Origin of the sequence: Salinisphaera dokdonensis CL-ES53 (assembly GCF_040361215.1) — a bacterium.
In the GTDB taxonomy this organism is placed as follows: domain Bacteria; phylum Pseudomonadota; class Gammaproteobacteria; order Nevskiales; family Salinisphaeraceae; genus Salinisphaera; species Salinisphaera dokdonensis.
In genome coordinates this window covers 1,134,128-1,189,613 of sequence record NZ_APND01000001.1, presented here as the reverse complement: position 1 = coordinate 1,189,613, position 55,486 = coordinate 1,134,128, and the positions used below count along the sequence as shown (strand labels likewise).

Here is a 55,486-nt window from a genome sequence, read left to right as displayed (position 1 = left end):
ATCAGGGCAGGGACAAACAGCGCGCCAAACAAACTGGAGCGACCGGTGTTCTGTGGGCTCATGCTGCGACTCCTTGGGCCAGCAGGAATTATCGGGGAGCAGGCCGGGATCATACCGTGCGCGGCGGCGCGGGTCAGCGTACTCGAACCAATCGTTCACCGGCGGGCCCGTAGCCTGGATAGTCAGGCCGGCGCTGATCGCGAGCCACCCAAAACGAGGGGCCAAAAAAAGGGGCCCTAGGGCCCCTTTGTCTGGTCACCTTGTTGCCGGCGATCAGTTGGCCGCGTCGTCTGCAGCGTCCTCGGTTTCGTCGGCCGCATTCTCGGCCGCGTCGCCGGTGTCATCGGCGGCGTCGTTGGTGGCATCACGCGTGCTGTCGATCAGGTCGTTGGTGCCTTCCTTGATCCGCGTCCACGCGTTGCTGGCCGATTCCTTGGTCTGCTCCCAGGCGTCCGATGCCTGGGTCTGGCCGGTGTTCCACCACGTGTCGTTGTAGACCGGATAGCCGCTGAGTTCCTGGCCTTCGGCCTTCAGCGTGATGCGGTATTCCGGCTCGGTGGCCTTGTCGCCTTGCAGGGTTTCGACACTGAGCTGGTCGGGCTGCACGACATAGGATTTTCCGTCGAGGCCAAAGTCGTTCTCGGTCTCGATCACGAACGACTTGATGCTCATGTTGTTGTCGAGCACGACATCGTCGATCTCGCCGACGCTCTTGTCGGAGCCCTGCATGTAGACCTCTGCATCGAGCAGTTGGTCAGCGGAGTAGAGACCGTCCGGCTGCTGCTGGGCCAGCGCGAAGCTGCTGGTCGCCGCGAGCGTGATGCCGGTCAATGCGATAGCGCTTTTCTTTCGAATCGCCATGGTCGGATCCTTTCTTTCTCAGAAACTTGGCGCTGATGGTAGACGCCGAGGCTGAACGAAAGCTGAAAAGCGGGCGTGTCGAACAGACGGGTCAGGCCAGGGCCTGATCGAGCGCGGTACAGAATCGGTCCACGATTGGGGTGTTCACGAGCGTGTCGCGCCGAACACGCCACAAGGGCCGTGCCAGCGACAGCGCGGGCAGATCGACGAACTGCACCGGGTTGGCGGCGCTGGCCTGGCGGGCGGCCAGTTGGCTGACGCAGGCCAGTCCGGCGCCGTTGGCGACCGCACGCACGATCGCGCCGCTGTCGTCGATGACCAGTGCCGCGCGCGGCGTGGCCAGCCCGGCCAGCGCCAGGCTCTGCTCGAAGACCGCACGGGTTCCGGAGCCACTTTCGCGGGCGACCCAGGCATGGGCGCCCAGATCGTCGGCCGTGATGGTGTGGACCGGATAATCCGGCGGCGCGATGATCTGGAGGTTATCGGTGCGCCATGCATGAACCGCCAGATCCGCGCGTTGTGCAGGGCCTTCGATGAAGCCGACGTCGGCCTGCAGGTCCGCGACACCGGCTTCGATCCGCGCGCTGTTGCCGGAGAGCACGGTGATATCCAGCTCGGGATGATCTCGGCGTAGCGTGGCCAGCCCGGTCGGCAGGACGTAGCGCGCGATCGTACTCGAGGCCGCGAGCACGATCGCGCCGGTCAACGTCTGCGAGGAACCGTCGTGTTGGCCGAGCCGATCCGGCAGCTGTTTGAGAGCGGCCATCGGTCCGGCGGCGTGAGTGAGCAGTTGGCGGGCACTGGCGGTAGGCACGATATCGCGCCCGCGGCGCTCGAAAAGCGTGAGGCCCAGTGCGTCCGCCAGCTCGGTCAACGCCTGGCTGACCGCGGCCTGGCTCAGGTGCAGCGCCTGTGCCGCGCGCTTGACCTGGCCGGTGCGCACGACCGCCGAGAAGATCTCGAGTTGTCGCAAGGTGAAGCGGGCAGAGGTCATGTACGTCTGTTCGATAAAACCGAATCGTTATATTGATATAAATCGATTTTAAATAACATCGGTGTTGCGCAGGCTCTCGTCATCGGCTTACAGCGAGATCGCCATGACCCGCGCCATCACCGTTTCGTCCTCGACCGAACAGCATGCCCCGAATCCCCTCGTGCACGCCGCGAGCGTGCTGCCGGGGTTGGCGTTGTGCGTCGCGTTGGCCGGCCTGTCGTATGCGGCCGCGGCCTGGCCGGCACTCAATGCTGTCGTTCCGATGAGTGCGCTCACGGTCGGCATCCTGTTGGGTGTCACGCTGCGGCTGTGTGTGCCGTTGCCCGCGACGGTGGAGCCCGGCATTCGATGGACGCTGCACTATCTGCTGCGCGCCGGGATCGTCCTCCTCGGCCTTCGGCTGGTGCTGCAGGACATGCTGTCGGTCGGTCTGGCCGGCCTGGCGCTGCTGCTGCTCGCGGTGGCGAGCACGATCACTCTGGCCGTGATCGTCGGACGGCGGCTCGGGTTGCCGGATACGCTCAGCGTTCTGGTCGGCTGTGGCACGGGTATCTGCGGCGCGTCTGCAGTGGTCGCGGTCGACGGGGTGATCAAGGCGCGCGAGCAGGACGTGGCCTGTGCGATCGCCATGGTGACGGTGTTCGGCACGATCGCGATGTTCGCCTATCCGGCGATCGCCCACGGACTTGGTCTGTCGGTGTCGACCTATTCGGTCTGGGCGGGTGGTTCGATTCACGAAGTCGCCCAGGCCGTCGCCGCCGGTTTCGCCTTCGACGAGGCGGCCGGCGTGCAGGCCAGTCTGTACAAGCTCTCGCGCGTGGCGATGCTGGTGCCGGTCTGTGCAGTGCTGGCCTTCTGGTGGCGCCGACGTGCGGGAGCGCAGGAAGACCAGGGGCGGCGCGCGCCGTTTCCGCTGTTCGTGCTTTTGTTCGTGCTCGTGGTGGGGGTGAACTCGTTCGTGTCGATGCCGGACGTCCTTCACGATGCGCTCGTGGGCGTGGATTCCGGCCTGCTGGCCGCGGCGATGGTGGCGATGGGCCTGCAGACGCGGCTCGTGTCCGTGCTGCGTCTGGGTTGGCGCCCGCTCGCGCTGGGGCTGGGCGTGGCGGTGTGGATCAGCGCGCTCGCACTGGGCGGGGCGCTTTTCATCGGCTGAGCCAGGTCCGACGCGCATTGACGGCCCGATGGACATGGTAGGCGGCTGCGGTTCTAGCGCGCTGCCTGGCCGCGGTACGCTCAGGCCTCGTCCAAGCCACAATAGGATCCCTGTGCGAACTACGGATAGCGACGGCGATCGCTTTTACCTATCGTGTTCGTGACGACGATTGTTAGATCGCGCTCTGTCGTCAATTCGCGTTAAGGTTTAAGCTTAGCTGCATTGCACAATAGCTCGGCGGTCGGTTTCTTTTCGATCGGCCTTTCCGTGGCTATGTCGCAACGAATCCGCCGCGAACGACGTAGGTAGGCCAAGCGGTTAGCCTTGTCGGGTGCGGTCACCCGTTGGAATGCCATCTGATGTCTATCGAAACGCCTGGAAACACGATGCGCCGCCTTCGCGTGCCGCTGATTGTCGTGCTGCCGCTGCTGTTGTCTGCCTGTAGCGCTCAGTGGTTCATCGACACTTTCTATCTCAACGAGCTGGTGACCTTCTTCACCGCCGGGCCGGTCGCGGCCTATCAGCGCAACGTGATGCTGTTCACCTTCACGGTGATGCTGTTCGTGCTGGTGCCGGTGGTCGGGTTCACGCTGTGGTTCGCCTGGCATTATCGCGCGGCTAATCAAAAGAACACCTACACGCCGAACTGGCACCATTCGACCGTGCTGGAGGTGTTTCTGTGGGGCGGCCCGGTGGCCATCATCCTCATTCTGGCGCTGATGACCGTGGTCTCCACCTACGATCTCGACCCCTACAAGCCGATCGAATCCGAGAACGAGCCGATCCGCGTCCAGGCGATCGCCATGGACTGGAAATGGTTGTTCATCTATCCCGATTACGACGTGGCGGTGGTCAGCGAACTCGCCATGCCGGTGGATACGCCGCTGCAGATCGATCTGACCTCGGCGAGCGTGATGAACGCGTTCATGATTCCGCGCCTGGGAAGCCAGATCATGGCGATGTCGGGCATGCGCACGCGCCTGCATCTGATGGCGTCCGAGCGCGGCGAATTCTTCGGCAAGAATTACCAGTACAGCGGTGATGGCTTCGCGGACATGCGCTTCCAGGCACTGTCGCTGTCCCAGCAGGGTTTCGACGACTGGCTGGCCAAGGTGCGCGCGTCCGGACGCGCGCTGGACCTCGACGCGTATCGCGCGCTGGTTCAGCCGAGCAAGAAGGTCGACCCCATCTATTATTCCTCGGCACCCGACGGCCTGTTCGGTTATGTGATGCACCGTTTCCAGGTCGGTGACGGCAAGGTGCCGCCCGATGCCGTACCCAGCGATCTGACAGCGGACGACGTTGCCCAGCACGGGCATGCCCACTAGCGCGCAGCGCTCCGGGAGCACAGCATGTTTGGAAAACTGACCTTAGACGCCCTCTACCACTACGATCCGATCATCGTTTTCGCGAACGTGATCATGATCGGCGCCGGTGTGCTGGTGGTGGCCCTGCTCACCTATTACCGCAAGTGGGGCTATCTCTATCGCGAGTGGTTCACCACCGTGGACCACAAGAAAATCGGGGTGGTCTATATCGTGATCGCGCTGATCTTTCTGTTGCGCGGCTTCATCGATGCGGCGATGGTGCGCGGCCAGCAGGCCACGGTCGGCGCCGGCGGCGAGGGCTATCTGAGCGCGGCCCACTTCGCCGAGCTGTTCACCGGCCACGGCACCATGATGATCTTCTTCATGGCCATGCCGTTTCTGGTGGGCCTGATGAATATCGCCATCCCGCTGCAGATCGGCGCGCGCGACGTGTCTTTTCCGCTGCTCAACGCGATCAGCGTGTGGCTGACCGCTGCCGCCGGCGCGCTGGTGATGATCTCGCTGCTGGTCGGCAGCTTCTCCGAGGCCGGCTGGTCCGGCTACACCCCGTTTTCCGGGCTCGAGCACAGCCCTGGGCCGGGCGTGGACTACTGGATCTGGGCGTTACAGATATCGGGTATCAGTACCACGCTGACCGGCGTGAATTTCGTGACCACCATCCTCAAGAAACGTGCACCGGGCATGACGCTCATGCGCATGCCGATGTTCACCTGGACAGTGCTGTGCACGAGCATCCTCATCGTGGTGTCGTTTCCGGCCCTGACCGTCGCCCTGGCGCTGCTCGCGCTCGATCGCTCCGTGGGAACGCACTTCTTCACGAGCATCATGGGCGGCGACCAGATGATGTACATCAACATGTTCTGGCTCTGGGGCCATCCCGAGGTCTACATCCTGGTGCTGCCCGCCTTCGGTATCTTTTCCGAAGTGGTGACGACCTACTGCAACAAGCGGCTGTTCGGCTACACCTCGATGGTGTGGGCGACCATGGCTATCGCATTCCTTTCGTTCGGCGTGTGGGTGCATCACTTCTACACGATGGGCCAGGACCCGCTGCGCAATTCGATCTTCGGCATTGCGACCATGGTCATCGCCATTCCCACCGGCGTGAAGATCTACGACTGGATCTGGACCATGTTCCGTGGGCGCATCGAGTACAAGCTGCCCATGCTGTGGACGCTGGGCTTTCTCATCACCTTCGTGATGGGCGGCATGTCCGGCGTGCTGCTGGCGATTCCGGGCGCCGACTACAAGATGCACAACAGCCTTTTCCTGGTTGCGCATTTTCATAACGTGCTGATTCCGGGAACGATGTTCGGCCTGCTGGCCGGCTTCTACTACTGGTGGCCGAAGGTGTTCGGTTTCCGGCTGGACGAGAAGTGGGGCCGGCATTCCTTCTGGGGCTGGCTCGTGGGCTTCTACGTGGCCTTCGTGCCGCTGTACATGCTCGGCATCATGGGCATGCCGCGGCGCATGGTGACCTACGACAACCCCACCTGGCAGTTCTGGCTGGTGATCGCGGCGATTGGCGCGATCATCGTGGCCTACGGCATCTTCTCGATGTTCATGCAGATCTACGTGAGCTGGCGCGACCGCGAGAAGAACGCCGACCTGACCGGTGACCCCTGGGGCGGTCGTACCCTGGAGTGGGCGATCCCGTCGCCGCCGCCGGAGTACAACTTCGCAGTGGTGCCGGAAGTTCGCGATCGCGACGCCTTCATGGAGATGAAGGTCAAAAATCGGGCCTACGAGCGGCCGGCGAAGTACGAGGACATTCACATGCCCAAGTCCACGCCATTGCCGATTGTGGTCGCCGCGCTGTCGTTCTTCTTCGGTTTTGCCTATGTCTGGCACATCTGGTGGCTGGCCGGCCTGTGCGTGCTGGGCACCGTGGCTGCGGTGATCGCGCGCAGCTTCAACGACGAAACCGAGTTCGTGATTCCGGCGTCGCAGGTTCAGGCCGACGAGGACGCGTTCCACGCACGGCTGAAGCAGGCGGATGTGTTCACCTACATCGACGGCATCCAGGAGTTTGGCGACGAGCGGACGCCGGCCGGCCAATATGTGAGCCCGACGAGCCGGGCCACCTCCGGCGCACCGGGCTGATGGCCGCGCGACGCTTACCGACACGTATTCGAGAGGCATAGTTCATGGCGTCAAGCCCTTCGTACGATCTCAACCGCGTTCGCGCTGCGGCCCGGGCGGATACCGAAGTCAACTTCGGTTTCTGGGCCTATCTGATGAGCGACGTGGTCCTGTTCTCAATGCTGTTTCTGGCGTACGTCAATCTGTCGCAGCGATTTGCCGGCGGGCCGACGCCCGCGGACATCTTCTCGCTGCACGGCGTATTCCTGGAAACCATGGCGCTGCTGGCGTCCAGCCTCACATTCGGGCTGGCAATGGTCAGCCTGCATCAGGGCCGCAAGAACCACATTATCGGCTGGCTGCTGGCCACCGCTGTGCTGGGTATCTACTTTCTCTGGCATGAAGTCAGCGAGTTCGTGCATATCATCCACGAGGGGGCGTCGTTCACGCGCAGCGGTTTTCTGTCCGCCTATTTCGGGCTCGTGGGCACCCACGGGGCACACGTGTTCTTCGGCCTGATCTGGATCGCGACCATGATCGCGCAGCTTGCCGTCAAGGGGCTCACGCCGCCGGTCGCATCGCGGCTGGCGCGGCTGAGCCTGTTCTGGCATTTCCTCGATCTCGTGTGGATCTGCGTGTTCTCGACCGTCTATCTGCCCGGAATCCTTGCAGGAGGCAGCTCATGAGCCATTCCGACGACGCCACACCCGGTCATGCGCCGACCGCGCGCGGCTATGTCATGGGGTATCTGGCCGCGCTGGTGCTGACGCTGATTCCGTTTGGCGCGGTTTACTACGACCTCATGTCGCAGGGCGCGATCCTGCTGGTGATCGCGATCACGGCGGTGCTGCAGCTGGGTGTGCATCTGCGATTCTTCCTGCATCTGGACATGTCGCAGGAGCAGCGCTGGAACACGATTTCCGTGCTGTTCTCGGTGTTCACCATGTTCGTCATGGTCGGCGGTACGCTGTGGCTGTTCTACAGCCTGTACGCGCGGCACATGATGATCGGCTACTGACCGCAGGGCCGCGCCCGAACAGGCCCCGCACGCATAAAAAAACCCCGCGCTGATCGGCGCGGGGTTTTTTGTTGGCCGACAGGCCGACGATCTATTCGTCGGCGCCGACCTTGCCGTTGGCGTTGCCCTGGGCATTGGCGTCAACGTCCGCCGCGTTGTCGGACGACATGCTGCTTTCGCTTTCCATGTCCGACTCGGTGTCGCTGTCCATGCCGCCCTGGGCATTGGAGTCGACGTCTGCCGAGGTATCGACGTCCGCATCTGCGCCTGCGCCGACCGAGCTGCCGCTCTCGGCGTGGCCCTCGCCGTGGTCCATGCCGGTTTCGCTGGTGGTCGACGTATCGGCTTGGGTGTCCACGTCCGCGCCGACACCGACGCCGGTGTTCACGCCGGCATCTGCGCCGGTCGCGGTATCGGTGCCGACGGCCGTATCGGCCAGGGCGGCGCCGCTGGTCAGGGCCAGTGCGGTGGCGGTTGCAATCGCAAGCTGCTTGTACATGAGATCTCCTCGATCATTGAAGTACACAGGGCAATCGCTGCCCCTGGCTGCGCACCCTCTGCGCCTGCGGCTGAATCGAGCGTTAACAGGCCGCGGGTGCGCGGTTAATGCACACGGCATGCGGCGTGCTTGTAACCTGTGCGCACGGCCCATGCTTTCTTGAACGGATGTCGATACCCGTTTCCATTCTCGCGATTGCGCTCGGCGCAGCCTGTGGTGCCAATCTGCGCTGGGCTCTGGGGCTGGCGTTGAATGCGCTGTTTCCCGCGTTGCCGCCCGGCACGCTCGCGGCCAATCTGCTCGGGGCCTGGCTCATCGGGATCGCAATCGCGGTGTTCGCGGCGCTGCCGGAGCTCTCGCCGTTCTGGAAGCTGGCGATCATCACCGGCTTTCTCGGCGCGCTGACCACGTTCTCGACCTTCTCGGCCGAGATATTCACCCAGATCCAGAGCGGCCGGTTCGGCTGGGCATTCACCGGCATCGCCGTGCATGTGGCCGGTTCGCTGGCCATGACGGGCCTGGGTATGGGTACGGTGGCGTTGTTACGCCAACTCGTCGGGGCTGCCCGATGAAGGTCAGAGTTTCACATGAAAGGATTTGAAGTGTTGTTCATCGCGCCGCGCTCGCGCCGTTTCGACGGCCAGCCGGTGCTGGATCTGATCGCCGCACTCGCGCGTGACCAGAGCATCGAGCGCAGCACGCGGCGTGTCGACGCAGAGGGCTCGGGTAGCAGCGGCCACACCCATTCCGCGCATTTCTTCGAGCAGGCCGACGAGCCGGAAGAACTGATGTTCGTGGTCGACGGCGGCGCGGCCGACAAGCTCATCCGAGCGGTCGAGGAGCGCGACATTCCGGTCTTCTGCATGAAGCGCGCGATCGAGTACTGGCGTTTCGGCGAAGATGGCTGAGCTTAAATCGAGCTCTGATTGACTCGCTTCGACAGCGCCTCGGCGCTTTCGCGGCGCTCGGAATAGCGTTCGGTGAGGTAGTCGCTTTCGCCGCGGGTCAGGCGGGTGAACTTCACCAGTTCTTCCATCACATCCACCACCCGGTCGTAGTAGGGCGAAGGCTTCATCCGCCCGGCCTCGTCGAACTCGTTGAACGCCTTGGGCACCGACGACTGGTTGGGGATGGTGAACATGCGCATCCAGCGCCCGAGTATGCGTAGTGAATTCACCACGTTGAACGATTGTGAGCCCCCGCAGACCTGCATGACCGCCAGTGTGCGGCCCTGGGTGGGGCGCATGCCGCCGATCGACAGCGGCAGCCAATCGATCTGGCTCTTGAACACGCCGGTGATGTTGCCGTGGCGTTCCGGGCTGCACCAGACCTGGCCTTCCGACCAGAACGCCAGCTCACGCAGCTCGGCGACCTTGGGATGATCAGCCTCGGTTTCGTCGGGCAGCGGCAGCCCGCGCGGATCGAAGATGCGCGTCTCCGCGCCGAAGGCGCGCAGCAGACGCGCGGCTTCTTCGGTTAGCAGACGACTGTACGAGCGTTCGCGCAACGAGCCGTAGAGAAGCAGGATGCGCGGCGGATGGCCGTCGTCACTTGCATCGCGCAGCGTCAGCGCCTCTGGGTCTAGATTGGGCAGGTCGTTCTTCGGGTCGTGCATGGAATGGCTCATCGAGAAATCAGCGCAGCAGCGCCAGCCAGCCGGCCAGCGCGGTGAGCGTAATCAGAAGCACTGGCACCGTGAGCACGATGCCGATACGAAAATACTGGCCCCAGCCGATGGTCAGGCCCTTGCGGGCGAGCACATGCAGCCAGAGCAGGGTGGCCAGACTGCCGATCGGTGTGATCTTGGGGCCGAGATCGGAGCCGACAACGTTGGCGTAGATCATGGCGTCCTGCATCAGCCCGGAGACCTGGCTGGCATCGATCGACAACGCGACCACCAGCACCGTCGGCATATTATTCATGATCGACGACAGGAAAGCGGCCAGGAAACCGGTGCCGACGGTCGCCACCCAGAGCGACTGGGTGGACAGTGCATCCAGCATGCCGGCGAGCTGCGCGGTCAGGCCCACGTTCTGCAGGCCGTAGACCACCAGATACATGCCCAGCGAAAAGACCACGATATCCCAGGGCGCGCCGCGAACGACCTTGGCGTTGTCCACCACGTGGCCGCGATGGGCGATGGCGAGCAGCACCGCGGCGCCGATGCCGGCCACCACGCTCACGGGCACCCCGATCATCTCGGCCGCGAACAGGCCGACCAGCAGTAGCCCGAGCACCCACCAGCCGGCCACGAACACGGCGCGGTCCCGGATAGCGGTCTCGGGTTCACGCAGCGGCGTCGGGTCGAAGGTGGCCGGGATATCGCGACGGAAATACAGATACACCACCCCGATCGAGGCCAGCACGGAAACGATATAGACCGGCCCCATCACCGCCGCATAGCTGCCGAAGCCGAGTTCGAAGAAATCCGCCGAGACGATATTCACCAGATTCGAGATCACCAGCGGCAGGCTGGCGGTATCGGCAATGAAGCCCGCTGCCATCACGAACGCTAGCGTCGCACCGGCAGAAAACCCCAGCGCGAGCAGCATCTCGAACACGATCGGGGTGAGAATGAGCGCCGCGCCGTCGTTGGCGAACACCGCCGCCACCAGCGCGCCGAGCAGCGTCACCAGTACCAGCAGGCGTGGCCCGCGCCCGCCGCCATAGCGGGCCACATGAAGGGCTGCCCATTCGAAGAAGCCGGCCTCGTCTAGCGTCAGGCTGATCAGAATGATCGCGACGAAGGTGAAGGTTGCGTTCCAGACGATGCCCCACACCGTGGCCACGTCGCCGAAGCCCACCACGCCGGTGGCCAGAGCGACGAGTGCGCCGGCGCTCGCGCTCCAGCCGATACCCAGCCCACGCGGCTGCCAGATCACCAGCGTGAGCGTGGCAATGAAGATCAGAATGGCGATGACGGTCATGAACGATCCTGAAAAAATACAGGGCCGCCAGGCGGCCCAGCGAGGGGCTATCTGCTTACTGCGCGGCTGCCCGAGGATGGTCGGCAAGCAGGGTGCTGACGTGATCGCGGACAAGGTCGCGGGTGGCGGCGAATATGGCCGCAACCTCGGCGTCGCTACCGGTTGCACCCGCCGGGTCGTCGATCGGCCAGTGCTGCTTGTTCGTATTGGGCGGCAACAACGGGCAATGCTCGTCGGCATGGCCGCAGACCGTGATCACCAGATCGGCCCAATCGAGATCTGCGTCGGCGAGGATCGCGGAATGCTGGCTGGTGATATCCACGCCGGCTTCCTGCATGGTTGCGACCGCATTCGGGTTGAGGCCGTGGGCCTCCAGACCGGCCGAACGCACGGCGATATCGGCGCCGCCGAGATGACGGGTCCAGCCCTCGGCCATTTGGGAGCGGCAGCTATTGCCCGTGCACAGATACAGAATGTTCATTGCAAGATTCCTTTGAGACTTCGTCGATCAGTTGCTGCAACGCCCATCGGGACGGTCGGGCATGTGCGCCAGGCGGCGTGCGTCGTCGGCGAATGGCGCGTCGTGCGCGTGCGCGGCCACGACTTCGTGAAGTGTGGTGCGCGCCCATGACGGCAGGGTGTCGGCCAGGCGGTAGTGCACCCAGATCCGTTCGCGTCGATCGGAGACCAGTCCGCTTTCGCGCAACAGCTTCAGATGCCGCGAGATCTTGGGCTGCGACAGCTCCAGGGCGTGAACCAGCTCACAGACGCAAAGCTCGCCGTGGGTCTCGATCAGCGCCAGGCAGCGAAGTCTGGTGCTGTCGGCCAGTGCCTGAAATATTTCCTCCGGCGCTGAGGAGGTCCTGGGCTCGATGGTCGCCGTACTCATGCGTGGTTCTCGCCGTCGTTGGTCGTTTCTGTCTGGCCAATGGCATCGACTTCCGACTGTAGGCTGAGCCGGTCCAGCGATGTGATGGGCAGGTTGGCGAACAGCTGGATGCGGCTGCGCATCGCATAGAAGGCCTTGCGAAACGCCTGCTGCCGCGTCGCATCGTCGCCCTGGACCTGTGACGGGTCGTCTATGCCCCAATGAGCGGTCACGGGGTGTCCGGGCCAGGTGGGGCAGGTCTGGTCAAGCGTCTTGTCGCAGACGCTGAACACGAAATCCATCGCCGGTGCGTCTTCGCGCTCGAACACGTCCCAGTCTTTCGGGTGCAGGCCGTCGGTTGGGATCTGCATGGAGTGCAGTAGGTTGGCGGCGAACGGGTGGATACGCTCGCCCGGTTCGCTGCCGGCGCTGAAGCCACGCAGGTTGGTATGCGAAAGGCTGTTGAGCAGCGCTTCGCCGAAGATACTGCGTGCGCTGTTGTGCGTGCACAGGAACAGCACGTTGTAGGTCCGTTCGACGTCACTCATGAATGCGGCCCTCCGTATATGTGGAATATAGAATATACGGAAAATCGGATATATCAAGCATGAGCGCTGCGGCTGGGCTCATGTAGGGCGCCAGATGGGCCTAGCGGTAGCGGTTCAGCAGATCGGGCAAATCCCGGAAATCGGAAAAACGCGTCAGCTTGGCGTCGGGATGCTCACCGATCGCGCCATGCGGGTCGTAGCCGAACACGCGCATGCCCGCGCGCCGCGCGGCTTCCACTCCGGCGTCGCTGTCTTCGATGACAGCGCATTCGGCCGGGGGCACGTCGAGCGCGGCTGCGGCGGTAAAAAACAGCGCCGGCTCCGGCTTCCAGACCCCGATGGTATAGGCGCTGAACACCAGATCGCCGAAATAGCGTGCGAGGTCGGTGGATTCCAGCGCGACGGCGAGTTTCTTTTCCGGGCCGCTGGAGGCGACGCATTTCGGCAGATCAATCGCCTCGATCGCATCGCGCACGCCCGGCATCGGCTCGAGCGCCCTGGAGAACAGGTCGTACATATATTCGCGATAGCGCGTGGTGAAGTCGTCGGCCACGGTCACGCCATGACGCGCGGCAAGCGTATCGATCATCGCCTCGAACTTGCCGCCTCGGAACTCGCGCTCGATAGCCAGGGCATCCAGATCGACACCGTGGTCGATGGCGAACAGGTCGGCGACGCCGCGCGCATTGAGTAGCTCGCTGTCCACCAGTGTGCCGTCGCAGTCGAATATCACCGCAGTGATCGGTGTCGCCGCCATTGTTGCATCGTTCGTCATGAGCGCCCTTGGAAAGAACAGCCAATAGCGGCCGGGTGACCGCGTTGATCAAACCCGGACTATGGGGACGTACGGCGCGCGCTAAACCGCGCGGCGGGCATTCGTGGTGACTATCTACGGCCGGATACGGCTGGACTCGGTCAGTCGGGCCTGTTCGAAAGTCGCCGATACCGCCGGTTCTCCTGCACGAAACGCGTCAGCCCGATCGCGATGACGAGCACGCCGAAGATCGCGAGTGCGACGCCGCCCAAGACTGCGGCCGGGTGGCCGATCCATTTGGCCAGTAAAGCCCCCAGACCGATCATCGCCAGACTGGTGCGGATATAGGCCAGCAGAGTGCGCTCGTTGGCCAGGCGCGAGCGCGACAGGGCCAGCCAGTCGCGGGCGATCAGCTGCTCCGGGTCGATATCGTCGTAGGGCGTGCGGCGTTTCACTCGGGTCGATACGGCGAAGGCATGGCTTGATTGTAGCCAACCTCTATTTTCGGCGGGCGCCATATTACTAGAGCCTTTCGAAAACCGGGATGCAGGTGGGCACCGTGAGCGGCGTGGCGCGTGTGGATGCTCGTAAGGGTGCGACCCTTCGAATGTTTCGTTACGTTCAGTATTGATTGAACGATTGTTTGGGCCTACGCTGCTCGCCCATGAGCGACTCCCACGACGCCGTTACCGCCTTCATCGAACGCATGGGGCTGTCCGCACAGAACGACGGACTGCCCCGTATCGCCGGCCGAATGATCGGTTACTTCATCATTCATGGCGGCCCGACCAGCCTGGCTGATCTGGCGCGGTCACTTCAGGTGTCACGGGCGAGCGTAAGCACCAACGCGCGTTTCCTGCGCGATCTGGGCATTCTCGAAGCCACCGCCGTGCCCGGCGACCGCCAGGATTACTACCAGCTGGTCGATCGTCATTACATGCGCCTGCTCGAAGGCCACGTCGAGCGCATGGGCACCATGAGCGCGTCGCTGGCCCAGGCCGAGCGGGAGCTGCCTGCCGGCATGGACGGCGCCCGCGAACGGCTCGAGGACATGCACGATTTCATTGATATCGCACGCGATCACACCCGCGACCTGATCGAGCGGCTCGCCGCCCGTAGGAACAAGCGCCATGACTAAGCTCTCCCAGATCCGCCCGATCTGGATCGTGCTCATCATCGTGATCGCGCTCGCCGCGTGGTTGGCCTCAGGCATGGTTGGTGGTTCGGCACAGGAGTCCGGGGCCGAGACCGCGCCGGAGGAGAACACCGCGAAGCCGGTAAGCGTGGCCGTGCGCACATCCCGGGCCGAGTCGGTCTGGCGCGAAGTCGAGCTCAACGGCCGCACGGCGCCGGATCGTGCCGTGACCCTGCGTGCCCAGACGGCCGGGCGCATCCGGTCGGTCGAGGCGGATCGCGGCAGCCGCGTGAACGAGGGCGACGTGCTGGCGCGTATCGCGCTCGACGATCGCAGTGCATCGCGCAACGAGGCACGTGCCGTGGTCGAGCAGCGCCGGCTGCAGTACGAGGCGGTGCGCAAGATGTCGGAGAAGGGTTATCAGACCCGCACCGATCTGGCGCAGGCGAAATCCGATCTGGAAGCTGCCCAGGCACAGCTGGCCGAGATCCAGCAGGATATCGACAACACCGTGATGCGGGCGCCGTTCGCCGGCGTGCTTGAAACCCGGCCGGTCGAGGTTGGCGACTATGTCGGCGTGGGCGACGAGATCGCGCGCGTGATCCAGCAGGATCCGTTCGTCGTGCGTGGCGACCTGGCCGAGAAAGACGTCGCCTTCGTCGAACCCGGCCAGCCGGGCCGTGCGCGCCTGATCGACGGGCGTACCGTCGAGGGCACCGTGCGTTATGTCGCCACCGAGGCAAACGAGGCGACCCGGACCTATGCCGTCGAGCTCGAAGTCGACAACCCCGAAGGGCGTCTGGTCTCGGGCGCTTCGGCGAAGCTGATGCTGCCGCTGGAACAGGTCGAGGCGCATGAGGTGGCCGCCGATCTGCTTACCCTCGACGAGGCCGGCGATATGGGCATCAAGACCGTCGGCGAGGACGGCCGCGTGGTGTTCCATCGCGCCGAGATCGCCAAGAGTAGCGACAAGCAGCTCTGGCTCGACGGGCTGCCGGAAACCGTGCGCCTGATCACCACCGGCCAGGGTTTCGTGCGGGCCGGCGACGAGGTGACAATCGTCGCCGACGGCGACGAGGCCGCGGGCGGCGGCACGGACAAACCGGTTCCTGCGACCGACGACGTTAGGCCTGCGCCGCAGGAAGGCGTAGAGAACGACGCCGACGGGCCGGCATGAGCGACTTAACCTCATGAATGGGTTGATCGCTGCCGCGTTCTCGCGGCCGCGCACCGTCGTGCTTGGCCTGATCGTGATCCTGTTCGCCGGCGCGCTGTCTTATCGCGATATTCCCAAGGAGTCTTCGCCGGATATCACGATTCCGACCATCTACGTGTCGATGACGCACCAGGGCATCTCGCCCGAAGACGCGGAGCGGCTGCTGGTCAAACCGATGGAGCAGGAGTTGCGCTCCATCGAAGGCCTGAAGGAGATGAGCGCGACGGCGTCCGAAGGCCATGCCAGTGTGATCCTCGAGTTCGAAGCCGGCTTCGATCCGGATGCGGCGATGGACGATGTGCGTAACCAGGTCGATATTGCCAAGGCCGACCTGCCGGACGAGACCGACGAACCGACCGTCAACGAGGTCAATGTCGCGCTATTCCCGGTGCTGGTGGTCAATCTCTACGGCGACGTGTCCGAACGAGTGCTGGTCGCGCTCGCCGAGGACGTGAAAGACGAGTTGGAGTCCATCCCCGGCGTGCTCGAGGCCGATGTCGCCGGCAACCGCGACGAGCAGATCGAGATCAATATCGACCCGCTCAAGCTGGAGTCCTACGGGCTGTCGCTGGAAGAGGTGTTCAATTCGGTCCAGCAGAACAACCAGTTGGTGCCGGCCGGTGCGCTGGACTCCGGCGCGGGGCGCTTCTCGATCAAGGTGCCCGGCGTGATCGATAATCTCGATGCGTTGCGCAATACCGCGATCAAGCAGGCCGACGACCAGGTCGTGACCGTGGCCGATGTCGCCACCGTGCGGCGCTCCTTTGCCGACCGCGAGAGCTTCGCGCGCCTGAACGGTCAGCCGACGCTAGCGCTGGAAGTCACCAAGCGCATCGGCGCCAACATCATCGACACCAACCAGGCCGTACGCGACGCCGTTGCCGACATGCAGCAGGCCTGGCCGGATGCGATCCGGGTGAATTTCTCGCAGGACGAATCCGAAGACGTCACCCGCCTGCTCGGCGATCTGCAGAACAACGTGGTCAGCGGCATCTTGCTGGTGATGATCGTGATCGTGGGCATTCTCGGCCTGCGTGCCGGCACACTGGTGGGCGTGTCGATTCCCGGCTCGTTCCTGCTCGGCATTCTCGCGCTGGCGGCGATGGGACTGTCGGTGAATATCGTCGTGCTGTTCGCGCTGATCCTGGCGCTGGGACTGCTTGTCGACGGCGCGATCGTGGTGGTCGAACTGGCGGATCGTTTCCTCGCCGAAGGCGAGTCGCGATCGTCGGCCTATATGCACGCGGCTCAGCGCATGGCCTGGCCGATCATCTCCTCGACCGCGACCACGCTGGCTGCGTTTGCACCGCTGTTGTTCTGGCCGGGCGTGGTCGGCGAGTTCATGCGCTATATGCCGATCACGCTGATCGCGGTGCTGAGCGCGTCGCTGTTCATGGCGCTGATCTTCGTGCCCACGCTGGGGGCGACGATCGGCGGTTCGGCGCCGGGCGGGGCGGACGCCGTCTGGCAGCCCGGCCAGCCGCTGAGTGGTTTCACCGGTCGGTATGTGTCGGTGCTGTCGTTCTTTGCCCGTCACGCCGGCAAGACGGCAATCGGCGCGGTCGTGCTGTTCTTTGTCGCGATCTTCGCCTACGGCCAGTTCGGCAAGGGTGTCGAGTTCTTCCCGGATATCTCGCCCGACAATGCGGTGATCCAGATTCATGCGCGCGGCCAGCAGTCTGTGGCCGAGTCCGATCGTCTGGTGCGCCAGGTCGAGGATCGCGTGCTCGCCATGCATGCCTTCGAGTCGGTCTACACGCGTACCGGTTCCGGACAGGAAGCCTTTCGCCAGGGCACGGCGGACGACGTGATCGGCCAGATCCAGCTCGAGTTCAAGCCCTGGGGTGTGCGCCGGCCGGCAGAAGAAATCATGGCCGACGTGCGCGAGCGCATCGCCGACATTCCGGGCATCCGTACCGAGGTCCAGGAGCAGGCCCAGGGCCCCACCCAGGCCAAGCCGGTCGAGCTGCAGATCTCCGGGCCGGATATGGCCGCGCTCGACGACGCAGCGGAGTTCGTGCGGCGGGGCATGACCGCGGTCGGCGGCTTTACCGATATTCAGGACACGCGCTCGAGTCAGGGCCTGGAATGGCGTATCGACGTGGATCGCGCCGAGGCCAGCCGCTACGGTGCCAACGTGGCCTCGATCGGCCAGGCGATTCAGTTGGTCACCCAGGGCATCAAGGTCGGTGAATATCGGCCCGAGGACACCACCGAGGAGATCGATATCCGCGTGCGGTTCCCCGAGGATGCCCGTAATCTCGAAGCGCTGGACAACCTGCGGCTGCAGACGCCCGACGGCCAGGTGCCGGTATCCAACTTCGTCACCCGGGTGGCGGCACCCAAGGTCGAGAACATCGAGCGTACCGGCAGCCAGCGCACGGTCACGGTCGAGTCCGGCGTGGCCGAGGGCCGGCTCGTCGCCGACCAGCTTGTCGAGTTGCGGGACTGGATCGGGGCCAACGTGGCAGAGGCGAATCTCAATCCGCGGGTCGATATCGCCTTCAAGGGCGAGGACGAGGATCTGCGCGATGCCGAAGCGTTCCTGTCCAAGGCCTTCGGCGTCGCGGTCGCGCTCATCGGCGTGATCCTGCTGACCCAGTTCAACAGCTTCTATCAGTCGTTCCTGATTCTTTCTGCGGTGGTCTTTTCGACCGTCGGCGTGCTGCTCGGCCTGCTCATTGCCGGCCAGCCGTTCGGTGTGGTGATGAGCGGCATCGGCGTGATCGCGCTCGCCGGTATCGTCGTCAACAACAACATCGTGCTCATCGACACCTACAACGTGAACCGAGCGGCGGGGCTGGCCGCCTGGGACGCGGTGATCCAGACCGGCGCCGAGCGTCTGCGCCCGGTGATACTCACCACCGTGACGACGATTCTGGGGCTGTTGCCCATGGTGCTGCAGATGAACGTGGACATCATCGGCCGTTCGATCACCTTCGGCGCGCCTTCGACCCAGTGGTGGACCCAGCTGGCCACGGCGATCGTGGGCGGCCTGCTGTTCTCGACCCTGCTCACGCTGGTGCTCACACCCTGTCTGCTGGTGTTGGGCGCGCGCATGGGCGATGCCTGGCAGCGCCGACGGGGAGAGCAGACATGATCAAATCGACACGCGCAGCGGCGGCCGCCGTCATCGCCACGCTGCTGACCGGCATGCCGGCTCTTGCCGCGCAGAACCTGCTCGATACCTACGATCAGGCGTTGCGCAACGACACCGAACTGCTTACGGCGCGCGCCGAGTCCGGCGCGGCCTCGGCTCGCTATCGCCAGGCCCGTGGCCAGCTGCTGCCGCAGCTGTCGGCGAGCGCGAGCTATTCCAGAGTGACGCAGGATCAGAGCTTCGAAAGCTCGGGTGGCGATGGGCTCGGTGGCGGTGCGAGCTTCTTTGGTGGCAGCGGCGGTGAAAGCACCTCCGACCAGCAATCCTACTCGCTGGATCTGACCCAGCCGCTGTTCAACTGGACCGCCTGGCAGAACAAGGATGCCGCCGACGCGCGCCGCGACCAGGCGGCGCTGTCGCTATCGGCGGCCGAGCAGCAGCTGATCGTGCGCGTCGCCGAGGCCTATTTCGATGTGCTTGCCGCTCGCGATGCCCTAACTGCCGCGCGAGAGCAGCAGCGCTCGATCAATAGCCAACTTGATCGTGCCCAGGCGGCCTTCGAGGCCGGGCTCGATCCGATCACCGACCAGCAGGAAGCCCAGTCGAGCCTGGACAGCGCGATCGTCGATGCCATCGATGCCGAGAATCAGCTCGCGGCAGCCCGCGATGCGCTGATCACGCTGACCGGTCGGTCGCCGGATGAGCTGTCCGGTATCGATGTCGAGGAGGATGTGCCGGACAAGGCCGGCGATGCCGACAGCCGCGACCGCGAGGACTGGCTCGCCGTCGCGCTGAACAGCTCGCCGCAGGTTGCGGCCTCGCGTGCCGCCTGGCGGGCCGCACGCGAGGATATCGCCGCCCAGCGTGGCGGCCATCTGCCAAACGTGAATCTGGTCGGCAGCGTCGGGCGCAGCGAACAACTGTCGCCCTTCGGCGGGGGGGGCGGTCAGCTCAACATCATCAACGAGACCCAGTCGATCGGCGTACAGCTGGAGATGCCGTTGTTCGCCGGCGGCTCGACGCGCGCGGCGGTTTCGGAGGCCGGCTACAACGCCGAGCAGGTGCGGCTCGACCTCATCTCGGTCCGGCGACAGCTGCTCGTCGATATCAACGACGCCTATCGCAATGTCGAGACGACGGCGCGTCGTCTCGACGCGCTCGATCGTGCCATCACGTCCGGACAGACGGCGCTGGAGGCCGCCCAGGCCGGCTATCGGCTCGGTAACCGCACCATTCTCGACGTGATCGACGCGCAGATCACGCTGGTACAGCGGCGCGCCGACCGCAAGCAGGCCTGGTATGACCACGCGCTGTCGCGATTGCGGCTGCGGCGTGCGGCGGGCGTGCTCGATTTCAACGAACTCGCCCGTATCAACGCAAGGCTGCGTGGCGCGCCCGTATCGGCCGAACATAGCGGCTGAGCCGCAAAGACGGCACGCCGCTGGTCCGACGGGCTGCTATGATCGACAGCGCTCAATGTCAGAGCCCTGCGTCGCAGCGTTCGACGCAACAGACCAAAACCGATAACGACGACATGGCGAGGAGTGCGGGGCGCGATCATCAGTGCGTCCCCGGTTGATGCATGGACGGCAGCTTTCTCTATCTGAGTATCGAGACGTGGAAATATATCTCCATGCCTGTGATCAGCGCCGTTGTGGGTTACGTGACCAACGTCGTCGCCATCAAGATGATGTTCCACCCGATCGAGTTTGTCGGAGTCTGGAAACCCTGGCTCGGTTGGCAGGGCATCGTGCCGCGCAAGGCCTCGAAGATGACCGGCATCTCGGTCGATACGATCACCGAATCGCTGATCACCGAAGCGGAAATCTTCAACCGGCTCGACCCCGACCGGGTCGCCGACGAGCTCGAGCAGCCGATGATCGAGCTCACCGACGAGATCACCGATACCGTCATGGAGCGCCATCACCCCGGGCTGTGGGAAGCGCTGCCCTCGGTAGTGCGCAGCCAGGTCAAGCGCCGCGTACGCGCCCAGGCGCCGACCATTATCCGCGAGCTGATGAACGAAGTGCGCAGCAATGTGCGCTACATGTTCGATCTCAAGGGCATGATCACTCGGGTACTGGTACGCGAGAAGAATCTGCTCAACCGGATATTCCTCGAGACCGGGCGTAGCGAGTTCATCTTCATCGGCCGCTCGGGCGCTTATTTCGGCTTTGCCTTCGGCATGATCCAGATGCTGATCTGGATGTTTTTCCAGGCGTGGTGGCTGTTGCCGTTGTTCGGCCTGCTGGTCGGCTGGGCGACCAACTGGCTGGCGTTGAAGATGATCTTCAATCCCAAGAAGCCGATCCGGATCGGCAGGTTCTCGATTCAGGGGCTGTTCTTCAAACGCCAGCAGGAAGTCGCTGCCGACTACGGCAGCCTGGTCGCGACCCAGATCCTCACCCCGCAGAACATTCTCGAGGAGATCCTGACGGGCCCCTATGCAGAAAAGCTGTTCGCGCTGGTGCAGGCCGAGGTTCAACGGGCGATCGACAGCAGCGCCAGCGTGGCGCGCCCGTTCGTGACCTGGACGCTGGGCAACGCCGACTACGAACGCATGAAGGCCGAGGCCGTGCGCGAGGTCGTCGCGCGCATGCCGGAGACCCTGTCGCACATGACCGGCTATGCCCACGATGCGATGGCGATCCAGGAAACGCTGATCACGCGGCTGCAGAATCTCACCCCGCTGCAGTTCGAGGGCATGCTGCGCCCCGCCTTCGAAGAGGACGAGTGGATCCTGATCGCGGTTGGCGCGGCGCTGGGTTTCGCCGTGGGTTGGTTCCAGCTGATCGTGTTGTTCTCGAGTGTTTTCGTCGATCGCTTCGGCGGCATCCCCTGGCTTGGTTGAGGCAGGATGGAACGATTGGATGGCGCGCCGCCCCTGGCGGCGCTGCGACTGCTTTTTCGGAGATGAGCCATGGCCACTAAGAAGAATCTCAGGGTGCGCACCCCGCGTGCGTTCCAGTTCCTGCGCCAGGCTGCGCGGGCGGCCGAGGAATGGCCGGTAGCCGGCTCGGCTGTGCGCCGTTTTCAGGATGCCGAAACCTGGGCCATGGCCGAGCTCAAGCAGCGGCTTGATTCGATGTCCGACGACGGCGAGGATCGCGCCCGAACCCGCGAATCGGCGGCCGAAGGCCCGGCGCCGCGCGACATGATGGCGTTGCTGCTCGCGCAGTCGCGCGGGGTGGATCCGGACGCGGCGCGTACCCGACTGTATCGCCAGACGCTGTCCCGGCTGGTACCCGACCAGGTCGCCATGATGGCGTTGCTTGCCGAGCGCGAGATCGCGCCGCTGTGTCATGTCGCGGCCGGGCGCCTGCCGGCCGGGCCGGTGAGCGTGGTGGTGCTGGCCAATGCCAGCTCGCTCGGCCGCGATGCCGGTGTGCTGTTGCGCGAGTACGTGCCGCAATACATGAGCGAACTGCTCGCGCTGGGCGTGTTCGAAGCCGGCCCCGAAGACGATCGGCTGACCGATCAGTACGAGTTGCTCATGGCCGACACGCAACTACGCAAGACGATGGATCGTGTACGTCGCGAGATGAAGCTTTATCCACGTCTTCAGCGTTTTAGCGTGCACATGAGCGACTACGGCAAAGCGTTGTGGCAGGACTGTCGGCCGATGACGGACGTACTCGAACACGCTGATGAAGGCGGCAACGCCGGGCGCTGACTCCCAGCCGGGCGGTCAGCCTGCTAAGCTCGCGAGTTGGAAAATATATCGTTTCGCTATTCGCGGCGAACGCCTATAGGAGATCGGTCGATGAGTGAATATGAGCGCGACACGCTCAGTGTCTGGGATGTCCTCAAGCCCACCCCCGAAAAGCTGGCCGGTGTCGACCGGCTGCTCATGGGCGCCGGCATCCTGCTCAAGTCCCGTCTTAAAGACAATCTCACCATCGCCACGCTGATCGAGAATCATGCCGGGCGCCGGCCGCAGCACGATGCGTTGACGTTCGAGAACCAGCGCTACACCTATGCCCAGCTCAATGCGCATGCGAACCGCTATGCGCGCACGCTCAAGGCCGGCGGCATCGGCAAGGGCGATGTGGTCGGCGTGCTGCTCGACAATCGTCCGGAGACGCTGATCATCGTGGCGGCGATGGCCAAGCTTGGCGCGGCCGCGGCGATGTGCAACACGAAGCAGCGCGGCGAAGTGCTCGCGCACAGCCTCGCCACGGTCAAGCCGAAGGCGATGCTGGTGGGCGAGGAGCTGTTCGACGCCTACGCCGAGATCCGCGAGGAGCCGGCGATCGCCGAGCTCGCGCCGGTCTGGTTTGTGGGTCATAGCGCGGTGGGTGCCGCCCCCGATGGCTGCGCGCATTTTCTCGAGCAGGTCGCTGACCAGCCCAGCGGCAATCTGGACGATGCGCATCGCGTCTCGAGCACCGATACCTGTTTCTATATCTTCACGTCGGGCACCACGGGCATGCCCAAGGCCTCACGCATGAGCCATCTGCGCTGGCTGCGTGGCGGCGCAGGGCTGGGCATGGCTGGCCTGCGACTGACCCCGAACGATCGCTTCTACTGTCCGCTGCCGCTGTATCACAACAACGCGCTGACGGTGTCCTGGTCGTCGGTGCTGTGCGCGGGCGCGACCTTCGCGCTGGCGCCGAAATTCAGCGTGAGCAACTTCTGGCCCGACGTCCGCCACCACAAGGCGACCGTGTTCTGCTACATCGGCGAACTGTGTCGCTATCTGCTGCAGGCCGAGCCGAACGAGCACGATCGCAACCACGCCATCCGTGCCGTGATCGGCAATGGCTTGCGCCCGGATATCTGGGACGAGTTCAAGGATCGTTTCGGTATCCAACGGATCTGCGAGTTCTACGGGGCCAGCGAAGGCAATCTCGTGTTCGTCAACGGCTTCAACATGGATCGTACGGCCGGTTTCTGCCCGCTGCCGTTCGCGGTGGTCGAATACGACCCCGAGACGGAAGAGCCCGTAACGGGCGGCGACGGTCGTATGAAAGAGGTCGCCAAGGGCGAAACCGGGCTCTTGCTCAACAAGGTCACCGACTTTGCGCCCTTCGAGGGTTATACCGACGCCGAAGCCAGCGAGAAGAAGCTGTGCCACGGCGTTTTCAAGAAGGACGACTGCTATTTCAATACCGGCGACCTGGTGCGTCGCCAGGGCATGCGTCATATCGCTTTCGTTGACCGGCTCGGCGACACCTTCCGCTGGAAGGGCGAGAACGTCGCGACCACTCAGGTCGAGAACGCGCTCAATGCTCACCCGGAAATCGAGGAATCGGTGGTCTACGGCGTGGAAGTGCCGCATTCGGACGGCCGTGCCGGCATGGCTGCCATCACGCCCGTCAACAAGCTTGCGGATATCGACTGGGCCGGGCTGGTGGCGCATCTTCGCAACGAGCTTCCCGCCTACGCGGTGCCGGTCTTCATTCGCCTGCGTCCGGAGCAGGAAATCACCGGCACGATGAAGTACCGCAAGGTGGACCTGAAAAAGCAGGGCTACTCGCCCGAAGGCAACGAGCCGGTGTTCATGCTCGCCAGTCGCGGCGAGCGCTACGAGCCGATTGACGACGATACCCGTGCGGCGCTGACCGACGGCGATATCTCGCTCTAGCGAAGGATTCCGCGATGTGCCGCTCGCCGACTGGCGAGCGGCCTAGGCGCTCTTGCCGGGCTGGTTGTCGAGCGGGTCGCTGTCGCTGGCGGAGTCGGTCGGCTGATAATGCTGGGCCCCGAAGATCATGGCGCGGAACATGATCTTGGCCTCGCGGGCCATCTCCATGGCGCTCAGGCCGGTGTCCTCGGTCAGCCATTCCGCGATCAGCTCGTTGAACATGCCCACGAGCGCCACCGAAGGCAGGTGGTAGTCGCGGCTGGGCAGTACGCCGTTCTCGGCCATCATGGTCGCATAGCGACGGATGATCTCGGCCAGGTCGTGGGTGGTCTCGCGGCGCTTCTTCTCCATGACTTCCGAGACACCGACCGCTTCGATACAGAGAATGCGCCCGCGGCGCGGCTCCTCGAGCAGGAAGAAGACGGCAGCCTCGATGGTATCGGCCACACGCTGGGTCAGTGGGGTGCGAGCCTCGGTCAGCGATGTGCGCACGATATCGTCCATGCGCGTCACCAATTCGGCGTGCACGGCATGGAGAATGGACTCGCGTCCCTCGAATTGCTCGTAGAAATGGCGCGTCGACACCTTGGCATGGGTGCACACCGCCTCGATCGGCGTAGCCGCATAACCCCGCTCGCCGAACAGCTCGGTACCGGCCGAGATGAGGCGCTGATATCGCTGTTTTCTCAGCTCTTCTGCGCTGAGTCCCCGGTATCCGCGGCGCCGTCCACCGGTGCCGGAGGATTTGGATGCTGTGTCTTTCACTGCTTCATCCTGCTTGACGACCAAGCGCGTCTTGCTATGATCTGAAAACTATTCTTTTTCGAAACGCATACGCATTGCAACCGTCTCGACATGAGGGCGGGTGCTGCGATCACAACCATACTCAGGCGGAAACACGGTCATGACGGGAATAATTGTCGCATTGGTCATCATCGGGCTGTATTGGACATTGCTCTACCGCGGCGTATCGCTGGCGATATTCACGGGCGTGACCGCCGCGGTGGCGCTCGCGTTGTGGGCGATCGGCATTCTCGGGCCGGTCGGGTTCGTGGTGACGGCTATCGTGCTCGGCGTGCCGTTGGCGATTTTCAATATCGTGCCGCTGCGCCGCGCGCTGCTCACCAAGCGTCTCTACGGCGTGTTCCGCAAGATTCTTCCCGAAATGGGCGCAACCGAGAAGGAAGCCCTCGAAGCGGGCGATGTGTGGTGGGAAGCCGAGATGTTTCGCGGCCGTCCGGACTGGAACCAGCTACTGGATTTCAAGCTGACCCAGCTCACCGATCAGGAGCAGGCGTTTCTGGATAACGAGACCGAACAGCTCTGTGCGATGATCGACGACTGGCAGGTCAATTTCGAGCTCAAGGACCTGCCCGAAGACGTCTGGGATTACATCCGCAACAACGGCTTCTTCGCCATGCTCATCCCGAAAGAGCACGGCGGTCTGGGTTTCTCGGCTTATGGTCAGTCCTGTGTCGTCGCCAAGATCGCGACCCGGTCCTTGACTGCTGCGGTGACCGTGATGGTCCCCAACTCGCTCGGACCGGGCGAACTGCTCACCCACTACGGCACGAAAGAACAGCAGGAAAAATGGTTGCCGGGGCTGGCTTCCGGCAAGGAACTGCCGTGCTTTGCCCTGACCGGCGTGGAAGTCGGCTCTGACGCGACGAAGATGCCGGATACGGGTGTCGTCTGTAAGCGCACCGTCGACGGCAAGGAAGTGCTCGGCCTGAGCCTGTCCTTCAACAAGCGCTACATCACCCTGGCGCCGGTCGCTACCATGATGGGTCTGGCCTTCAAGCTGAAGGATCCGGACGGCCTGCTCGGCGATCCCGACAAGATTGACTACGGCATCACCTGTGCGCTGCTGGCCACCGACACGCCCGGCGTGAAGATCGGCCGTCGACATTTCCCGGGTGCGACGTTCCAGAACGGCCCGATCCAGGGCGACGATGTCTTCGTGCCGATCGATTCGATCATCGGCGGCCCGGAACAGGCCGGCAAGGGCTGGCGCATGCTGGTCGAATGCCTGTCGGCCGGCCGCGGCATCTCGCTGCCGGCGCTGTCCACGGCCACCGGCAAGGGCATGTACGGCATCACCTCGGCCTATTCACGCATCCGTCGCCAGTTCGGCACCGAGATCGGCAACTTCGAGGGCGTGCAGGAAGGCCTGGGCGTGATCGGCGGCTATGCCTATATTCTCGAGAACGTGCGTAATCTCACCGCCTCCGGCGTGGATCACTGCACGCCGAGTGTGGTCACTGCGATGGTCAAGTATCACGCCACGGAGATGATGCGAACGGTGATCAACCACTCGATGGATATCCATTCGGGTCGCGGCATCATCATGGGTCCGCGCAACTATCTGGCCGCGGCCTACCAGGCGCTGCCGGTGGCGATCACCGTGGAAGGCGCGAACATCATGACGCGCAGCCTCATGGTCTTCGGCCAGGGCGCGATCCGCTGCCATCCTTTTGTCTACAGCGAGATGGAAGCGGCCCATAATCCCGATTTCGATGCCGGTCTGGCCGAGTTCGATCGCCTGCTGTACGCGCATATCGGCTACTCGGTGAATCGCATGGTGCGCGGCTTCACGCTGGGGCTGACCGGTGCGCGTCTGGCGTCGGCCCCGGTCGACAACGAGATGGCGGTCTACTACAAGCACATGGAGCGCTTCTCCGCAGCGCTGGCCTTCAGTGCCGATCTGGCGATGGGCACGCTCGGCGGCGCGCTCAAGCTCAAGGAATCCACATCGGCGCGTCTCGGCGACGTGCTCTCGCATCTGTATATGGCGTCAGCAACGCTCAAGGGCTTCGAGGTCAACGGCGGCACCGCAGAAGACAAGGTCCACGCGACCTGGGCGATGGAGTACCACCTGCACGAGATCGAGAACGCGCTGCACGAGTTCGTGCGCAATTATCCGGTGAAGGCGGTGCGCCCGCTGCTCAAGCTCGTGGCGTTGCCGCGTGGCCGCAGCTTCAACGGCCCGACTGACGACATGAACACCGCATTGTGCGACATGATGCTGGGCATGAAACTCGATTCGGCCTTCGGCAAGCGGATGACTTATGACATCTATATCGGTGAGGGCGAGAACGATCCCACCGGTCGCCTGATGGGGGCCTACAACAAGCTCCAGGAAGTCGACAGCTTCTACAGTGAGTTCCTGCGCGCGGCCAAGCACGGCGAGATCGAAGGCGAGTCCGTCGAGGAACAGCTCGCCAGCGCGCTCGATCGGCAGGTGCTCAGCGCCGAACAGGCGGAAGCGATCCGTGAATACGATCGCCTGCGTTACGAAGTGCTGCTCACCGATGACTTCAGCAAGGAATACCTGCTCAACCCGTTGTCCGATGAAGCTCGCGAGGCAGAAGGTCGACCTGTCGACATGCGCAAGGCCTCATGACTCGTAATCTGCTCGGATCAAGACTCGTGAGGGTCGGTGACGGCGGCCTTGCCGGCGTCACCGGTATCGATACCGCCGCGGAGCGTCCGCCTTCCGAGGCCGGGCTGTCCGCCGCGGCGGTCGACTCCATCTGGGGTGGTGTCGAGGCGATGTATCGTAGCGGCGCCTTCCCGGCGGTTACGTTCTGCCTGCGCCGCCGCGGCCAGATCGTGCTCAACCGTTCGATCGGCTATGCGCGAGGCGGCGGCCCGGGCGAGTCGCGTGGGTCGAACGCCAGGCTGGCCGAGCCGGATACGCCGGTCTGCATGTTCTCGGCAAGCAAGGCCGTGACCGCCATCCTCGTGCACAAGCTGGCAGAGGAGGGCGGCATTGACCTGGACGCACGGGTCTCGCACTACCTGCCGGAGTTCACCGGCGGCGGGAAGGACCGTACGACCCTCGCGCAGGTGCTGTCGCATCGCGGTGGCTTTCCCATGTTCAACGTCGAGGGCACCGATTCAGGGCCCGAGACACTGCTCGACTGGGACCGCTGCATTCGCCTGATCTGCGAGGCCCCGGCGGACAAGGGCGGCAACCGACTGGCGTATCACGCCATCACCGGCGGCTTCATTCTGGCGGAGATCATCCAGCGTGTGACCGGCATGTCGGTCCGGGAATATCTGGATACACGGCTGCGCAAGCCCATGGGCATGCGCTATTTCACCTACGGGCTCGACAAGCGCTCGCGCGGTCGGGTCGCCGTTAACTACGTGGCCGGCCAGCCGGTACGGTTCCCTATCTCGGTGCTGGCGAAAAAAGCGCTTTCGGCAGACTTCGCCGAAGTGGTCAACGTCTCCAACACCGATTACTTCATGGATGCGGTGGTGCCGGCCGGCAATCTGTACGCCACGGCAGAAGAGCTTTCGCGTTTCTACCAGATGCTGCTCGACGGCGGGGTGTATGAGGGCCGCCAGGTGCTCGCGCCGGAGACGATCCGGCGCGCCATCAAGCCGGCGGTACGCCTGCGCTTCGATCACACCCTCAAGATTCCCATGCGCTACAGCGAAGGGCTCATGCTCGGTGTGAACCCATTTGGTCTGTACGGGCCGATGACCGGCGCGGCGTACGGGCATCTGGGTTTCATGAATATTCTCGGCTGGGCAGACCCGTCGCGTGATCTTTCGGCCTCGCTGATGGTGACCGGCAAGGCCATCCTCGGCGGGCATCTGCTCGCGCTCGGGCAGTTGCTCAGTACCATTTCCTGGCAATGCCGGGGGTGAACCATGTCTACGGGCGACTCGTCGAACCGTAATCGAACGGCGCAACAGAACGGCAGCCTGGCCGCGGCCGATCGCAAGATCTGGCTGCGCGGCGGCATGTCGATGGCGTCCGATGCGTTCGTGGGCACCGTCAATATCGTCAACGGCGTGCATCAGGCCGTTACCCAGACGGTCTCGCGCCTGGCGCCGCCGGCGCGTCCGATCGGGCGCGGCAGTGATTTTGTCTACGGCCGCGTGCGCGATATCGGGCGGCTGAGTTTCTTCGGGGCAAGCCAGATTGCCGGTCTCGCCGAGACGCTTGTTCCGGCGCGCAAACGCGATATTCCGCAGCGTCTGTCGTTGGGTCTGCATAGCGCGCTCAACGGCGCGTTCGGTGATTATCTCGAACGCAACGATAACGAGCTGGCGCTGCCGATGACGCTGGTCGGCGACCGCGGTCGCCCGGTGTCCGTGACCCGCCATGGGTTGGGCGTTGCCATCGAGGCGCCGACGGCCCGCGTGGTCGTGCTCGTGCACGGGCTGGGCATGAACGACCAGCAATGGCGTCAGGGCGACAGGCCCGATTTCGGTGAGCAGCTTGCCGACGAATTCGGCTATACGGCGCTGCGGCTGCGCTATAACAGCGGTCGCCATATTTCGGATAACGGCCGCGATTTCGCCGCGTTATTGCAGGCGTTTGTCGAGGCCTATCCGGTCGGGATCGAACGCCTGACCCTCGTCGGCCACAGCATGGGTGGCCTGGTGGCGCGTAGCGCCTGCCACTATGCCGAACAGGCGGGCCACAGCTGGCATAAAGACTTGGCCGATCTTGTTCTGCTCGGGTCGCCGCATCTGGGCGCGCCGCTCGAGCGCCTGGGCCACCAGGTCACCCACTCGCTCACGCGACTGTCGTACACACGCCCGCTGTCGGTGCTTGGCGAAATACGCAGTGCCGGTGTAAAGGATCTGAGCCACGGCTATCTGCGCGACGAGGACTGGCAGAAAGATGAAGGTGCCCGTCGGCCGACGGCTGCGGCAGCGCTGCCCGCGCTCGAGCATGTCGGGCATTTCCTGGTCGCTGCGACCCTGGGGCGCCGCGGCGAAGACCCGATTGGCCGTTGGCTCGGCGATATGCTCGTGCCAGTCACCAGTGCCGTCGGTCACTCGACTGTGCCGAGTCGTCGGTTCCAGGCCTCAGACCAGGACGGTCGTGTCTTTTATGGCATGAATCATTTCGCGCTCATGCATCACCGTGATGTATACGGCGCGATTCGCGAATGGCTCGCGCCACGCCTCGCCGCGGCGAAGCCGGCGCGTTGAACCTGTTCTTTAACGCAAGGAATTGTTGTCCATGCCCGATTTGGAAAGTCGCTTCAACGACGCTGTAGAAAAAGTACGCAACGCGCCGGAGGACGGCGACTTCAAGCCGTCGAACGATTACAAACTCAAGATGTACGCCCTGTATCGACAGGCCGTCGATGGCGATGTGCAGGGCAAGAAGCCGGGCATGCTCAATCCCATCGCCCGTTATAAATGGCAGGCCTGGAGCGACGTGAAGGGCATGAGCGCGGATGCGGCCATGCAGGCCTACATCGGCGAAGTCGAGAACGTCGAAGCCCAGTACGGCTGATTTGCGAACCCGGGTCCGCGCCGCGGCCCCGGGTGTCGGCTATATCTCAGGACACGCCGGCCAGCGTTGAAGCGAGATGGCCGTTGTCACAAGCCTTGCTCGCCTGCTTGCGGGTCTCGGTATCGAGCTCGCGCACGGCAGCCTGAATCGCTGCGAGGTCGGGATCGTCGGCCGTCAGCCGCTTGTCCAGTTCCCAAAGGAACGGCGCCCGCTCGGCGGCCGCGACCTCGATCAGACGGGCTACGCGATCCGGGCCCATGGCGCTGAGCTGGCCGCGAAAGCGTGACCAGAGATCGTTGGCAACGATGGAATCGATCACGCTACGAACCACGTTCGCCTCACCGAACGCCGGCTGTTCGGCCAGCGTGCCGATAGCGCTGTTGGGCATGTCGTGAGCCATGGCGAGCAAGGCCGGCCAGAGATCCTCGGCGGCTGCAGCGCGAATCAGCGAATCGAGGATTGCGGCGTCCTGCGCCATGGCCAACTCTGCCATGGCCATGCGCGGTACGTCGCCGATGCGCAGCAGGGTAGCGATCACTTCCGGCCACAGGTCGTCGCGGGCCGCAGCCTGGATGATGGCTTCGCGTCGCTCGACATCGAGATAGTCGATCACCAGATCCAGCTGGTCGCTGTTTTCCACGAAGAAGCTGATTGCGAGCAGGTCTGCTTCACGGGTAATGGCGTCGGCGGCCGCGAACAACGTGTCGCGTGGCAGCACGTCGACAAAGCGGCCCATGGTGATCATCTCGCGGCGTTCGAGCAGAAGTTTGGTGATGGCCACGGCACGATCGACCGGAAAACCGGCAATGATCGGACGGGCCCGAACCGGGTCGATATGCAGGCAGGTATCGGCCAGAAACGTATCGGAAAGCCGCTCGGAGAGATCAATCGCCTTTTGGGGCGGCATTTCTCCGGCAATACGCCCCGACAGGGTCGGGCCAAGAACGCGCTCGGAAATGCGCGAGCTGATGCCCAATGGCAGCATCGCGGACAGTTTTGCAAAGCCGCTGAAGGTGGTGCGGAATTTCTCGAAAAGTGCCTCGGTGATACCTTCGCGCAGGGTGCGCAGGCGATCGGCTTCGAGATAGCTCAGATGTTCGAGCGACTCGACGTCGGTCTCGAGAATGCGTGCGAGCTTGACGAGCTCAGCGCGGATAGCCGGATTTCTCATCCCAGGAACAACTTCTGTACACGTTTGCGGAACGGGCCGGGGACCATGCTGATCGCCTCGTCGAGAGCGGTCTCCAGCATGCTCCGCTGGCTGCGAGCGGCTTGTTTCATCAGTACTTGCAGCTGTTCGCGCTCATCCGGCGGCAGCCCGTCGATGACGGCCTGGGTGCGCGAGTCGAGCGGCAGACGATCTTCGTCAAGACTCATTCGTGTTGTCTCTCGCGTCGTGCGCCGACGCCGTGCGCGGGCGCCGCGGCGCCCGGATATCCGTGCCAAACAGATGCTACATCAAGCGCCGGGCTGGCGCAGATCGGGCCTTCTTGTGCAGCGTTCAGCCCGCCGTGACGGGCATTTTGCCGGCCCCGGGACATCCTGTTTAAGAAAATCAGAGGGCTTGCGCTTTGCTTTGGTACGCGACGCCCTTAAACTCAATCATGTTGCACTGCACGATGATCCGCAACAGCCGGGTCGTCACAACGCATATATCGAGGAGTAACAATGAGTGATTATTTAGTCCGTGCTTCGTCGAACCCGACGATCCGTAATGTGATCAAGACCATCGGCCTGCCGACGCCGCAGCAGCTGGCGCGCGCCGAAGGCCCGTACCAGGCGCGTTTTCTCGAAGGCGAGACGATTCTGACCGGTGCGGTCGCCAATGCCACCGCCATCGGCGGCATCGTGACCACGCTGGAAAGCGCTGGCGCCACGGTTGAAAGCGCAAACACGCCGACACCCGCCGAGGATGCCAAGTACGATGCGCTCGTTTTCGACGCCACGCAGATGGCAAGCGTTGCCGAGCTGAAATCGCTCTACGATTTCTTCCATCCGGTCGCCCGCAAGCTCAATCGGAACGCGCGTATCGTCGTGCTCGCGAGCCAGCCGGAGGCGATGGATACGGTCAGCGCCGCGACGGCAGCACGCGCTGTTGAAGGTTTCGTGCGCTCGCTGGCCAAGGAAATCGGCCAGCTGGGTTCGACTGCGAACATGCTCTATGTCGAGCCGGGCGCCGAAGATCGCGTGGAAGCACCCCTGCGGTTCTTCCTGTCCGACTACAGCACCTTTGTCGACGGTCAGCCGCTGACTATCACCAAGACCGGCGCCATGCCGGAAGCCGTGGCCGGCACGCAGCCGCTCAAGAACAAGGTCGCACTGGTGACCGGTGGCGCCCGCGGCATTGGCGCGGCCACCGCACAGCGTCTCGCCCGCGAGGGCGCGACGGTCGTGTGCCTGGATATTCCGCAGGATCAGGAAACCCTGGAAGAAACGGTCGCCGAGTTCGGCGGTACGGCGTTGCCGCTGGATATCACCGCAGACGACGCGCCGCGCCAGATCGCCGATTTCTTCAAGGACAAGTTCGGCGGCGTGGATATCGTCGTCCACAACGCCGGCGTCACCCGCGACAAGACGCTCGCCAACATGCCCGAGCATTACTGGGACATGGTGCAGAGCATCAACCTGCAGGCGATTCTCAACGTGGATGAGTTGCTCTCCGGCGAAGGCATCATCAACGAGCATGGCCGCGTGATCTGTCTGTGCTCCATCGGCGGCATTGCCGGCAACCGTGGCCAGACCAACTACGGTGCGACCAAGGCCGGCCTCATCGGCTTCGTCGAGCGTCGCGGTGCGACCGACCGTGATCGCGGCGTGACCGTCAACGCCATTGCTCCCGGTTTCATCGAGACGCGTATGACCGCCGAGATGCCGTTTGGCGTACGCGAGGGCGGTCGTCGTCTGTCGTCGCTGTCGCAGGGCGGCGAACCGCGCGACGTCGCCGAGGCGATCACCTTTCTGGCCACCCCCGGTGCGGGTGGCATCAGTGGCAACGTGCTGCGTGTCTGTGGCCAGAGCCTGATCGGCGCCTGATGCGCCGTTAACAGCACTTGAAAAGGCCGGTCGGGAGTCCCGACCGGCCTTTTTTATGCGTGACGTGCCGCTGCGTTCAGTCTGCGCCGGCGCGTTTGTCCAACCATTCGGCAACCCGTGGCCAGATCTCGGCCTGAGCGAATTTACTGATCACAATGCCGGGGTGGTCGAAATCGACCGAGTAACCACTGGCGCGCCCCGCGGTTACAAACGTTTTATCGGCGCTTGAAAAATGGCTCACGAAACGCTCGCAGCCACGACTCGGGTCCACGCGATCCCCAGCGCCGGAAATCGCCAGCACGGGCGCCGTGATTGCAGCGAGTGATTCGCGCAGTGCCGGGTCTCGACGACCGCGTGCGACCCATTCTGTCGCGTCATGCATGGCGGCAATCGGCTCGTTTTCGGGCCCAAGGCCGGCAGCGCGTGCCGGAAAGGATCCGATCGCGCGGGCGAGGCCACGCGTCAGTAATTGGCCGGGCCAGTCGAGCATCCGCTTGCCCACTTCGTACTGACTGGCGAACAGCACCAGTCCGGCTATACGGCTGGCGTCGAGTTGCGTGGCCGCTGCGCGTGCAGCCATCACGCCGCCAAAGGAATGACCGATCCAGAACGCGGACGCGCCGAATCGCTGCGTGACAACGGCCTGTACCGCAGGTAGATCGTAGGCCAGATGCTCCTCAAGACCGGCCCGTGCGTCGCAGTCGGGCGAATCCGACAGACCGCGCCGTTGCACGACAATGGCGGGGTAGCCGCGACGGGCGAGAAACGCTGCCAGCCCGATACCGCGCTCGGACAGCCAGAAGCGCCGCCCGGTGAACATGCCGGGCAGCATGACGACCGGGGCATGTGTCGCGACGCCGGCGGCCTCGGCCACAGTGATACGGCAACAGCCGCCGTCTGTGGCTTCGACGACCTCGTTTTGAACGGACAGCTCGGAATCAGCCACGCATGACCCGCCATGCAATCGTGGCCACGCAGGCGGTGACGACCAGCGTGAGCAGGCGACGCAGCTGCAGAAAGCCGCGCGTCTGCCAGCCTTGGCGGGCGCCGTGTTCGTCGATCAGCCAGGCGGCCACGAGGGCAGCCACGAGCAGTAGACCCCGCCACGGCGCGGCGGTAAGCAGAGCGCCCCAGGCCACGATGGCGGGCAGTACCGCCAGCGTCATGTCGCGACCTGCGGCCTGGCCACGTGAGAGCATCCGGCCCCATTGCACACCGCCGATGAAGGCCACGATGGTGGCGAGATAGGGCAGCAGCCAGCGCAGCGCGGTCCGTGCGTCCAGCGAGCTGCCGGCATGAGCGTAATAGACACCGAAAGCGAACGGCAGCAGGGCGAGCAGGCCCAGCGCGACAGCGGCAGACAGGGCAGAGCGTTTCTTGGCCATGGGTTTGAAGCGACGAGGGCGAAAGAGCGCGATGTTACACCGCTGCTGCGCGATAAAGGGTCAGGCCGCGGCGGTATTGAAGTGGCTGACCAGTGCGCGCACCAGTGGCTTCATGAAATAACTGCTTTCCGGCATGATTCTTACCGGAATGTCTTTCTCTTCAAGGCGTTCCGCCACCAGTGGCCCCACTGCGGCGACGCATAGCGATTGCATTGCTTCGGTCAGCGCCTCTGTGCGCCCCGCGTTGCGTGCGACCTTGAAGAGTCGCTTGACCTGCGGCGAGCTGGTGAACGCCACGGCGTCCAGTTCGCCGCCGACGATACGGTCGATGAAATCCATGACCTGCGGTTCCTCGGCCTCGTCGGCATAGATATAGGGCGCGACCGGCAGCGCTATCGCCTGTTTTCCGGCCAGGAACGCCATGAGCTTGTCGTTGGGATCGGTGCCATAGAGCTGTACGCCGACACGATTACCGGCCAGGTCGATATCCGTCAGGGCTTCGATGACGCCGTCGGTCGTGGGCTGGCTGGCCGGCACGTCGTTGCGTAGCTGCAGTGCGCGCAGTTCGCGCACCGGCTTCGGCCCGCGGCTGATATTGCGGGCTTGGGCGAGCCGTTCGGTGAAGCGCGCCATGCGGTCGTCGCCGACGCGCTCGCAGAAGCCGCGCAGGCGACGCAGGCCCTCGCCGGTCAGCCAGATCATGTCGTCGAGCCCGTTGTCGATCACGTCCTCCAGCCATTGTTCGACAAGACCCGTCTCCGGCGTGTCGCGGATATCGACCAGCGGGCAACGCAGCACCTCGGCGCCGCGGCGCTCGAGCATGTCGGCAAACAGGTCGAGTTGGCGGGATTCGGGTACGCCGATGCGGCGGCCGGTCAGGGGCATGCCATCCGTGGTTTCGTTCATGACTATTAGTCCGTGGCGCGGTATAAGTTTGCTGTTCGCAGTGTAGCGACGTGCCGGCCTGATCGGCAGTTGCGTCGCTTTGCTGCATCGCGGCACACTGCCATTGGACATTGGCACGGTCAGGAAGCAGATCATGGGCCTCGCAGTCGGCATCAGCATCGCATTCACGCTCGCCTTGGCGGTCGCCGTCTATCTGCTCTGGCGTGCTTATCGTCGGCTCGACGAACTCGACGCCCAGATGGGTCAGCTGGCCCACGATCTGGAAAACGCCAACGAGGAACTGGCTTCGGTGCTCACCGAGGTCAGCGGCAGCCGCATCATTGTTGAGGTGATCAATCCGATGACGCTTGCCCGGGCGCGTTCGCGCTGGGGCGCGGCGCTGGTGGGCGTCGCACCCCGGCTCATTCGTCGTCGCGTCTACGAAATCGTGGCGCGTGAGATGAAAGAGGAATTGGCCAAGCAGGGCGTGGAAGCTCATCTCGATATCTTTCACCCGACCGGCTCATGATCGTTATCGCTGCCGTTGTCGTCGGCTTCGTTGCGGTGATCGTGGCCGCAATCCGGCTGAATGTGGCGATCGCGGATTCGACAGAGCGGCTGCGTGTGCTGGCCGGCGGCTACGGCGATGCCGGCGTGCTGCTCGAAGCACGGCAACGTTTCCGGCGCCGCCAGCAGAGCGTCGAACAGGCTGTGGATACCGGTACGGTCGGGATTCAGGCTGCGCATCGAACGCTGTCGGGCCTGTTCGGTCAGGACAGCGTCAAGGGCGAAGGCGTGTACGACACCCTGCGTACCTTCAATCGCAGCATGGGACGCACGCTATCCGGCCTGTTCGCGCCAAGCCCGAAAAAGCACAGCGAAAGCCTCGAGGAATGGCGTGAGAACAATACGTCGGCCGATCGCGATGAGCGCCGGGACTGACCGTCATCCGATGGCACGCCGCGGCCTCGGTTCAATATCAGAGCGGCGACGGCCGTTAGCAGTGTAATGAACATCGCCATCCTTTCTCGTGGGGCCGCGCTCGCACTGCGCCTGTCGCTTCTGGCGGGCGCATGCGCCGCCATCGCGGCCGACCGCCACGACCACGACCACGGCCCCCGGCACGATCGGTACCGTGATCATCCGCCGGCGATCGACGTCTATCCGGGCGGATCCTCTTACGGCCTGCCCGAGATCCAGGTATTCGCCGACCCCGCGACCGAGCACTGGCCGGCGAACTATCTGCCCGACAGCCACCGTCTTGACGGCTACGACGGAAAACCGGACCGGATCACCGATTGTCGCGGGATTTCGGGTCGTACGCTGTCTACCCGAGAGCAGCCCTGTCCCTCGGGACAAAAGCCGTCGGACAACGCCCGCAGCTGGTCCACCTCACCCTGATTTGCGACGCGACGCCAACTTTCTGGCGTCGGGTGTCAAAAAAATGGCGACGCGGCCGTTAACTGATTAAAGTAATCGCGACCAAGCGCCGATAGGCAACGCAATCGCGCTCGGAACGCCGAGCGAACGCTTGCAGGGTGAGTCATGGCAGTCACATCTTCATTGGGAATCGGTTCCGGGCTGGACCTCAGCTCGTTGCTCGACGGCCTCAAGTCGGCCGAGCAGCAGCGGCTGGTGCCGTTGCAGACCCGAGCCAGCAGCTACAACACCAAGCTGTCGGCCTACGGCACCCTGCAGAGCACGCTGTCGAGCTTTCAGTCGGCCGCCGAAACACTCGGCGATCCGGCCCTGTTCCAGGGCGTGAAGACCAGCAGCGACAGCGAGTCGTTCACGGCCAGCGCCGGCAGCGATGCGGCTCCGGGTAGTTACAGCCTGGAAGTCGGTCAGCTGGCACGGCGCCAGTCGCTGGTCAGCGATGGCCAGGTGAGCACCGACGACACGATCGGCAGCGGCGGTAAGATCACCCTGTCGCTGGGCGACGGCGCCGGTAACAGCTCGGCCAGCGTCGATATCGAACTGGCGGCCGGCGACAGCAGCCTGTCCGGCATCCGCGATGCGATCAACGCTGCGGATATCGGCATCAGCGCCTCGATCGTCAACGACGGCAGCGACACCCCTTATCGTCTGGTGCTGTCGTCCGATGCTACCGGCACGGATTCACAGATTTCGGTCAGTGTGGCCGAGAGCAACGACGACGGCTCGACCCCGCTCGGCGACCTGCTGGCCTACGACAGCGACGCCGCCAGCGGCGCGATGCAGCAGAGCGTGGCCGCGCGCAACGCGAAGCTTTCGGTTAACGGCATCGCGATCTCCAGCCAGAGCAATACGGTCGAAGAAGCGATTCAGGGCGTGACCCTGACCCTGACCGGTGAAACCACCGAGCCGCAGACGCTGACCGCCAGCCGCGATACCGGCACGGTGAAGTCCGCGCTGCAGAAATTCGTGAGCGCCTATAACCGGGTGAACACGCTCTCCGACAATCTCACCGCGTTCGACAGCGAGAGCAATAGCCAGGGCGTGCTGCTGGGTGATTCGACCGCGCGCACGGCCGAAGCTCGGGTGCGCAGCGCGCTGAACACGCCGATCGCCGGCGGCGCCTTCTCCGGGCTGGCCGAGATCGGCATCAGCCTGCAGCGTGACGGCACGATGGAGATCGACGAGGAAGCCCTCGACGATGCCTTGGCCAACAACCTGGCCGGTGTGAGTCAGCTGCTCGCCGGCAGTGGCGAAACCGACGGCCTGTCGCAGGTGCTCGTTTCCACCCTGGAAACCGTGGCCGGCGACGAAGGGCTGCTGCAATCCGCCAGCGATGGCGTGCGCACCCGGATTGACGGCCTCAGCGACCGCATGGAGCGCGAGCAGGAATCCATCGACGCCACGATAGCTCGTTATCAGAAGCAGTTCGTGCAGCTCGACTCGATCATGGCGCAGCTGAATTCGACCAGCAACTATCTGACCCAGCAGTTCGAATCGCTCAGCAAGCAGAACGACTAGGCAATCTTTTCAAGCAAGGAACGGTCATGGCCTCTTACGCAAACAGAGCGGCAAGCGCTTACAAGAAACTCGGCGTCGAAACGACGGCCATGAGCGCGAGCCCGCATCAGCTTATCGTCCTGTTGTTCGACGGTGCGCGCAGCGCTCTGGCCCGGGCGACCTGGTCCATGTCGCAGGGCGATACCGCCCGAAAGGGACAGGAATTGTCGAAAGCGATCGATATTATCGAGCTCGGCCTGCGCGCGGCGCTGGACGTCGAGCGCGGCGGCGAAATCGCCGAACGCCTCGACGGCCTTTACGACTACATGGTCCGAACGTTGATGCGGGCCAATATTTGCAACGACGTCGCGCTGGTGGCCCAGGTAGACGCGCTGCTCGACGACATCGGTTCTGCCTGGAAGCAGATCGCCCCCACCGCAGCGGCCCCGACTGCCGCACTGTCGCAGGCCTGACCCATGAAAAAGCAGCATCACGACATTCTCGCGCGCTACTCGGCCATTCTCGAACTCCATGAGCATATGCTGGAGATCGCGATGGCTGGCGACTGGGAACAGCTCATCGAGATGAAAAGCGCCCACCTCTGCCAGGTTGAGGCGCTTATCAATTTCGAGCACAACATCGTCGTAGACGATAGCTTCCGCGAAGCCAAGCGTGCGGTGCTCATGCGTATTGCCTACGCCGAAGAACAGCTGCGGGATCAATTGCAGGCGCGTATGGCGCAGCTGTCCGGTGCCATCGCAAAGGCCCGCAATACGCAACGTGTGAAACACGCCTACGAAGGCGGCGTCGCCTCGTAGCATCCTCGCGATGCCACGTGCGCGATAACGCATCTCCACCGGTCTTCACTGCGTGAGCACCATCACGCCCATGCTCGACACGCTGTTGCCGCAGGTCCTCGGTCGGCGGGCGGATATGGAGCGCTTTACCGGGATGCGTACGCAGCTGCTGCCGATCGGAGCAGTGGCGCCGGCGGCCGCGCCGCGGCCCGATGTGTTCGACCGGCCGCTGCCGGGTGGCCGTCCGCAGGGGCTGGTCAGCGATGATACTTCGCCGTCGGACGCCGCGCCGCGCCGCGGTGCAGAAGCCCAAAGCACGCGCGGCGCAACCATGCAGGCGCGCTATGCCGCGGCGATGCCGCGCGCGGAAACCTCGGCGCGCCCGCAACTCAGCCGCGAGGGGGCCCTCATCGCGGCGCTGCTTTCACGCGCGGGCGGGGCGAGGTCGGCTACGGTGCCGATGTCGGCACCCGTGTTGTTGTGCCCGAACGGCGTGCCGGCGCCCGCTGCGTTGGCGGCGCTGCTCGGCCAACAGGTCATGTTCAGCGGCGTGTTCTACGAATCGCATCTTTGGAAATGGTTCGAGGGCAGTCGTGCGCAATCACAGCTCGCCCACGAGCCGCAGAATCAGCCACCGCCACGACAGCAGGGCGGCGCAACGACTGCGACGCCGGCCGCTGCTGCGACCGCCCATCACGGCCCGACCGCACTGCCGCTGTTGTCCATTGCGTCGAAGAGCGGCGTCATGCGCCACGACGCGCTGCCAGGGGGGGCCGAACATGCGCTCGAGGCCGATGGCGAAGCAGAACTGGTAGACGATCATCTGTTGCCGATTGTGCGTCAGCAGCTCGAAGCCTTGAGTTCGTCGGTGTTTCGCTGGCACGGCGCGGCATGGCCGGGTGCGGGTATGCAGTGGGAAATCCATGAACAGGAGCAGGAGGCGTCCACCGGCACGCCCGATGACGAGCCGGACGCGCCGCCGTTTTCCACGCGTATCCGTATCGATCTCCCGCGTCTGGGTATGCTCGAACTGGTGCTTAACCTTGATGGTGAACATGCCGATGTCTATGCGTTCGCAGCCACCAAGCGCGGTGCGCAGGCCGTGCAATCGTCGACGTCAGTGCTGGAACAGCGTTTTCAGAAAGCCGGTTTCCTGAATGCCCATGTGGAGCTGATCGAGGCCGAGCGGCAGTGAGCGATACCCGCATGCATGCCGATCACGAGGACGATCGCGCCCATGCGGTCGCACTGCGTTATTCCGAAACCGACGACGCCCCTCGCGTCGTTGCCAAGGGCTATGGCGATATTGCCCAGGCGATCATCGACCGGGCCGACAAGCACGGCCTGCATGTGCACCGGTCCCCCGACCTGGTGCGGCTTCTGATGCGTGTCGATCTCGACGACCGAATCCCGTCCGAGCTGTACCTCGCGGTGGCGGAACTGCTCGCCTGGGTCTACCAGCTCGAGGCCGAAGCGGACGGCGATACGGGCCCCCGAACGCGCGATTGACGCCTCTCGCGCCGCCGCGCGCAAACTTTCTCGATTCGTGAAATCCCGTGTCACATAAAGGGTGTCGCCGTTCGGCGACAGTTTTTCGCGGCCTCGGCATTTTGCTTTTTGAAAAACTGTGCTGCATGTTGTTGGGAAGTTGAGCGCAAACTGATGAGGGTTTCGTAACTCGTTCATTTGCAACTTCTAGTCAAGATGGGCTGTGAACCGCTCGAAGGCGGCCGATACAGCTCCGCGAAGAAACAAAAAAGTTCTGATTCTGCTTTCACGGGTAGGCCTTGCTGGAAGCGCGCGTCATCGGCCCGGCTCGGTCAATGACACGCCCTGCTATGGGGCCGGATATTCTTGGGGATGTCGATGAGTGCGGAACATCTACTCGATGATGTTCGAGATTTGAATCTCTCGTACCTGATTCTGATGCAGCGGCTGATCAACACCGATCGCGAACTGGCCATGTTCCGTCTCAAGATCGACGAGGAAATGGCGGATCTGCTCAGCCAGATCCCGGTCGCCGATCTGGCCAAGCTCGCGCGCTGCAACCAGTTGCTGTGCCATTTCTCACTGGACAATGCCGAGCAGCTTTTCTCGTTGATCAATGCGCCGCGCGACGACGACATGCGCCGGCTGCATGCGGCAATTTTGTTGTCGTCACAGAACAAGCGAAAAGCCGATCGTCGCGGGAATGATCGCCGGGATACCGGCGACCGCCGCGATCCGGCATCCCCCAATCCCGGCCGCGGCACGAGTCGAAGACAGCAGCCGCGCCGTGAAGCCGACCGCGTGCCCAGCGCCAAACGCCGCAGCAGCGGCGACAGCGACGCCTGACCCGTGATCGTAATGACCCATGTAACGCGATGACGACCCAGAAGAGCGTCATAGACGAGGCCAAACAGATCGGCCTGGCGATCGAGCTCATCGAGCTGGGCGCCCGCCTGCAGGTGCTGCAGACCGAGACCGATATCAGCCGGCGGCGGTTGATCAATCTCTACAAGGAGATACACGGCGTGTCGCCGCCCAAGGGCATGCTGCCGTTCTCGGTCGACTGGTATGTGACCTGGCTGCCGAATATTCATTCGTCGCTGTTCTACAACACCTATGTGTATCTGCGCCGGCGCAAGGAGCGCAGTCGCATGGAGGCGGTGGTCAACGCCTATCGCCTTTACCAGGAGCAGACGCCGCTGCAGGACGATGGCAAGCCGGTGCTCAGCCTCACGCGTTCATGGATGCTGGTGCGCTTTTTCGAAAGCGACATGATGCAGCTGTCGGCGTGTACCCGCTGTCATGGCAAGTTCGTCAATCGCGCCTACAGCCTGGATCAGGACTATGTCTGTGGTATCTGCCAGCCGCCCTCGCGTGCAGGCAAGACGCTCAAGGCCGCCGGCGCCCGCAAGTAGGCTCGGGCCGGCATAGCCGCCCGCGGCCCTGACCGACGCACGTTCATAAGCGCCCGCCAGCGCGCCTTCTCCGACCCGCACTCCCGAGGCGACGCCGTCGATGTACTCAAGCTTGAGCCATCGCGGCCGCTATGTTCCCTAGAGCTTGCCCGCCCCCTCGTCGGGGCGAGTCCATCAGGGAAGGCACCAGTGCTTATATTCTTGGGTTACATCATCGTCATCGGCTCCGTGCTGGGCGGCTACGCCATGGTCGGCGGGCATATGGGCGCGCTGTATCAGCCCGCCGAGCTGGTGATCATCTTTGGTGCCGGTATCGGTGCCTTTATCGCGGCGAACAACGGCAAGGGCATTGGCGCCACCTTGCGGGTGCTGCCCACGCTGTTGCGCGGCTCTCAGTATTCCAAGGAAGTCTGCGTCGATCTGATGACGCTGCTCTATCTGCTGCTCGCCAAGGCGCGCCAGTCGGGAATGATGTCGCTGGAACAGGATATCGAGAACCCGGCCGAGAGCACGCTGTTCTCGGCCTATCCGCGGCTGCTGGAAGACGAGCTGATCATGCCGTTTCTTACCGATTATCTGCGGTTGATGATCAGCGGCAACATGGATGCCTTCGAGATCGAGTCCCTGATGGATCACGAGATCGAGACGTTCCAGCACGAAGCGGAGATCCCGGCGCACGGCCTGGCGGCAATGGGCGATTCGCTGCCGGCATTCGGCATTGTCGCGGCCGTGATGGGCGTGGTGCATGCCCTTGGCTCGGCGGCACTCGATCCCAGCGAGATCGGGCCGCTGATCGCGCACGCCATGGTCGGCACCTTCCTCGGGATTCTGCTGGCCTACGGCTTCGTCAGCCCGCTGGCCGCGCGCGTGCGCTCGCAGGTCGAGGAAGTCGTCAAGATCATGCAGAGCGTTAAGGTCACGCTGCTGGCCAATCTCAACGGTTATGCGCCGCCGCTGGCGATCGAGTTCGGGCGCAAGGCGTTGTTCTCCGCCGAGCGGCCCTCGTTTGTCGAGCTCGAGGAGCATGTGCGTGCGGTGAAGAGCAGTGGCAGCGCTGCCGCCCAGGCGAGCGCGACATGAGCAATCCCGATCGCCGGCCTATCGTAATCCGGCGCAAGAAGGCGGCCTCCCATGTCACCCATGGCGCCTGGAAGATCGCTTATGCCGATTTCATGACGGCGATGATGGCCTTCTTTCTGGTCATGTGGCTGCTGTCCGGGCTCAACGCCGCTGAAATGGCCCAGATGAGCGAGTATTTCCGTACCCCGCTCAAGGTCGCGATCATGGGCGGCGATCGCAACTCGGCGAGCAACAGCGCCATTCCCGGCGGCGGTGACGATCCGATGCATTCCGAAGGCGAGGTCTCGCTGACCAGTCCGAATGCGACCAATTACCGCCCCAGTCAGCGGCCGCTGCGTCATCTCAAGCAGAGCCTGGAAGCGATGATCCACGCCGACCCGGCGCTGGAGGACATCAGCTCCCAGTTGACGTTGAATGTGGTCGAGGACGGCCTGCAGATTCAGATTTCCGATAGCGACAAGCGACCGATGTTCCAGCTTGGCAGTTCGCGCCTGGCGCCTTATATCGCCGAAGTGCTGCGCAAGATCGGGCCCAAGATCAACGAGTTGCCCAATCGAATCACGCTGACCGGCCATACCGACGATCTGCGCTTCGCCGCGGGCGATGACCGTTACAGCAACTGGGAGCTTTCCACCGATCGAGCGAACGCGGCGCGCCGCGAGCTGATCGAAGGGGGCATGGAGCCCGGCAAGCTGCTGCGCGTGATCGGTGCGGCGGCGACGTCCAGTCGGCCCGGGGCATTGTCCGGCGCACCGGTCAATCGTCGTATCAGCATCCTTGTGCTCAACGCCGATGCCCAGGCGCGGATCGAGAACAATGGCGCGATGCCATCGCATCGCAACAGCGTGAGCCTGCCGGGCGTGGGTCGGCAGCTGGTCACCGGGCCGCACCCGACCACCCTGCAGCTGCATCCTGCGCCCAACGCCGGCTAAGGCAGGACGTTGGTGCGCGGTCGCGCTTAAAGCTGGCGTTCGCGCGGACGATATCAGCGGAGTACGGCGGCGGTTGACGCCGCCGCGCCAGCGCCCTCGAGGCGTGTTCGCATACCGGCCATCGCGCCGATTGCGCCAGCCGGATCGCACATGAGCATCGACATCGCCGAGTTCTACCAGACCTTCTTCGACGAAGCCGACGAGCTGCTCGACGAAATGGAGCGCCTGCTGATCGCGCTCGACCTGGCCGCCCCGGACGCCGAGCAGCTCAATGCCATCTTCCGGGCCGCGCATTCGATCAAGGGCGGGGCCGGTACCTTCGGCTTCAGCTGTCTGCAGGACACCACCCATCGGCTGGAGAACCTGCTCGATCGTGCCCGCCACGGCGAACTCGCGCTGGATCGATCGGCGGTCGACGTGTTCCTCGCCTGCCGTGATGTGCTCAAGGGCCAGATCGACGCCTACCGTGGTCAGCGCGAGCCCGATATCGAGGCGTTCGAGCGTATCGCCGCCCAGCTCGACGCGCTGGCGGAAACCGGCAGCACTGATGTCGTGCCGCCGACCGACGGAGCGGCAACGCCCGTGGCCGAAGATCCCGCGGCGGCGTCATCCGGCCAGCGTGCGATCACGATCAGCGGCCTGTCCGAGGACCAGTGCCCGGCACTCGTCGAAGAGTTGGCGTTGTTCGGCGTGGTCGACAGCGAGCGATTCGAAAACGACACCCTGCATGTCGTGCTGATCAGCGATGTCGGTACTGACGATATCGAGGCCGTGCTGTGTTTCGTGGTCGATGCCGACCAGATTCGTTTCGATGCCGCGCCGCCCCCGACCGCGGTCGCGCCCGTTACGCCTTCGGTCGCGCAGCCGAAGCAGGTCGCAGCGCCGGCCGAGGCCGCAGCGTCAGCCGGTCGCGGCAGCGCCGAAGCCAGCTCGCTGCGCGTCTCCACGGAGAAAGTCGACGAGATCATCAACCTGGTCGGCGAACTGGTCATTACCCAGTCTATGCTCGAGCAGAGCATGTCGGGGCTCGATCCGGCGGTCTACGGTGCGCTGCTCGGAGGTCTCACACAGTTGCAGCGCAATGCGCGAGATCTGCAGGACGCCGTGATGTCGGTGCGCATGATGCCGATGGATTATGCGTTCGATCGTTTTCCGCGGCTGGTGCGTGACCTGAGCAGCAAGCTCGGCAAGCAGGTCGAGCTGGTCACGCGTGGGGCGTCCACCGAACTCGACAAGGGGCTGATCGAACGGATCATGGACCCGTTGACGCACCTGGTGCGCAACAGCCTCGACCACGGCATCGAGACACCCGCGCAACGCCAGGCGGCCGGCAAACCGCCGACCGGTACGCTCACGCTCGCCGCCCAGCATCACGGCGGGAGCATCCTGATCGAGATCAGCGACGACGGCGCCGGCCTGGATCGCGAGCGCATTCTCGCGAAAGCGCGCGACAACGGCCTGGCCGTGGCCGACAACATCAGCGATGAAGACGTCTGGCAGCTGATCTTCGCGCCGGGCTTCTCGACGGCCGAGGCGGTGACCGACGTGTCCGGGCGCGGCGTGGGCATGGACGTGGTCAAGCGCAATATTCAGCAGCTCGGTGGGCATGTGGAGATCCGCTCACGAGCCGGCGAGGGCACCACGATCTGCATCGTGCTGCCGCTCACGCTGGCGATCATGGACGGCATGCTGCTGCGCGTGGGGGCCGAGGTTTTCATCATGCCGCTGGGCGCGATCATGGAATCGATGCAGGCGCGGCCCGAGCAGATCAAGCGCCTCGCCGACGGCCAGCGTCTGGTTCACGTGCGCGGCGAATACCTGCCACTGATCGAGATGCACCGCGTGTTCGATGTCGACGGCGCCGAGGCCGACGTACACAAGGGCATCGTCATGATCCTGCAGAGCGAAGGCCGCCAGTTCGCATTGCTCGTGGACGAGCTGCTGGGGCAGCGCCAGGTCGTGGTCAAGAACCTGGAGACCAACTATCGCAAGGTCGTCGGCATTTCGGCGGCGACCATTCTGGGCGATGGCAGCGTCGCTCTGATCCTGGACGTGGTGGCGCTTTCGCGCGCCGGCCGCGTCGCGCCGCAACCGGCGATGCCGGCCCCGGCCACATCCTAGAAGAACACCCGCGGAGGGAGTGTCATGACAGAAACTGTTGCAGGGACCGAGGCGCGTGATGCGGCCGCGGAGATGGAAGTGTTGGTCTTCGCGCTGGGCGCCGAGGAGTACGCGGTCGATATCCTCAAGGTTCAGGAGATTCGCGGCTACAGCAACGTCACCCGTATCGCCAACGTGCCGCCGTTCGTGAAAGGGGTCACCAATCTGCGCGGCAGCATCGTTCCGATCATCGATGCGCGGATCAAGTTCGGGCTCGACGAAGCCCGCTACGACGGCAAGACGGTCGTCATCGTGCTCAATATCGGCCACCGCGTGGTCGGCGTGGTCGTCGACAGCGTTTCCGATGTGCTGACGCTGTCGGCCGAGCAGATCAAGCCGGCGCCGGATTTCGGCGTCGCGGTCTCGACCGACCATGTGCTGGGTCTGGGCAGCGTCGACGAGCGCATGCTCATTCTCGTCGATGTCGAACGCATGATGAGCAGCCAGGAGTTGGCGCTGGTCGAGCCGTTGGATGCCACAGGCTGATAAGGCGGGTGCCGGTGGTCTTTCAAGCGGCTGATTAATAAGCCGATTAAAGAAAAAATCGGCTGGGTCGATTGTAGCTTCAGGCCCGGATCATTTCGGCGGCCGCAGCTCCAACCGAGCCACTGGCCCAGACGATCCGGCACCGCCGTCTCCAGGAGGCACAGCCGTGCTGGTTGCCAACAACGAACGCGATCTGCTGCTCACCGCTGAGGACTTCGACTGCGTTCGACGGCTCATCCATGCTCGTGCCGGCATCTCGCTCGCGCCGCACAAGACCGAGATGGTCTATAGCCGGCTGTCCAAGCGGCTGCGCAAACTGGGGCAGACGCGCTTTTGCGACTATCTGGCACTGTTGCAGTCCGACGCGGCGCACTTGGAGTGGGAACACTTCACGAATGCCTTGACGACCAATCTCACCGCCTTCTTTCGCGAAGATCACCATTTCCCGATCCTGGCCGCGCATGCCAGAACACGTCGCGCGCCCCTGCGGGTCTGGTGCTGTGCGGCTTCCACGGGGGAAGAGCCGTATTCGATTGCCATCACGCTGGCCGAAGCCCAGGGCGGCAATCTGGCGCCGGAGAGCGTTCTCTCGACCGATATCGATACCCATGCGATTGCGACGGCGGCGGCCGGCATCTATGCCCATGACGCAGTACGCAAGCTCGATCCCGAACGCCTGCAGCGCTTCTTTCTCAAGGGCACCGGCGAGCGCACTGGCCTGGTGCGCGTCCGTCCGGAGTTGCGCCAGGCGGTGGAATTTCGTGCTCTGAATCTGCTCGACCGGGACTGGGACGTCGGCGGGCCGTTCGATGCGATCTTCTGCCGCAATCTGATGATCTATTTCGACAAGGACACCCAGCGCGCGCTGCTTGCCCGATTCGCGACCTTGCTGCGCCCGGATGGTCTGCTGTTTGCCGGCCACTCCGAGAACTTCTCCAGGGTCACGCGCGCGTTTCGCCTGCGCAGCCAGACCGTGTACGAACGGGTGCCGGTCGTCGAGCCGCAGGCTAGGGCATCCGCGTGAGTCGTGGCTTTGGACATGCGCCGTTGCAGGCCGGGCCGATGCAGACCTATTTCGATCAGCGTCACGGCATGAATGCGATTCGCGTGCTGCCGAACGAGTATGTCGCCACCGGGGAGGATGTCGTGCTCACCACGGTGCTCGGCTCCTGTGTGTCGGCCTGCCTGCGTGACCCGGTCGCCGGTGTCGGCGGCATCAACCATTTCATGCTGCCGGTGGCCGGTCCGGATGTGGGTGAGCTCGCGTCGCGTTCCCTGCGCTACGGGATCAATGCCATGGATCGGCTGATTGAAGCGCTGGTCGCCCAGGGTGCACGGCCGACGCGGCTCGAGGCGAAAGTCTTCGGCGGCGGCCAGCTCATGACCGGAGTGGCGGGTGCGCGTATCGGCGAAGCCAATGCCCGTTTCGTAGTCGATTACCTGCAGCGCGAAGGCATTGTCGTGCACGCGCGGGACCTCGGCGAAAACTGCGCACGCCAGCTGCATTATTTCCCGGCCACGGGCCGGGCGCGAGTCAAGCGATTGAGCGACATTGATCCGAAGCTCGCACAGCATGACCGGCTTCTGGCCGACACCCTCGTCGAGCTGCTGCCGGTCGGCGATATCGCCGGGCCGGTGGCGGTGGATATTTCGCGTCGCTGGCGGGAGCAGGCGTCATGAGCGCGCTCGCAGACAAGCGCATCAAGGTGCTTTGTGTCGACGATTCGGCATTGATCCGGAAGCTGGTCAGCGAGATCGTCGATGCCGAGCCCGACATGACGATGGTGGCCACGGCCCCGGATCCGCTGGTCGCACGCGAGCTCATCAAGCGGCATAACCCGGATGTGCTCACGCTCGATGTCGAGATGCCGCGCATGGACGGGTTGGATTTCCTCGGCAAGCTCATGCGCCTGCGGCCGATGCCGGTGGTCATGCTCTCATCGCTTACCGCGCGCGGTTCGGATGTCACGCTGCAGGCGCTGGAACTGGGCGCGGTGGACTTTGTCACCAAGCCGCAGCTGGGCCTGCGCGACGGCCTGGTCGAAAGCAGCCGCGAGATCGTCGACAAGATACGCGCCGCGGCGCAGGCGCGGCTGCGCGGCCCGAGTACGAGTGTCGCGCCCGAAAGCGCGCCAAGCCTGCCGCGGGTGTCCAGCGAGAAGCTGTTCATTGTCGGCGCGTCGACCGGCGGTACGGAGGCGATTCGAACGCTGCTCGAACCGATGCCTGCGAACGCGCCCGCCATCCTCGTCACCCAGCACATGCCGGCCGGATTCACCGCGTCCTTCGCGCGGCGGCTCGATTCGCTGTGCCGTATCCACGTCAAGGAAGCCGAACACGGCGAGCGTGTGCTGCCGGGGCATGCCTATATCGCCCCGGGCGGCGATTTCCATCTGCGCCTGGAGCGCAGCGGTGCGAACTATATGGTCGCCCTCGATCCAGCGCCGCCGGTCAACCGGCATCGACCGTCCGTGGACGTGTTGTTCGACTCTGCCGCCCGCCATGCCGGGCGTAATGCCACCGGCATCCTGCTGACCGGCATGGGCAAGGACGGCGCCCTGGGGCTGCTGCACATGCGAGAGGCCGGTGCGGCCACCCTCGCCCAGGACGAGGCCAGCTGCGTGGTGTTCGGCATGCCGCGTGAAGCCATTGCTATCGGTGCGGCCCAGGCGGTCGTGCCGCTCGAATCCATGTGCCGCGAGGCACTCAACCTGCTCAATGAATCTGCCCAGCCCGCATTGCGCATCTAGGCCGGCGACTGTTTCATAGCCAACGAACCGAGACTCACCCATGGCTGACAAGACTCTCAACTTTCTCGTGGTCGACGACTTCGCGACCATGCGCCGTATCGTGCGCAACCTGCTCAAGGAGCTGGGCTACAACAACGTTGAGGAGGCCGAGGACGGCGCCCAGGCGCTGGACATGCTCGCTACCGGACGCTTCCAGTTCGTGGTTTCCGACTGGAACATGCCCAATCTCGACGGCCTCGAAATGCTCAAGCGTATTCGCGCGAGCGAGTCGCTCAAGCATTTGCCGGTGCTCATGGTCACGGCCGAAGCCAAGAAGGAAAACATCATCGCCGCGGCCCAGGCCGGCGCCAATGGCTATGTGGTCAAGCCGTTCTCGGCCGCTACGCTCGAGGAGAAGCTCGACCGCATCTTTGAGAAAGTCGGCCTGTAAGCGACCTGTGACCCCGGCCATCCGGTGGAGAACGTCATGAACAAACCCGACCGAAACGTCGCAGCGACCGCAGAGCAGGCGGATGATCTGATCGATCGCATCGGCCAGATGACCCGTGCGCTGCATGAAAGCATGCGCGAGCTGGGCTTGGACCGCGAAGTGGAGAAGGCTGCGGAAACGATTCCCGACGCCCGCGACCGGCTGAACTATATCGCCAACATGACCGAACAGGCAGCCGAGACGGCACTGTCCTCGATCGAGGTCGCGCGGCCGCTGCAGGACGATATCGAACGCCGCGCGAGCGCGCTGGACGAGCGCTGGCAGAACTGGTTCGAAGCGCCGGTCGAACTGGCCGAGGCACGCGAACTGGTACGCGACACGCGCAGTTATCTGCAATGGGTTCCGGCGCAGGCCCAGGCGACCCGCGCCCAGCTGCACGACATCATGATGGCGCAGGACTTCCAGGATCTTACCGGGCAGGTGATCAAGAAGCTGGTGGTGATGATCCGCCAGATGGAACAGCAGCTTATCCAGGCGTTGCTTGAATATCTGCCCGAAGAGCGCGTGCGCGGCACCGAAGGTGAGCGCAAGAAGAAATCCGCTGACGACAATTCGCTGGTCAACGGCCCCCAGATCGGCACCGGTGACGAGACCGAGATCGTGACCAACCAGGCCCAGGTGGACGACCTGCTCGACAGTCTGGGGTTCTGACGCCGCCGACGTTTGCCCGAGGCCGAGCCGCGGCGCCGTGGCGTCGCAGGCTTGCGGCGTGTTCGGTCAGCACGCGTATCCGGTGATAAGCGCCCAATAGTGGCGCTGTTCGCGCAATCGACCTGCGCGCGTGCTTTGCATAATGGCGTCCGGATAATCAGGCCGCGTTCCGGCGGCTGCCCGGATAGCCCATGGCCAACGAAAGCGACGCCGAAAAAACCGAACCGGCAACCCCGCGGCGCCTGGAAAAGGCGCGCGAGGACGGCCAAGTACCGCGTTCGCGCGAGTTGGCGACCTTCATGTTGCTGTGCGTGGGGCTGGCGAGCCTGTGGATGCTGTCCGGCTGGATGGGCGGCAACCTGATGACGGTGATGGAGTCGAGCATGCGCTTCGATGCGGCATCCGCCATGGACAGCTCGCGCATGCTGGATCGGCTGTGGGCCATGGCCCTGGTCACGCTCTCCGCGCTGGCGCCGATCACGTTGCCGCTGGTCGCGGTGGCGCTGCTCGCACCGACGCTGCTCGGCGGGTGGCTGTTCTCGGTCAAGTCGATCAAGTTCGATGCCAAGAAGCTCGACCCGTTCAAGGGGCTTGGGCGTATCTTTTCATCGCAGGCGATCATCGAACTGGTCAAGGCGATCGCGAAGTCGGTGCTTATCGGCGCGGTCGCGGCCTGGTTCGTCTATACCCATCTCGATGATCTGCTCGGCCTCGCGGCCGAACAGGGCCACGGCGCGCTCGTGCATGCGCTGACCCTGATCGTGACCTGCTGTGCGCTGATGCTGCTGGCCTTCGTGGTGGTCGTCGGCATCGATGTGCCGTACCAGCTGTGGAGCCACCACAAGAAGCTGCGCATGAGCCGCCAGGAGATCAAGGACGAGCACAAGGAGTCCGAGGGCGATCCGCAGCTCAAGGCGCGTATCCGCCAGCAACAGCAGGCCATGGCGCGCGGCCGCATGATGAGCGAAGTGCCCAAGGCCGACGTGATCGTGACCAACCCGACCCACTACGCGGTGGCGCTGTCCTATCGCGACGGCGAGATGAGCGCCCCGCGCGTGGTCGCCATGGGCGCCGACAACATCGCGGCCAAGATCCGCGAACTCGGCGCCGAAGCCGGCGTGCCGCTGCTCGAGGCGCCGCCGCTGGCGCGCGCGCTGTACCAGCACGGAGAGCTCGAGCGCGAGATTCCTGCTGCGCTGTATACCGCCGTGGCTGAGGTGCTTGCCTGGGTGTTCCAGCTCAAGCGCTACCACGAGGCCGGCGGCGACCGGCCCATCAGACCCACCGATATTGCCGTACCGCCCGGGCTTGATCCGGCTGAAGGAAATACGCCCTCATGAACAGCATGTCTTCCATGTTAGATCGGATCGGCTTTGGCGATGCCGGCCAGTTCAAGATGCTGGCCGGGCCGGTATTGATCATCATGATCATGGCGATGATGATCCTGCCGCTGCCGCCGTTCGCGCTGGATCTGTTCTTCACCTTCAATATCGCGCTGTCGATCATGGTGCTGCTGGTGAGCATGTTCACCAAGCGGCCACTCGATTTCGCGGCGTTTCCGACCGTGCTGCTGTTTGCGACCCTGCTGCGGCTGTCGCTGAATGTGGCGTCCACCCGTGTCGTGCTCATGAACGGCCATTCCGGTTCCGGCGCGGCGGGCGAAGTGATCGAGGCGTTCGGCCAGTTCCTGGTGGGTGGCAATTTCGCCGTTGGCCTGGTCGTGTTCGGCATTCTTATCGTGATCAATTTCATGGTCATCACCAAGGGCGCGGGGCGTATCGCCGAGGTCGGCGCGCGCTTTACGCTCGACGCCATGCCAGGCAAGCAGATGGCGATCGATGCCGATCTCAATGCCGGCCTGATCGACGAGCAGACGGCCAAGACCCGACGCCAGGAAATCTCCCAGGAAGCCGATTTCTTCGGATCCATGGACGGCGCCAGCAAGTTCGTACGCGGCGACGCCATCGCCGGCATCCTGATCATGGTGATCAACCTCATCGGCGGCCTGATAATCGGCATGGGCGAGCACGGCCTGTCGGCCGGCGAAGCCGCGCGGACCTACACGCTGTTGACCATCGGCGACGGACTGGTCGCGCAGGTGCCGGCGCTGGTGATCTCGACCGCGGCCGGCGTGACGGTGTCGCGGGTGAGCACCGAGCAGGACGTCGGCCAGCAGATGCTCGCGCAGCTGTTCACCAATCCGAAGGTGCTGTTCCTGTCGGCGGGCGTGCTCGGCATGCTGGGCCTGGTGCCGGGCATGCCGAACCTCGTCTTCCTGTTCTTTACCGCGCTGCTCGGCGGGCTGGGCTGGTGGCTGCAGACCCAGGCGCGCGAGCGCGACGCCCAGGCCGTCCGCGAGCTGCCGCCCGCGCCGGTGGCGCCGGAAAGCAGCGAGGCCAGCTGGGCCGATGTCCAGCTGGTTGACCCGCTCGGTCTGGAGGTTGGCTATCGGCTGATTCCGCTTGTCGACGCCCAGCAGGACGGCGAGCTGCTCAAGCGCATCAAGGGCGTGCGCAAGAAGTTCGCGCAGGAAGTCGGTTTCCTGCCGCCTGTCGTGCATATCCGCGACAATCTCGAATTCCAGCCGCATGTCTATTGCCTGTCGCTCAACGGCGTCGAAGTCGGCCGCGGCGAGGCGTTTGCCGGCCAGTGGCTGGCGATCAACCCCGGCCAGGCCCAGGGCACGCTCGAAGGCCGTGCCGGCACCGATCCGGCCTTTGGCCTGCCGGCGATCTGGATCGACGAAAGCCATCGTGACCAGGCCGAGGCCCAGGGTTATACCGTGGTCGATGCGTCCACGGTCATCGCTACCCATATCAACCACCTGCTCGCCCAACACGCCAGCGACATGCTCGGGCGCACCGAGACCCAGGCGCTGCTCGACCGGGTCAAGGACGACAACCCCGCGCTGGTCGAGGACGTGGTGCCCAAGCTCGTGCCGCTGAGCACATTGACCAGCGTGCTGCAGAACCTGCTCGACGAGGAGGTCTCGATCCGCGACATGCGGCGCATCCTCGATGTGCTGGCCGCGAATGGTGGCCAGACGCAGGATGTGAACGAGCTCACCGCGCTCGTGCGTATGGCGCTGGGCCGCGCCATCGTGCAGCAGTGGTATGGCGCCGCGCCCCAGCTGGAAGTGATGACCCTGGACGGCCAGCTCGAACAGATGCTCATGCAGGCGCTGACCAATGGCGGCGGCATGGAACCCGGCCTGGCGGACACGCTCGTGCAGCAGGTCGAGACCTCGGCCGCGCGTCAGGAAGAGCGCGGCCTCGCCCCGGTGCTGGTGGTTCAGCATGAGTTGCGGCCGCTGCTGACCCGCTTCCTGCGCCGGCGCATGCGTCAGCTCGTGGTGTTGTCCCAGAATGAAATTCCGGACGACCGCAATGTGCGGGTGAACATGCTCATCGGTGGTCGCTAGAGCCGTCTGGGCCGTGGGACGCTCGCTGGCCGTGCTTGGCGCGATCCTGTTGAGCGCGTCGGCCGGCGCAATGAATACGGCGCATGCAGCGCCCGGGGCGTGGGTCGCCGAGCGTATCGCGCCGACGCTGCGCCAACGCGATCGAGTCTATGAAACGCCGGCGCTATTGCCGCGGGCGACCACGCCGGTGACCGGGCATGCCATCACCCAGGTGCGCTGGCGCCACGACTATTCGGTGGGTGCTACGCCACTGGTCGCGCGTTTATGCGGTGCCGGGCGTTGTGTCGATGCCAGCGCCGCGCGCGGGCATAGCGATGCCTTTGCCGGGTTGCCGCCGCGCACGGCGTTTCGTTTCCGGTTTCGGGTCGAAGGCCGCGGCGTGCTGGCGCCCGTGCTTCACGGTGCGCCGTTAAAGCTGGTGGTCAACTTCGAATAGAGCGTGCCGCGTGTCGGCGCAAGATCGGAGATCCTGCGCGGGCTGCGCCTGGCGGCGCGGCTCAGACGCCGCTGCTAAGGCTGTGCTTGCCGCCCAGTGAGCGGGCACGGCCGTTTCGGCCGTAGAGTGTCTGGCCGGTGGCGCGTTGCAGGAAGCCGAGCGTGCGGTGGGTATGGTCGAGCCGGTTGCCAATCACCAGGCCGTTGATACGGTTCTGGTTGCGGGTTGCCTCGATACGCTCGACGAGTGCCTGCCACAGATCGCCACAGCCGCACGCGGCGGCGAGCTGTTCCGCGCCGCTGCGATCAGTCGTATAGCCGCGCGCTTCGAGCAGGGTGCGGCGGCGCTGATCCAGTGCCTCGAGTTCGTTGGCCTGCGCTACCTTGCGCTCGGTCAGCTGCGATAGCGCATCGATCGACGCGGGCGCGTCGGTCAGCATCGCCTGCTCGGCCTCGAGCAGCTCGAGAAAGCGCGCTACGGCGTCGTGGTGCTGCTGCAGGTTGTCAACGAAGGCATCGGTCATGGATCAGGGCCGGGTCAGGACTTGTCGGATACCAGGGCCTGGGCACTGGCGATCAAGCCATCGGCAATACGCTCGGAACGGATTTCCAGCCGGCCTTCGCTGATGGCCTGGCGGATCTCGTTCACACGCGCCATGTCGATGTCCTGCGACGTGTCGGTGATATTGGAGGGCTCGAAGCGAGCGGATGCCGAGGGCGTGGACGCGCTCGCATTCGGTTCGCTGGTCTTCTTGACTTCCCGGGTCTCGGAGGTGGTGACGCGGGGTGTGTTCTGGGTC

The 55,486-nt window shown here is 64.2% G+C and carries 60 protein-coding genes (2 of these 60 cut by a window edge); 41 read left to right on the top strand and 19 right to left on the bottom strand.

Annotated elements, in window-relative coordinates:
- The 3 genes from SADO_RS05650 to SADO_RS05640 form a co-directional block, all read right to left on the bottom strand.
- On the bottom strand, positions 1-62 hold the beginning of the coding sequence (locus tag SADO_RS05650; RefSeq protein ID WP_353109918.1) for a DsbA family protein. 664 nt of this gene lie to the left of the window's left edge; 62 of the gene's 726 nt are visible here — the first part of the coding sequence; its start codon is at positions 60-62; its stop codon lies off the left edge, out of view.
- A gap of 211 nt (positions 63-273) precedes the next feature.
- Positions 274-861: a hypothetical protein gene (locus tag SADO_RS05645; protein ID WP_353109917.1), complete on the bottom strand. Its 588-nt coding sequence runs from the start codon at positions 859-861 to the stop codon at positions 274-276.
- A gap of 91 nt (positions 862-952) precedes the next feature.
- Positions 953-1,855 (bottom strand): LysR substrate-binding domain-containing protein, encoded by a 903-nt coding sequence (locus SADO_RS05640; RefSeq protein WP_353109915.1) that lies wholly within the window; start codon positions 1,853-1,855, stop codon positions 953-955.
- Between the two features lie 103 nt (positions 1,856-1,958).
- Here SADO_RS05640 and SADO_RS05635 point away from each other — a divergent pair, with 103 nt between their 5' ends.
- The 5 genes from SADO_RS05635 (at position 1,959) to cyoD (ending at position 7,439) form a co-directional block, all read left to right on the top strand.
- Positions 1,959-3,011 carry a YeiH family protein gene (locus SADO_RS05635; protein ID WP_353109914.1) on the top strand — a complete coding sequence of 351 codons (1,053 nt, stop codon included), beginning with the start codon at positions 1,959-1,961 and terminating at the stop codon, positions 3,009-3,011.
- 386 nt (positions 3,012-3,397) lie between these two features.
- The gene (cyoA, locus tag SADO_RS05630; protein WP_353109912.1) at positions 3,398-4,339 is read left to right on the top strand and encodes a ubiquinol oxidase subunit II; all 942 of its coding nucleotides are present in this window, start codon (positions 3,398-3,400) and stop codon (positions 4,337-4,339) included.
- Between the two features lie 24 nt (positions 4,340-4,363).
- Positions 4,364-6,442 carry a cbb3-type cytochrome c oxidase subunit I gene (locus tag SADO_RS05625; protein WP_353109911.1) on the top strand — a complete coding sequence of 693 codons (2,079 nt, stop codon included), beginning with the start codon at positions 4,364-4,366 and terminating at the stop codon, positions 6,440-6,442.
- 44 nt (positions 6,443-6,486) lie between these two features.
- Positions 6,487-7,107: a cytochrome o ubiquinol oxidase subunit III gene (gene cyoC / locus SADO_RS05620; RefSeq protein ID WP_353109909.1), complete on the top strand. Its 621-nt coding sequence runs from the start codon at positions 6,487-6,489 to the stop codon at positions 7,105-7,107.
- Complete coding sequence (cyoD, locus tag SADO_RS05615) at positions 7,104-7,439, top strand: cytochrome o ubiquinol oxidase subunit IV (protein WP_209060305.1); 336 nt, start codon at positions 7,104-7,106, stop codon at positions 7,437-7,439. Before cyoC ends, cyoD begins: the two co-directional genes overlap by 4 nt.
- Positions 7,440-7,530: 91 nt before the next feature.
- Here the strand turns inward: cyoD and SADO_RS05610 are convergent, their stop codons facing one another.
- Entirely contained in the window at positions 7,531-7,938 is a 408-nt protein-coding gene (locus tag SADO_RS05610) for a hypothetical protein (protein ID WP_353109908.1), read from the bottom strand.
- A gap of 167 nt (positions 7,939-8,105) precedes the next feature.
- Here SADO_RS05610 and crcB point away from each other — a divergent pair, with 167 nt between their 5' ends.
- Positions 8,106-8,510 carry a fluoride efflux transporter CrcB gene (gene crcB, locus SADO_RS05605; RefSeq protein ID WP_434547879.1) on the top strand — a complete coding sequence of 135 codons (405 nt, stop codon included), beginning with the start codon at positions 8,106-8,108 and terminating at the stop codon, positions 8,508-8,510.
- A 15-nt stretch (positions 8,511-8,525) separates the two neighbouring features.
- The gene (locus SADO_RS05600; RefSeq protein ID WP_353109907.1) at positions 8,526-8,846 is read left to right on the top strand and encodes a putative PII-like signaling protein; all 321 of its coding nucleotides are present in this window, start codon (positions 8,526-8,528) and stop codon (positions 8,844-8,846) included.
- A gap of 2 nt (positions 8,847-8,848) precedes the next feature.
- Here SADO_RS05600 and arsH read toward each other — a convergent pair whose 3' ends face one another.
- The 7 genes from arsH to SADO_RS05565 form a co-directional block, all read right to left on the bottom strand.
- The gene (arsH, locus tag SADO_RS05595) at positions 8,849-9,565 is read right to left on the bottom strand and encodes an arsenical resistance protein ArsH (RefSeq protein ID WP_353109905.1); all 717 of its coding nucleotides are present in this window, start codon (positions 9,563-9,565) and stop codon (positions 8,849-8,851) included.
- Between the two features lie 7 nt (positions 9,566-9,572).
- The gene (locus tag SADO_RS05590; protein WP_353109903.1) at positions 9,573-10,865 is read right to left on the bottom strand and encodes an arsenic transporter; all 1,293 of its coding nucleotides are present in this window, start codon (positions 10,863-10,865) and stop codon (positions 9,573-9,575) included.
- 55 nt (positions 10,866-10,920) lie between these two features.
- A complete protein-coding gene (locus SADO_RS05585; RefSeq protein WP_353109901.1) occupies positions 10,921-11,346 on the bottom strand; it encodes an arsenate reductase ArsC in 426 nt (141 codons plus the stop codon).
- Between the two features lie 27 nt (positions 11,347-11,373).
- Complete coding sequence (locus tag SADO_RS05580) at positions 11,374-11,754, bottom strand: metalloregulator ArsR/SmtB family transcription factor (protein WP_353109900.1); 381 nt, start codon at positions 11,752-11,754, stop codon at positions 11,374-11,376.
- Entirely contained in the window at positions 11,751-12,281 is a 531-nt protein-coding gene (locus SADO_RS05575) for an arsenate reductase ArsC (RefSeq protein WP_353109899.1), read from the bottom strand. Before SADO_RS05575 ends, SADO_RS05580 begins: the two co-directional genes overlap by 4 nt.
- A gap of 100 nt (positions 12,282-12,381) precedes the next feature.
- The gene (locus SADO_RS05570; protein ID WP_353109897.1) at positions 12,382-13,038 is read right to left on the bottom strand and encodes an HAD-IA family hydrolase; all 657 of its coding nucleotides are present in this window, start codon (positions 13,036-13,038) and stop codon (positions 12,382-12,384) included.
- Between the two features lie 158 nt (positions 13,039-13,196).
- Positions 13,197-13,553 carry a YidH family protein gene (locus SADO_RS05565; RefSeq protein ID WP_353109896.1) on the bottom strand — a complete coding sequence of 119 codons (357 nt, stop codon included), beginning with the start codon at positions 13,551-13,553 and terminating at the stop codon, positions 13,197-13,199.
- Between the two features lie 146 nt (positions 13,554-13,699).
- Between SADO_RS05565 and SADO_RS05560 the strand changes: the two genes are divergently transcribed.
- From SADO_RS05560 to SADO_RS05530, 7 genes are all read left to right on the top strand, one after another.
- Positions 13,700-14,173: a GbsR/MarR family transcriptional regulator gene (locus SADO_RS05560; protein WP_353109894.1), complete on the top strand. Its 474-nt coding sequence runs from the start codon at positions 13,700-13,702 to the stop codon at positions 14,171-14,173.
- The gene (locus SADO_RS05555) at positions 14,166-15,347 is read left to right on the top strand and encodes an efflux RND transporter periplasmic adaptor subunit (protein ID WP_353109892.1); all 1,182 of its coding nucleotides are present in this window, start codon (positions 14,166-14,168) and stop codon (positions 15,345-15,347) included. The genes SADO_RS05560 and SADO_RS05555 overlap by 8 nt, the downstream gene beginning before the upstream one ends.
- Positions 15,348-15,360: 13 nt before the next feature.
- Positions 15,361-18,486 (top strand): efflux RND transporter permease subunit, encoded by a 3,126-nt coding sequence (locus tag SADO_RS05550; protein ID WP_353109891.1) that lies wholly within the window; start codon positions 15,361-15,363, stop codon positions 18,484-18,486.
- On the top strand, positions 18,483-19,907 hold the full coding sequence (locus SADO_RS05545) for a TolC family outer membrane protein (RefSeq protein WP_353109889.1): 1,425 nt from the start codon (positions 18,483-18,485) through the stop codon (positions 19,905-19,907). Before SADO_RS05550 ends, SADO_RS05545 begins: the two co-directional genes overlap by 4 nt.
- A gap of 161 nt (positions 19,908-20,068) precedes the next feature.
- Entirely contained in the window at positions 20,069-21,337 is a 1,269-nt protein-coding gene (locus SADO_RS05540) for a DUF445 domain-containing protein (protein WP_353109887.1), read from the top strand.
- A gap of 69 nt (positions 21,338-21,406) precedes the next feature.
- Positions 21,407-22,159, top strand: coding sequence for an Abi-alpha family protein (locus tag SADO_RS05535; RefSeq protein ID WP_353109885.1), 753 nt, complete (start codon positions 21,407-21,409; stop codon positions 22,157-22,159).
- A 90-nt stretch (positions 22,160-22,249) separates the two neighbouring features.
- Positions 22,250-24,073, top strand: coding sequence for a long-chain-acyl-CoA synthetase (locus tag SADO_RS05530; RefSeq protein ID WP_353109884.1), 1,824 nt, complete (start codon positions 22,250-22,252; stop codon positions 24,071-24,073).
- Between the two features lie 42 nt (positions 24,074-24,115).
- Here SADO_RS05530 and SADO_RS05525 read toward each other — a convergent pair whose 3' ends face one another.
- A complete protein-coding gene (locus tag SADO_RS05525) occupies positions 24,116-24,838 on the bottom strand; it encodes a TetR/AcrR family transcriptional regulator (RefSeq protein ID WP_353109883.1) in 723 nt (240 codons plus the stop codon).
- Between the two features lie 139 nt (positions 24,839-24,977).
- Here SADO_RS05525 and SADO_RS05520 point away from each other — a divergent pair, with 139 nt between their 5' ends.
- The 4 genes from SADO_RS05520 to SADO_RS05505 are packed head-to-tail and all read left to right on the top strand — an operon-like array spanning position 24,978 to position 30,344.
- Complete coding sequence (locus tag SADO_RS05520; protein WP_353109882.1) at positions 24,978-27,476, top strand: acyl-CoA dehydrogenase; 2,499 nt, start codon at positions 24,978-24,980, stop codon at positions 27,474-27,476.
- Between the two features lie 26 nt (positions 27,477-27,502).
- Positions 27,503-28,735, top strand: a complete 1,233-nt coding sequence (locus SADO_RS05515) for a serine hydrolase domain-containing protein (protein WP_353109880.1) — start codon at positions 27,503-27,505, stop codon at positions 28,733-28,735.
- Positions 28,736-28,738: 3 nt separating this feature from the next.
- Positions 28,739-30,034, top strand: a complete 1,296-nt coding sequence (locus SADO_RS05510; protein WP_353109878.1) for an esterase/lipase family protein — start codon at positions 28,739-28,741, stop codon at positions 30,032-30,034.
- 31 nt (positions 30,035-30,065) lie between these two features.
- Positions 30,066-30,344: an acyl-CoA-binding protein gene (locus tag SADO_RS05505; RefSeq protein WP_353109877.1), complete on the top strand. Its 279-nt coding sequence runs from the start codon at positions 30,066-30,068 to the stop codon at positions 30,342-30,344.
- A 46-nt stretch (positions 30,345-30,390) separates the two neighbouring features.
- Here SADO_RS05505 and SADO_RS05500 read toward each other — a convergent pair whose 3' ends face one another.
- Both SADO_RS05500 and SADO_RS05495 read right to left on the bottom strand, forming a co-directional pair.
- Positions 30,391-31,515 carry a hypothetical protein gene (locus SADO_RS05500; protein ID WP_353109875.1) on the bottom strand — a complete coding sequence of 375 codons (1,125 nt, stop codon included), beginning with the start codon at positions 31,513-31,515 and terminating at the stop codon, positions 30,391-30,393.
- Positions 31,512-31,721 (bottom strand): hypothetical protein, encoded by a 210-nt coding sequence (locus SADO_RS05495; RefSeq protein WP_353109874.1) that lies wholly within the window; start codon positions 31,719-31,721, stop codon positions 31,512-31,514. Before SADO_RS05495 ends, SADO_RS05500 begins: the two co-directional genes overlap by 4 nt.
- A gap of 291 nt (positions 31,722-32,012) precedes the next feature.
- Here SADO_RS05495 and SADO_RS05490 point away from each other — a divergent pair, with 291 nt between their 5' ends.
- A complete protein-coding gene (locus SADO_RS05490; RefSeq protein WP_353109872.1) occupies positions 32,013-33,377 on the top strand; it encodes a 3-oxoacyl-ACP reductase in 1,365 nt (454 codons plus the stop codon).
- Positions 33,378-33,453: 76 nt separating this feature from the next.
- Here the strand turns inward: SADO_RS05490 and SADO_RS05485 are convergent, their stop codons facing one another.
- The 3 genes from SADO_RS05485 to SADO_RS05475 are packed head-to-tail and all read right to left on the bottom strand — an operon-like array spanning position 33,454 to position 35,668.
- Positions 33,454-34,323: an alpha/beta fold hydrolase gene (locus SADO_RS05485; protein WP_353109871.1), complete on the bottom strand. Its 870-nt coding sequence runs from the start codon at positions 34,321-34,323 to the stop codon at positions 33,454-33,456.
- A complete protein-coding gene (locus SADO_RS05480; RefSeq protein WP_353109869.1) occupies positions 34,316-34,762 on the bottom strand; it encodes a DUF3429 domain-containing protein in 447 nt (148 codons plus the stop codon). The genes SADO_RS05485 and SADO_RS05480 overlap by 8 nt, the downstream gene beginning before the upstream one ends.
- Before the next feature lie 60 nt (positions 34,763-34,822).
- The gene (locus SADO_RS05475; RefSeq protein WP_353109867.1) at positions 34,823-35,668 is read right to left on the bottom strand and encodes a uroporphyrinogen-III synthase; all 846 of its coding nucleotides are present in this window, start codon (positions 35,666-35,668) and stop codon (positions 34,823-34,825) included.
- Positions 35,669-35,801: 133 nt separating this feature from the next.
- Between SADO_RS05475 and SADO_RS05470 the strand changes: the two genes are divergently transcribed.
- The 22 genes from SADO_RS05470 to SADO_RS05365 all read left to right on the top strand — a co-directional run bounded on the left by SADO_RS05470 (position 35,802) and on the right by SADO_RS05365 (position 54,687).
- Positions 35,802-36,176, top strand: a complete 375-nt coding sequence (locus tag SADO_RS05470; protein ID WP_353109866.1) for a hypothetical protein — start codon at positions 35,802-35,804, stop codon at positions 36,174-36,176.
- A complete protein-coding gene (locus SADO_RS05465; protein WP_353109865.1) occupies positions 36,173-36,589 on the top strand; it encodes a hypothetical protein in 417 nt (138 codons plus the stop codon). Before SADO_RS05470 ends, SADO_RS05465 begins: the two co-directional genes overlap by 4 nt.
- A gap of 66 nt (positions 36,590-36,655) precedes the next feature.
- Entirely contained in the window at positions 36,656-37,048 is a 393-nt protein-coding gene (locus SADO_RS05460; RefSeq protein WP_353109863.1) for a hypothetical protein, read from the top strand.
- A gap of 144 nt (positions 37,049-37,192) precedes the next feature.
- Positions 37,193-38,602, top strand: coding sequence for a flagellar filament capping protein FliD (fliD, locus tag SADO_RS05455; RefSeq protein ID WP_353109862.1), 1,410 nt, complete (start codon positions 37,193-37,195; stop codon positions 38,600-38,602).
- A gap of 26 nt (positions 38,603-38,628) precedes the next feature.
- Positions 38,629-39,054: a flagellar export chaperone FliS gene (fliS, locus tag SADO_RS05450; protein WP_353109860.1), complete on the top strand. Its 426-nt coding sequence runs from the start codon at positions 38,629-38,631 to the stop codon at positions 39,052-39,054.
- A 3-nt stretch (positions 39,055-39,057) separates the two neighbouring features.
- Entirely contained in the window at positions 39,058-39,399 is a 342-nt protein-coding gene (gene fliT / locus SADO_RS05445; RefSeq protein WP_353109858.1) for a flagellar protein FliT, read from the top strand.
- 52 nt (positions 39,400-39,451) lie between these two features.
- Positions 39,452-40,573 (top strand): flagellar hook-length control protein FliK, encoded by a 1,122-nt coding sequence (gene fliK, locus SADO_RS05440; RefSeq protein ID WP_353109857.1) that lies wholly within the window; start codon positions 39,452-39,454, stop codon positions 40,571-40,573.
- A gap of 11 nt (positions 40,574-40,584) precedes the next feature.
- Positions 40,585-40,887: an EscU/YscU/HrcU family type III secretion system export apparatus switch protein gene (locus SADO_RS05435; RefSeq protein ID WP_353110084.1), complete on the top strand. Its 303-nt coding sequence runs from the start codon at positions 40,585-40,587 to the stop codon at positions 40,885-40,887.
- A 357-nt stretch (positions 40,888-41,244) separates the two neighbouring features.
- Positions 41,245-41,712 (top strand): flagellar transcriptional regulator FlhD, encoded by a 468-nt coding sequence (gene flhD / locus SADO_RS05430; RefSeq protein ID WP_353109856.1) that lies wholly within the window; start codon positions 41,245-41,247, stop codon positions 41,710-41,712.
- A 29-nt stretch (positions 41,713-41,741) separates the two neighbouring features.
- Positions 41,742-42,281 (top strand): flagellar transcriptional regulator FlhC, encoded by a 540-nt coding sequence (flhC, locus tag SADO_RS05425; RefSeq protein WP_353109854.1) that lies wholly within the window; start codon positions 41,742-41,744, stop codon positions 42,279-42,281.
- Between the two features lie 189 nt (positions 42,282-42,470).
- Positions 42,471-43,361: a flagellar motor stator protein MotA gene (motA, locus tag SADO_RS05420; RefSeq protein ID WP_353109852.1), complete on the top strand. Its 891-nt coding sequence runs from the start codon at positions 42,471-42,473 to the stop codon at positions 43,359-43,361.
- Positions 43,358-44,293 (top strand): flagellar motor protein MotB, encoded by a 936-nt coding sequence (gene motB, locus SADO_RS05415; RefSeq protein ID WP_353109850.1) that lies wholly within the window; start codon positions 43,358-43,360, stop codon positions 44,291-44,293. Before motA ends, motB begins: the two co-directional genes overlap by 4 nt.
- A gap of 150 nt (positions 44,294-44,443) precedes the next feature.
- The gene (cheA, locus tag SADO_RS05410) at positions 44,444-46,414 is read left to right on the top strand and encodes a chemotaxis protein CheA (RefSeq protein ID WP_353109848.1); all 1,971 of its coding nucleotides are present in this window, start codon (positions 44,444-44,446) and stop codon (positions 46,412-46,414) included.
- 24 nt (positions 46,415-46,438) lie between these two features.
- Positions 46,439-46,939, top strand: coding sequence for a chemotaxis protein CheW (locus SADO_RS05405; RefSeq protein WP_353109846.1), 501 nt, complete (start codon positions 46,439-46,441; stop codon positions 46,937-46,939).
- A 166-nt stretch (positions 46,940-47,105) separates the two neighbouring features.
- Complete coding sequence (locus tag SADO_RS05400; protein ID WP_353109844.1) at positions 47,106-47,963, top strand: CheR family methyltransferase; 858 nt, start codon at positions 47,106-47,108, stop codon at positions 47,961-47,963.
- A complete protein-coding gene (locus tag SADO_RS05395; protein WP_353109843.1) occupies positions 47,960-48,619 on the top strand; it encodes a chemoreceptor glutamine deamidase CheD in 660 nt (219 codons plus the stop codon). Before SADO_RS05400 ends, SADO_RS05395 begins: the two co-directional genes overlap by 4 nt.
- A complete protein-coding gene (locus tag SADO_RS05390) occupies positions 48,616-49,689 on the top strand; it encodes a protein-glutamate methylesterase/protein-glutamine glutaminase (protein WP_353109841.1) in 1,074 nt (357 codons plus the stop codon). The genes SADO_RS05395 and SADO_RS05390 overlap by 4 nt, the downstream gene beginning before the upstream one ends.
- A 40-nt stretch (positions 49,690-49,729) precedes the next feature.
- Positions 49,730-50,119, top strand: a complete 390-nt coding sequence (gene cheY, locus SADO_RS05385) for a chemotaxis response regulator CheY (RefSeq protein ID WP_353109839.1) — start codon at positions 49,730-49,732, stop codon at positions 50,117-50,119.
- 36 nt (positions 50,120-50,155) lie between these two features.
- The gene (gene cheZ / locus SADO_RS05380) at positions 50,156-50,830 is read left to right on the top strand and encodes a protein phosphatase CheZ (RefSeq protein ID WP_353109838.1); all 675 of its coding nucleotides are present in this window, start codon (positions 50,156-50,158) and stop codon (positions 50,828-50,830) included.
- Between the two features lie 191 nt (positions 50,831-51,021).
- The gene (gene flhB, locus SADO_RS05375) at positions 51,022-52,170 is read left to right on the top strand and encodes a flagellar biosynthesis protein FlhB (RefSeq protein WP_353109837.1); all 1,149 of its coding nucleotides are present in this window, start codon (positions 51,022-51,024) and stop codon (positions 52,168-52,170) included.
- Positions 52,167-54,251, top strand: coding sequence for a flagellar biosynthesis protein FlhA (gene flhA, locus SADO_RS05370; protein WP_434547878.1), 2,085 nt, complete (start codon positions 52,167-52,169; stop codon positions 54,249-54,251). The genes flhB and flhA overlap by 4 nt, the downstream gene beginning before the upstream one ends.
- A 13-nt stretch (positions 54,252-54,264) precedes the next feature.
- Positions 54,265-54,687 carry a flagellar protein FlhE gene (locus tag SADO_RS05365; RefSeq protein WP_353109834.1) on the top strand — a complete coding sequence of 141 codons (423 nt, stop codon included), beginning with the start codon at positions 54,265-54,267 and terminating at the stop codon, positions 54,685-54,687.
- Between the two features lie 61 nt (positions 54,688-54,748).
- Here SADO_RS05365 and SADO_RS05360 read toward each other — a convergent pair whose 3' ends face one another.
- On the bottom strand, positions 54,749-55,210 hold the full coding sequence (locus SADO_RS05360) for a flagella synthesis protein FlgN (RefSeq protein WP_353109833.1): 462 nt from the start codon (positions 55,208-55,210) through the stop codon (positions 54,749-54,751).
- A gap of 14 nt (positions 55,211-55,224) precedes the next feature.
- Positions 55,225-55,486, bottom strand: the 3' portion of a protein-coding gene (gene flgM, locus SADO_RS05355) for a flagellar biosynthesis anti-sigma factor FlgM (protein WP_353109831.1). 14 nt of this gene lie beyond the right edge of the window; only the last 262 of its 276 coding nucleotides appear in the window; its start codon lies beyond the right edge, outside the window; its stop codon occupies positions 55,225-55,227.

What these genes read in the sequence shown, in the direction of transcription:
- SADO_RS05645 (WP_353109917.1), bottom strand. Translation starts at nt 861, where the DNA reads ATGGCGATTCGAAAGAAAAGCGCTATCGCATTGACCGGCATCACGCTC.
- SADO_RS05640 (WP_353109915.1), bottom strand. Translation starts at nt 1,855, where the DNA reads ATGACCTCTGCCCGCTTCACCTTGCGACAACTCGAGATCTTCTCGGCG.
- SADO_RS05635 (WP_353109914.1), top strand. Translation starts at nt 1,959, where the DNA reads ATGACCCGCGCCATCACCGTTTCGTCCTCGACCGAACAGCATGCCCCG.
- cyoA (WP_353109912.1), top strand. Translation starts at nt 3,398, where the DNA reads ATGCGCCGCCTTCGCGTGCCGCTGATTGTCGTGCTGCCGCTGCTGTTG.
- SADO_RS05625 (WP_353109911.1), top strand. Translation starts at nt 4,364, where the DNA reads ATGTTTGGAAAACTGACCTTAGACGCCCTCTACCACTACGATCCGATC.
- cyoC (WP_353109909.1), top strand. Translation starts at nt 6,487, where the DNA reads ATGGCGTCAAGCCCTTCGTACGATCTCAACCGCGTTCGCGCTGCGGCC.
- cyoD (WP_209060305.1), top strand. Translation starts at nt 7,104, where the DNA reads ATGAGCCATTCCGACGACGCCACACCCGGTCATGCGCCGACCGCGCGC.
- SADO_RS05610 (WP_353109908.1), bottom strand. Translation starts at nt 7,938, where the DNA reads ATGTACAAGCAGCTTGCGATTGCAACCGCCACCGCACTGGCCCTGACC.
- crcB (WP_434547879.1), top strand. Translation starts at nt 8,106, where the DNA reads ATGTCGATACCCGTTTCCATTCTCGCGATTGCGCTCGGCGCAGCCTGT.
- SADO_RS05600 (WP_353109907.1), top strand. Translation starts at nt 8,526, where the DNA reads ATGAAAGGATTTGAAGTGTTGTTCATCGCGCCGCGCTCGCGCCGTTTC.
- arsH (WP_353109905.1), bottom strand. Translation starts at nt 9,565, where the DNA reads ATGAGCCATTCCATGCACGACCCGAAGAACGACCTGCCCAATCTAGAC.
- SADO_RS05590 (WP_353109903.1), bottom strand. Translation starts at nt 10,865, where the DNA reads ATGACCGTCATCGCCATTCTGATCTTCATTGCCACGCTCACGCTGGTG.
- SADO_RS05585 (WP_353109901.1), bottom strand. Translation starts at nt 11,346, where the DNA reads ATGAACATTCTGTATCTGTGCACGGGCAATAGCTGCCGCTCCCAAATG.
- SADO_RS05580 (WP_353109900.1), bottom strand. Translation starts at nt 11,754, where the DNA reads ATGAGTACGGCGACCATCGAGCCCAGGACCTCCTCAGCGCCGGAGGAA.
- SADO_RS05575 (WP_353109899.1), bottom strand. Translation starts at nt 12,281, where the DNA reads ATGAGTGACGTCGAACGGACCTACAACGTGCTGTTCCTGTGCACGCAC.
- SADO_RS05570 (WP_353109897.1), bottom strand. Translation starts at nt 13,038, where the DNA reads ATGGCGGCGACACCGATCACTGCGGTGATATTCGACTGCGACGGCACA.
- SADO_RS05565 (WP_353109896.1), bottom strand. Translation starts at nt 13,553, where the DNA reads ATGGCGCCCGCCGAAAATAGAGGTTGGCTACAATCAAGCCATGCCTTC.
- SADO_RS05560 (WP_353109894.1), top strand. Translation starts at nt 13,700, where the DNA reads ATGAGCGACTCCCACGACGCCGTTACCGCCTTCATCGAACGCATGGGG.
- SADO_RS05555 (WP_353109892.1), top strand. Translation starts at nt 14,166, where the DNA reads ATGACTAAGCTCTCCCAGATCCGCCCGATCTGGATCGTGCTCATCATC.
- SADO_RS05550 (WP_353109891.1), top strand. Translation starts at nt 15,361, where the DNA reads ATGAATGGGTTGATCGCTGCCGCGTTCTCGCGGCCGCGCACCGTCGTG.
- SADO_RS05545 (WP_353109889.1), top strand. Translation starts at nt 18,483, where the DNA reads ATGATCAAATCGACACGCGCAGCGGCGGCCGCCGTCATCGCCACGCTG.
- SADO_RS05540 (WP_353109887.1), top strand. Translation starts at nt 20,069, where the DNA reads ATGGACGGCAGCTTTCTCTATCTGAGTATCGAGACGTGGAAATATATC.
- SADO_RS05535 (WP_353109885.1), top strand. Translation starts at nt 21,407, where the DNA reads ATGGCCACTAAGAAGAATCTCAGGGTGCGCACCCCGCGTGCGTTCCAG.
- SADO_RS05530 (WP_353109884.1), top strand. Translation starts at nt 22,250, where the DNA reads ATGAGTGAATATGAGCGCGACACGCTCAGTGTCTGGGATGTCCTCAAG.
- SADO_RS05520 (WP_353109882.1), top strand. Translation starts at nt 24,978, where the DNA reads ATGACGGGAATAATTGTCGCATTGGTCATCATCGGGCTGTATTGGACA.
- SADO_RS05510 (WP_353109878.1), top strand. Translation starts at nt 28,739, where the DNA reads ATGTCTACGGGCGACTCGTCGAACCGTAATCGAACGGCGCAACAGAAC.
- SADO_RS05505 (WP_353109877.1), top strand. Translation starts at nt 30,066, where the DNA reads ATGCCCGATTTGGAAAGTCGCTTCAACGACGCTGTAGAAAAAGTACGC.
- SADO_RS05500 (WP_353109875.1), bottom strand. Translation starts at nt 31,515, where the DNA reads ATGAGAAATCCGGCTATCCGCGCTGAGCTCGTCAAGCTCGCACGCATT.
- SADO_RS05495 (WP_353109874.1), bottom strand. Translation starts at nt 31,721, where the DNA reads ATGAGTCTTGACGAAGATCGTCTGCCGCTCGACTCGCGCACCCAGGCC.
- SADO_RS05490 (WP_353109872.1), top strand. Translation starts at nt 32,013, where the DNA reads ATGAGTGATTATTTAGTCCGTGCTTCGTCGAACCCGACGATCCGTAAT.
- SADO_RS05480 (WP_353109869.1), bottom strand. Translation starts at nt 34,762, where the DNA reads ATGGCCAAGAAACGCTCTGCCCTGTCTGCCGCTGTCGCGCTGGGCCTG.
- SADO_RS05475 (WP_353109867.1), bottom strand. Translation starts at nt 35,668, where the DNA reads ATGAACGAAACCACGGATGGCATGCCCCTGACCGGCCGCCGCATCGGC.
- SADO_RS05470 (WP_353109866.1), top strand. Translation starts at nt 35,802, where the DNA reads ATGGGCCTCGCAGTCGGCATCAGCATCGCATTCACGCTCGCCTTGGCG.
- SADO_RS05465 (WP_353109865.1), top strand. Translation starts at nt 36,173, where the DNA reads ATGATCGTTATCGCTGCCGTTGTCGTCGGCTTCGTTGCGGTGATCGTG.
- SADO_RS05460 (WP_353109863.1), top strand. Translation starts at nt 36,656, where the DNA reads ATGAACATCGCCATCCTTTCTCGTGGGGCCGCGCTCGCACTGCGCCTG.
- fliD (WP_353109862.1), top strand. Translation starts at nt 37,193, where the DNA reads ATGGCAGTCACATCTTCATTGGGAATCGGTTCCGGGCTGGACCTCAGC.
- fliS (WP_353109860.1), top strand. Translation starts at nt 38,629, where the DNA reads ATGGCCTCTTACGCAAACAGAGCGGCAAGCGCTTACAAGAAACTCGGC.
- fliT (WP_353109858.1), top strand. Translation starts at nt 39,058, where the DNA reads ATGAAAAAGCAGCATCACGACATTCTCGCGCGCTACTCGGCCATTCTC.
- SADO_RS05435 (WP_353110084.1), top strand. Translation starts at nt 40,585, where the DNA reads ATGCATGCCGATCACGAGGACGATCGCGCCCATGCGGTCGCACTGCGT.
- flhD (WP_353109856.1), top strand. Translation starts at nt 41,245, where the DNA reads ATGAGTGCGGAACATCTACTCGATGATGTTCGAGATTTGAATCTCTCG.
- flhC (WP_353109854.1), top strand. Translation starts at nt 41,742, where the DNA reads ATGACGACCCAGAAGAGCGTCATAGACGAGGCCAAACAGATCGGCCTG.
- motB (WP_353109850.1), top strand. Translation starts at nt 43,358, where the DNA reads ATGAGCAATCCCGATCGCCGGCCTATCGTAATCCGGCGCAAGAAGGCG.
- cheA (WP_353109848.1), top strand. Translation starts at nt 44,444, where the DNA reads ATGAGCATCGACATCGCCGAGTTCTACCAGACCTTCTTCGACGAAGCC.
- SADO_RS05405 (WP_353109846.1), top strand. Translation starts at nt 46,439, where the DNA reads ATGACAGAAACTGTTGCAGGGACCGAGGCGCGTGATGCGGCCGCGGAG.
- SADO_RS05390 (WP_353109841.1), top strand. Translation starts at nt 48,616, where the DNA reads ATGAGCGCGCTCGCAGACAAGCGCATCAAGGTGCTTTGTGTCGACGAT.
- cheY (WP_353109839.1), top strand. Translation starts at nt 49,730, where the DNA reads ATGGCTGACAAGACTCTCAACTTTCTCGTGGTCGACGACTTCGCGACC.
- cheZ (WP_353109838.1), top strand. Translation starts at nt 50,156, where the DNA reads ATGAACAAACCCGACCGAAACGTCGCAGCGACCGCAGAGCAGGCGGAT.
- flhB (WP_353109837.1), top strand. Translation starts at nt 51,022, where the DNA reads ATGGCCAACGAAAGCGACGCCGAAAAAACCGAACCGGCAACCCCGCGG.
- flhA (WP_434547878.1), top strand. Translation starts at nt 52,167, where the DNA reads ATGAACAGCATGTCTTCCATGTTAGATCGGATCGGCTTTGGCGATGCC.
- SADO_RS05360 (WP_353109833.1), bottom strand. Translation starts at nt 55,210, where the DNA reads ATGACCGATGCCTTCGTTGACAACCTGCAGCAGCACCACGACGCCGTA.